The 44,974-nt window shown below is 65.3% G+C and carries 41 protein-coding genes and 1 other RNA gene; 7 read left to right on the top strand and 35 right to left on the bottom strand.

The window, feature by feature from the left end:
• The 18 genes from P4L93_08595 to tgt form a co-directional block, all read right to left on the bottom strand.
• Positions 1 to 437, bottom strand: a 437-nt coding sequence (locus P4L93_08595) for a sigma-70 family RNA polymerase sigma factor (protein ID MDR3686997.1), incomplete at its 3' end; no start/stop codon positions are given.
• On the bottom strand, positions 427 to 822 hold the full coding sequence (locus P4L93_08600; GenBank protein ID MDR3686998.1) for an ATP-binding protein: 396 nt from the start codon (positions 820 to 822) through the stop codon (positions 427 to 429). The genes P4L93_08595 and P4L93_08600, both read right to left, overlap by 11 nt.
• A 20-nt stretch (positions 823 to 842) precedes the next feature.
• The gene (locus tag P4L93_08605) at positions 843 to 1,367 is read right to left on the bottom strand and encodes a hypothetical protein (protein MDR3686999.1); all 525 of its coding nucleotides are present in this window, start codon (positions 1,365 to 1,367) and stop codon (positions 843 to 845) included.
• A gap of 78 nt (positions 1,368 to 1,445) precedes the next feature.
• The gene (locus tag P4L93_08610) at positions 1,446 to 2,780 is read right to left on the bottom strand and encodes a replication-associated recombination protein A (GenBank protein ID MDR3687000.1); all 1,335 of its coding nucleotides are present in this window, start codon (positions 2,778 to 2,780) and stop codon (positions 1,446 to 1,448) included.
• Positions 2,781 to 2,796: 16 nt separating this feature from the next.
• Positions 2,797 to 3,417: a hypothetical protein gene (locus P4L93_08615; GenBank protein MDR3687001.1), complete on the bottom strand. Its 621-nt coding sequence runs from the start codon at positions 3,415 to 3,417 to the stop codon at positions 2,797 to 2,799.
• Between the two features lie 25 nt (positions 3,418 to 3,442).
• A non-coding RNA gene (gene ssrS, locus P4L93_08620) (6S RNA) lies at positions 3,443 to 3,619 on the bottom strand.
• 53 nt (positions 3,620 to 3,672) lie between these two features.
• The gene (gene aspS / locus P4L93_08625; GenBank protein MDR3687002.1) at positions 3,673 to 5,442 is read right to left on the bottom strand and encodes an aspartate--tRNA ligase; all 1,770 of its coding nucleotides are present in this window, start codon (positions 5,440 to 5,442) and stop codon (positions 3,673 to 3,675) included.
• A gap of 192 nt (positions 5,443 to 5,634) precedes the next feature.
• Positions 5,635 to 6,921: a histidine--tRNA ligase gene (hisS, locus tag P4L93_08630; protein MDR3687003.1), complete on the bottom strand. Its 1,287-nt coding sequence runs from the start codon at positions 6,919 to 6,921 to the stop codon at positions 5,635 to 5,637.
• A 118-nt stretch (positions 6,922 to 7,039) separates the two neighbouring features.
• Positions 7,040 to 13,267 carry a cytochrome c3 family protein gene (locus P4L93_08635; GenBank protein ID MDR3687004.1) on the bottom strand — a complete coding sequence of 2,076 codons (6,228 nt, stop codon included), beginning with the start codon at positions 13,265 to 13,267 and terminating at the stop codon, positions 7,040 to 7,042.
• Positions 13,268 to 13,570: 303 nt separating this feature from the next.
• Complete coding sequence (locus P4L93_08640; GenBank protein MDR3687005.1) at positions 13,571 to 14,209, bottom strand: MBL fold metallo-hydrolase; 639 nt, start codon at positions 14,207 to 14,209, stop codon at positions 13,571 to 13,573.
• A complete protein-coding gene (locus P4L93_08645; protein ID MDR3687006.1) occupies positions 14,209 to 16,425 on the bottom strand; it encodes a bifunctional (p)ppGpp synthetase/guanosine-3',5'-bis(diphosphate) 3'-pyrophosphohydrolase in 2,217 nt (738 codons plus the stop codon). Before P4L93_08645 ends, P4L93_08640 begins: the two co-directional genes overlap by 1 nt.
• Before the next feature lie 78 nt (positions 16,426 to 16,503).
• Entirely contained in the window at positions 16,504 to 18,765 is a 2,262-nt protein-coding gene (locus P4L93_08650; GenBank protein ID MDR3687007.1) for a hypothetical protein, read from the bottom strand.
• A 176-nt stretch (positions 18,766 to 18,941) separates the two neighbouring features.
• Entirely contained in the window at positions 18,942 to 22,568 is a 3,627-nt protein-coding gene (gene recJ, locus P4L93_08655; GenBank protein ID MDR3687008.1) for a single-stranded-DNA-specific exonuclease RecJ, read from the bottom strand.
• Between the two features lie 79 nt (positions 22,569 to 22,647).
• Positions 22,648 to 23,565: a protein translocase subunit SecF gene (secF, locus tag P4L93_08660; GenBank protein MDR3687009.1), complete on the bottom strand. Its 918-nt coding sequence runs from the start codon at positions 23,563 to 23,565 to the stop codon at positions 22,648 to 22,650.
• Positions 23,558 to 24,961, bottom strand: a complete 1,404-nt coding sequence (secD, locus tag P4L93_08665) for a protein translocase subunit SecD (protein MDR3687010.1) — start codon at positions 24,959 to 24,961, stop codon at positions 23,558 to 23,560. The genes secF and secD overlap by 8 nt, the downstream gene beginning before the upstream one ends.
• A gap of 42 nt (positions 24,962 to 25,003) precedes the next feature.
• Complete coding sequence (locus tag P4L93_08670; GenBank protein ID MDR3687011.1) at positions 25,004 to 25,705, bottom strand: HD domain-containing protein; 702 nt, start codon at positions 25,703 to 25,705, stop codon at positions 25,004 to 25,006.
• Positions 25,698 to 26,096 (bottom strand): preprotein translocase subunit YajC, encoded by a 399-nt coding sequence (gene yajC / locus P4L93_08675; protein MDR3687012.1) that lies wholly within the window; start codon positions 26,094 to 26,096, stop codon positions 25,698 to 25,700. The genes P4L93_08670 and yajC overlap by 8 nt, the downstream gene beginning before the upstream one ends.
• 139 nt (positions 26,097 to 26,235) lie before the next feature.
• Positions 26,236 to 27,357, bottom strand: a complete 1,122-nt coding sequence (tgt, locus tag P4L93_08680) for a tRNA guanosine(34) transglycosylase Tgt (protein ID MDR3687013.1) — start codon at positions 27,355 to 27,357, stop codon at positions 26,236 to 26,238.
• A 79-nt stretch (positions 27,358 to 27,436) separates the two neighbouring features.
• Here tgt and P4L93_08685 point away from each other — a divergent pair, with 79 nt between their 5' ends.
• Positions 27,437 to 27,979, top strand: coding sequence for an RNA polymerase sigma factor (locus P4L93_08685; GenBank protein MDR3687014.1), 543 nt, complete (start codon positions 27,437 to 27,439; stop codon positions 27,977 to 27,979).
• Between the two features lie 5 nt (positions 27,980 to 27,984).
• Entirely contained in the window at positions 27,985 to 29,031 is a 1,047-nt protein-coding gene (locus tag P4L93_08690) for a hypothetical protein (GenBank protein ID MDR3687015.1), read from the top strand.
• A gap of 21 nt (positions 29,032 to 29,052) precedes the next feature.
• Here the strand turns inward: P4L93_08690 and queA are convergent, their stop codons facing one another.
• Positions 29,053 to 30,090: a tRNA preQ1(34) S-adenosylmethionine ribosyltransferase-isomerase QueA gene (gene queA, locus P4L93_08695; protein ID MDR3687016.1), complete on the bottom strand. Its 1,038-nt coding sequence runs from the start codon at positions 30,088 to 30,090 to the stop codon at positions 29,053 to 29,055.
• A gap of 106 nt (positions 30,091 to 30,196) precedes the next feature.
• On the opposite strand from queA, the gene P4L93_08700 reads away from it, so the two are divergent.
• Positions 30,197 to 30,919: a CehA/McbA family metallohydrolase gene (locus P4L93_08700; GenBank protein MDR3687017.1), complete on the top strand. Its 723-nt coding sequence runs from the start codon at positions 30,197 to 30,199 to the stop codon at positions 30,917 to 30,919.
• Here P4L93_08700 and P4L93_08705 read toward each other — a convergent pair.
• From P4L93_08705 to P4L93_08720, 4 genes are all read right to left on the bottom strand, one after another.
• Entirely contained in the window at positions 30,916 to 31,539 is a 624-nt protein-coding gene (locus tag P4L93_08705; GenBank protein MDR3687018.1) for an epoxyqueuosine reductase QueH, read from the bottom strand. The two genes, P4L93_08700 and P4L93_08705, sit on opposite strands and share 4 nt — an antisense overlap.
• A gap of 8 nt (positions 31,540 to 31,547) precedes the next feature.
• A complete protein-coding gene (locus tag P4L93_08710) occupies positions 31,548 to 32,450 on the bottom strand; it encodes a hypothetical protein (GenBank protein ID MDR3687019.1) in 903 nt (300 codons plus the stop codon).
• A 1-nt stretch (position 32,451) separates the two neighbouring features.
• A complete protein-coding gene (gene folD / locus P4L93_08715; GenBank protein MDR3687020.1) occupies positions 32,452 to 33,306 on the bottom strand; it encodes a bifunctional methylenetetrahydrofolate dehydrogenase/methenyltetrahydrofolate cyclohydrolase FolD in 855 nt (284 codons plus the stop codon).
• A 136-nt stretch (positions 33,307 to 33,442) separates the two neighbouring features.
• Positions 33,443 to 34,021 carry an isochorismatase family protein gene (locus P4L93_08720; GenBank protein MDR3687021.1) on the bottom strand — a complete coding sequence of 193 codons (579 nt, stop codon included), beginning with the start codon at positions 34,019 to 34,021 and terminating at the stop codon, positions 33,443 to 33,445.
• 142 nt (positions 34,022 to 34,163) lie between these two features.
• Between P4L93_08720 and P4L93_08725 the strand changes: the two genes are divergently transcribed.
• Positions 34,164 to 34,511, top strand: coding sequence for a desulfoferrodoxin family protein (locus tag P4L93_08725; protein MDR3687022.1), 348 nt, complete (start codon positions 34,164 to 34,166; stop codon positions 34,509 to 34,511).
• A 59-nt stretch (positions 34,512 to 34,570) separates the two neighbouring features.
• Here P4L93_08725 and P4L93_08730 read toward each other — a convergent pair whose 3' ends face one another.
• From P4L93_08730 to P4L93_08775, 10 genes are all read right to left on the bottom strand, one after another.
• Positions 34,571 to 35,089: a YbhB/YbcL family Raf kinase inhibitor-like protein gene (locus P4L93_08730; GenBank protein ID MDR3687023.1), complete on the bottom strand. Its 519-nt coding sequence runs from the start codon at positions 35,087 to 35,089 to the stop codon at positions 34,571 to 34,573.
• Positions 35,090 to 35,319: 230 nt separating this feature from the next.
• A complete protein-coding gene (locus tag P4L93_08735; protein MDR3687024.1) occupies positions 35,320 to 35,679 on the bottom strand; it encodes a hypothetical protein in 360 nt (119 codons plus the stop codon).
• A 118-nt stretch (positions 35,680 to 35,797) separates the two neighbouring features.
• The gene (locus tag P4L93_08740; GenBank protein MDR3687025.1) at positions 35,798 to 36,163 is read right to left on the bottom strand and encodes a hypothetical protein; all 366 of its coding nucleotides are present in this window, start codon (positions 36,161 to 36,163) and stop codon (positions 35,798 to 35,800) included.
• Entirely contained in the window at positions 36,164 to 37,231 is a 1,068-nt protein-coding gene (gene ruvB / locus P4L93_08745) for a Holliday junction branch migration DNA helicase RuvB (GenBank protein ID MDR3687026.1), read from the bottom strand. It abuts the gene before it with no gap.
• Positions 37,228 to 37,818, bottom strand: coding sequence for a Holliday junction branch migration protein RuvA (ruvA, locus tag P4L93_08750; protein MDR3687027.1), 591 nt, complete (start codon positions 37,816 to 37,818; stop codon positions 37,228 to 37,230). The genes ruvB and ruvA overlap by 4 nt, the downstream gene beginning before the upstream one ends.
• Positions 37,815 to 38,354, bottom strand: coding sequence for a crossover junction endodeoxyribonuclease RuvC (gene ruvC / locus P4L93_08755; GenBank protein ID MDR3687028.1), 540 nt, complete (start codon positions 38,352 to 38,354; stop codon positions 37,815 to 37,817). The genes ruvA and ruvC overlap by 4 nt, the downstream gene beginning before the upstream one ends.
• A 121-nt stretch (positions 38,355 to 38,475) precedes the next feature.
• Positions 38,476 to 39,234, bottom strand: a complete 759-nt coding sequence (locus P4L93_08760) for a YebC/PmpR family DNA-binding transcriptional regulator (GenBank protein ID MDR3687029.1) — start codon at positions 39,232 to 39,234, stop codon at positions 38,476 to 38,478.
• A 227-nt stretch (positions 39,235 to 39,461) separates the two neighbouring features.
• Complete coding sequence (gene pdxT, locus P4L93_08765) at positions 39,462 to 40,049, bottom strand: pyridoxal 5'-phosphate synthase glutaminase subunit PdxT (protein ID MDR3687030.1); 588 nt, start codon at positions 40,047 to 40,049, stop codon at positions 39,462 to 39,464.
• A complete protein-coding gene (gene pdxS / locus P4L93_08770) occupies positions 40,039 to 40,935 on the bottom strand; it encodes a pyridoxal 5'-phosphate synthase lyase subunit PdxS (protein ID MDR3687031.1) in 897 nt (298 codons plus the stop codon). Before pdxS ends, pdxT begins: the two co-directional genes overlap by 11 nt.
• A gap of 163 nt (positions 40,936 to 41,098) precedes the next feature.
• Positions 41,099 to 42,145, bottom strand: a complete 1,047-nt coding sequence (locus P4L93_08775; protein ID MDR3687032.1) for a DUF3048 C-terminal domain-containing protein — start codon at positions 42,143 to 42,145, stop codon at positions 41,099 to 41,101.
• A 146-nt stretch (positions 42,146 to 42,291) separates the two neighbouring features.
• On the opposite strand from P4L93_08775, the gene P4L93_08780 reads away from it, so the two are divergent.
• The gene (locus P4L93_08780) at positions 42,292 to 42,495 is read left to right on the top strand and encodes a hypothetical protein (GenBank protein ID MDR3687033.1); all 204 of its coding nucleotides are present in this window, start codon (positions 42,292 to 42,294) and stop codon (positions 42,493 to 42,495) included.
• An 8-nt stretch (positions 42,496 to 42,503) separates the two neighbouring features.
• Here the strand turns inward: P4L93_08780 and lgt are convergent, their stop codons facing one another.
• Complete coding sequence (gene lgt / locus P4L93_08785) at positions 42,504 to 43,343, bottom strand: prolipoprotein diacylglyceryl transferase (protein MDR3687034.1); 840 nt, start codon at positions 43,341 to 43,343, stop codon at positions 42,504 to 42,506.
• 98 nt (positions 43,344 to 43,441) lie between these two features.
• Positions 43,442 to 43,828 carry a hypothetical protein gene (locus P4L93_08790; GenBank protein ID MDR3687035.1) on the bottom strand — a complete coding sequence of 129 codons (387 nt, stop codon included), beginning with the start codon at positions 43,826 to 43,828 and terminating at the stop codon, positions 43,442 to 43,444.
• Between the two features lie 122 nt (positions 43,829 to 43,950).
• On the opposite strand from P4L93_08790, the gene P4L93_08795 reads away from it, so the two are divergent.
• The gene (locus P4L93_08795; protein ID MDR3687036.1) at positions 43,951 to 44,715 is read left to right on the top strand and encodes an AzlC family ABC transporter permease; all 765 of its coding nucleotides are present in this window, start codon (positions 43,951 to 43,953) and stop codon (positions 44,713 to 44,715) included.
• On the top strand, positions 44,705 to 44,974 hold a 270-nt coding region (locus P4L93_08800; protein ID MDR3687037.1), incomplete at its 3' end, for an AzlD domain-containing protein. The genes P4L93_08795 and P4L93_08800, both read left to right, overlap by 11 nt.

Below are 44,974 nucleotides of genomic sequence, written 5' to 3' on the forward strand. Positions count from 1 at the left end.
CCGATCTCGGCGATGGTCGGAGAGCGCTGAAGCTTCTGGGTGAGCGCATCGACGGCCTGATTGACCTTGAAGGACAGCTCCTGGAGACGACGCGGGACCTTGATGGCCCAGCCTTTGTCGCGGAAGTAGCGCTTGAGCTCGCCGACAATGGTCGGCGTCGCGTATGTCGTGAACTCGACTTGGCGCTCGATGTCGAAGCGGTCGATCGCCTTGATCAGTCCGATCGTTCCCACCTGTACGAGGTCGTCGATGGGCTCGCCTCGGTTGCGGAAGCGGCTGGCCAGATACTTGACCAGGTTGAGGTACATGGTGATCAGTTCGTCGCGCGCAGCCTCATCGGCGTTGAGCCGATAGCGACGGAAGAGCTCGCGGGTGTAGGCCTTGTCCCACGAGAGCTTCCGAGTCTGCTTGCGCGGCGCGTTGCTCCTAATCGACATCGGCACCGCCAACGCGCTTGGTCAGCCGCAGGTGCGCACCATTCTCGTCGCTCTCAAACCCATACGAGTCGCATACCGACTCAAGGATGAATGTGGCATATGCAGCGCGGCGATCGGCTTCTTCGTCGGAGCTTGGATCCTCGCTGCCGAGCGGGACGTCGATCTGCAGCTCGTCGTCGCTGACCGAGAACTCGAAGCGCACCTCGGCGTCGTCGGGCAAGGTGTCGACGGCGTAGACGAACGCCTCCTCGGCGGCCATGCGCACGTCGTCGACGTCGTCGAAGTTCATCCCCATGCGGCTCACGAGGGCCGCTGCCGTCATGCGCACTGTCTTGGCGTACTCGCTCTTGGCAGGAACCGTGAGTGTGATTCGGTCGATGGCCATAATCGCTGCGGATGCCTCCTCTAGACGGACGTTGTGTCTTCGGCCTGTGGGCCGCTCTCTGTTGCAGCTTCAGCTCGCTCTTCGGCAGTCGGCCATGCGGGTGGCTCCTGCGCCTCGAAGGGCACCTCGCCCTCGTCGACGTCAGCGCCCTCAGACGCGGCCTCGGCACGACGGGCCTCACCGGCGACGGTCGCCTCTGCACCGCGACGCTTCCATGCGCGACGGACGCGATCGGCGATGTCCGTGACGATCTCGCCAGGCGCGTTGGCGACTCCTTGAACCGTACGCGATGTGCTCTCGACTCGCTCGGTTACCTCTTCGATACGCGAGACGATGTTGTCGATGCGCAGTAGCTCCGCATTGAGCGCGTCGATGGTGACGTCGGCCTTGTCGAGCAGCGGCACCAAGCGGGTGTCGAGATCGTCAGCCAGCGTGCGAGCCGACCGCGCGGTCTTGGCGCCCTCGAGCAGCGCCCAGATGGCTACCGCGCACGCGACGCATGCCACGACGAGTAGCACGCCGAGCAGGATGCTGTTGATCTCCACGCATGCCTCCATCAGGTCGCCGAGCGACCCCGCCAGTGTACCAGAGGTGGCCACCCCGGCAGGCGGCATCGGCGTGCTCTAAGAGGGCTCTTTGCCCTGCTCCTCGGCCGCGCGACGCAACTCGGCGAGCATCGCAGCGCGCGTCGCCTCCCAGCCTCGCGCCGACGCCGAGAAGAACGCGCCGTGCTCCAAGCCGTCCGGCAGGTAGCGCTGGACGACATAAGCGCCGGGGAAGCCGTGCGGGTAGAGGTACGGGCCGTACTCATCGGCACCAGGACGATGGCGGTCGCGTAGGTGGTTAGGCACCGCCCGCGCCGGGCCGGTGCGCACCTCCTCGAGCGCCTTCTCGATCGCCGTGTAGGCGGCGTTGCTCTTTGGCGCAAGCGCGAGAAAGACGGCGGCCTGCGCCAAGTTGATGCGGCACTCCGGCCATCCGATCGACTCGGCGGCCTTGAAGGCAGCGTGCGCCACTACAATCGCCAGCGGCTCGGCGTTGCCCACGTCCTCCGAAGCGAAGATCAGCATGCGCCGAGCGATGAACTTGGGATCCTCGCCGCCGTGGATCATCCGAGCGAGCCAGTACACAGCGGCATCTGGGTCACTGCCGCGCATCGACTTGATGAACGCCGAGATGACGTCGTAGTGGACGTCGCCCGTCTTGTCGTACGGCAGAATTCGCGTGGGCGACGCGTGCTCGACAGCGTCCAGAGTGACGGTGCGCATGCCACCCTCCCCCGGCTTTACGAACGCCGCCGAGAGCTCCAGCGTGGTTAGCGCCACGCGGGCATCGCCGCCGGCGGTCAGCACGATGGCCGACTCGGCGTCCGGCTCGAGTTCGAGATTGCCAGCGAAGCCGCGCTCGTCGGCAAGCGCGCCACGCACGATGGCCAGGATGTCCACGTCACTAAGTGGCTGCAGCTCGATGACGCGCGAGCGGCTGATGAGCGGCGCGTTGACCTCGAAGAAGGGGTTCTCGGTGGTGGCGCCCACCAAGACGACGATGCGGTCTTCCACCGCGTGCAACAGGGCGTCCTGCTGCGACTTGCTGAAGCGGTGAATCTCGTCGATGAACAGAATCGTTCGCTGCCCGGTCAGCCCAAGCCGGTCGTTGGCGCCGTCGACCGCCTTGCGAAGATCGGCCACACCACCGGTGACCGCCGAGACTTCAACAAACTCGGCTTTGGTTGCTGCAGCGATGATGCGCGCAAGCGAGGTCTTTCCCGTGCCGGCGGGTCCGTAGAGGATGACTGACGACAGAGCGTCGGCGTCGATTGCCGAGCGAAGCCACGTCCCCTCGCCCACGGCGGCCTGCTGGCCGACAAACTCGTCGAGCGTGCGGGGGCGCATGCGCACGGCAAGGGGCGCGGCGTTGGCGCGGGCCTGACGGGCGCTGTCATCGAAGAGCGAGCGCACGGACCCTCGTTTCGGGCTAGCGGGCTGCGCGCTGGACCTGACGCTCAAGAAACGCCGAGTCGGGCAGACCGCTGTGCTTGTAGATGATGTAGCCCTGCGAATCTGTCAGCACGATGAAGGGCGTGAACGCCACGTTGATGGCCGGGTCGCGAGCGAACATCACAACCTGCTTCTGGGCTGGGTCCGCAGCCAGGCTGGGATCCACCACGACCGTTCCGTCGGAGTTGGCCGTGACGTACTTGCTCAGGTCGTAGGCGACCAGGTCGACCATGCCCCGGTTGCGATTGCGGATCGCGTCGATCATCGTGCGAGTGTCAGTGCTAACCTTCTGCCCAGAGTCGAAGAAGAAGATGAGCGTCGGCTGCTTGGCCGTCGTGATCTTCTGCTTGAGCACGTCGGGGACGTTCTCGCCAGTTGGGAAGGGTGCGAACGTCGTGGTCTCGTTCTCGGAGCGGTTCACAATATCGGGCAGTGTGGTCGGCGCGCCCTTAAGGCCGGTTTGCCCTGCAGCAGGAGCCGCCGCCACTGGTGCAGCGGTGCTGGAGGACGCGGGCGTCGACGTGTCAGACGAGCCACCGCAGCCAACAAGCGAGAGTGCAACACCTACTACGAACACTGCTACGACTAGTCTGCGCATGCTGCTTCCTCCACTGCTACGTTTAAGCGTCTAAGCCTTGCCGTGACTCGGCTGGTGAACCTGCCTTAGCAGGTGGGTGCCCGCACGCCAGTTTCGAGCTTCCCCGTCGAGGGGGATACCTTTCCACCGGCGGATCTAGGGCTCCCGTAGGTGAAGCGTTGGTTCGACCGTATGTGCCGAGTCACGAACAAGGCAAAGACTGGCTAGAGTGTAACCCCCGTCTGGGACACCAGCCAATATCCAGCCTCAAGCACATTAATCGACGCGAACGTGCACATCCTTGAGCTGTCTGGCCGAGACAACGTCCGGCGCGCCCGTCATCGGGTCGCTTCCCGAGGACGTCTTGGGGAACGCGATGACGTCGCGGATCGACGCTGCACCAGCCAAGAGCATCACCAAACGGTCGAGCCCGAGGGCGATTCCGCCGTGCGGTGGTGCGCCGAAGGCGAGCGCTTCAAGGAGGAATCCGAACTTGTCGTTGGCCTCGGCGTCGTCCATGCCCATGAGTGCGAAGACGCGCTTCTGCAACTCGGGATTGGGGATGCGCAGCGTGCCGCCACCTATCTCGTAGCCGTTCATCACGAGGTCGTAGCTGTAGCCCAGCGCCTCACCCGGTGCGCTCTCGAGCGTGTCGACGCACTCGGCGTGCGGAAGCATGAACGGGTTGTGGCTTGCATCCCAGCGCCCACCGTCCTCGTCCCACGTGAAGAGCGGGAAGCTCAGGACCCACATGGTGTTGAAGCCGGTGCGCTCGATACCCAGCTCGTCGGCCAGCTTGAGGCGCAGCACGCCCAGAACCTCGTTGGCCGTCTGGCGCTTGTCGGCGACCATGCAGATCAGGTCGCCCGGCTCGACGCCGGTCACCTGGCGCAACGCGGCCATCTCGGCGTCCGTGAAGAACTTGGCAACCGGGCTCTTGACGTCGCCGGCGGTGGTGAACGCGACCCACGCCAGACCCTTTGCGCCGGCGTCGACAGCGGCCTGATTCAGCGCGTCGATCTTGCCGCGGCTCCAGTCGCCTGCGCCCTTGGCGTTAAGCGCTTTGATGGCTCCCCCGCTGGCAAGCACACTTGCGAAGACCTTGAACTCGCTGGCTGCGAAGACCGGGCTGGCGTCGACGAGCTCGAGCCCGAAGCGCGTGTCGGGGCGGTCGGAACCGAAGCGATCGAGTGCCTCGCCGTAGGTGATGCGAGGAAGCGGCGTGACCAGTTCGTGACCCGCTGCGGCCATGACCTCGACCATCACGTCCTCCATCATCGCCAGGACGTCTTCCTGATCGACGAAGGACATCTCGATGTCTACCTGGGTGAACTCGGGCTGACGGTCGGCGCGCAGATCCTCGTCCCGGAAGCAGCGCGCGATCTGGTAGTAGCGCTCCACGCCGGCGACCATCAGCAGCTGCTTGAAGAGCTGCGGGGATTGCGGGAGCGCGTAGAACTTGCCGGGGTTCATTCGGCTCGGAACGATGAAGTCGCGAGCTCCCTCGGGGGTGGACTTGGTCAGAATCGGCGTCTCGACCTCGAGGAATCCGCGGTCCTCGAGCGACTTGCGGAAACGCTGCGTCACCGCGTCGCGCAGCACCAGCGCCGAGAGCACCTCGGGGCGACGGATGTCGAGGTAGCGCCAGCGAAGGCGTGTCAGCTCGTCGACGTCGATACCCGACTCGATCTCGAACGGCGGCGTCTGAGCGCGGTTGAGCACCTCGGCGGCGTGGATGATGACCTCGACCTCGCCGGTCGCCATGTTGGGGTTCGCGGTGCCCTCAGGGCGCAACCGCACCTTGCCACTGAACAGCACGACCCACTCGGGGCGAACGGTCTCGGCGACTTGGAAGGCGTCGGCCGATGCCTCGGGGTCGAACGTGCACTGGACGATGCCGGTCCGGTCGCGTACGTCGATGAAGACCAGCCCGCCGTGGTCGCGGCGCTTGGCCACCCAACCGGCGAGGCGCACCTCGTCCCCGACGTTTGCAGCGCTCAGGGAACCGCACGTATGGGATCTCATCGAATAGCGGGCGTCGAGCATGGTCAATCCTCGTCGTTTGAGGGCGGATTTGCTTGGCAGAGTATACGCGAAGAGCATCCCCCGAGGCTGACCGGTCGAGTCAGAACTCGGGATACGCCTCTTCGAGGCCCGGGCGTGGCGATGAGCGGTCCGCCAGGTCTGGAGCGCCAGCCCACCGTTCGCAGTCGCGCCGGTCCATACCCTCGAGCACCGTCAGCGCCCGAGAGCCGCCAAGACACTTTGGGGTGCACCGGCCAGCGGAACGCGCGTCTCGGCCTTCGTGTTCATATCGCGCATGGTTACCTCGGCGGACTGAAGCTCGTCGGCGCCCAGTATCAGCACGAAGCTCGCGCCCAGCCGATCGGCCATCTTCATCTGCGACTTCAGGCTCTTGCCGCGATGGTCCATCTCGGCCGAGACCCCCGCATCGCGCACCGCCGAGACAAGCGCATACGCCTGACGCCGCGCGGTAGGCTCGGCGAGCGCCACGAAGACGTCGGTGTGAGCCGAATCCGTCGCAAGCGCACCGGCGGCTTCCATTGCGAGCAGGAGACGCTCGAACCCGAGGGCAAAGCCCAGTCCCGGCGTGGGTGGCCCACCGTACTCCTGCATCAGCCTGTCGTAGCGTCCTCCCCCGCCGATGGCGTTTTGGCTGCCGAGGCCCGCGTCGACTTGAACCTCAAAGACGGTGCGGGTGTAGTAGTCCAGTCCGCGAACGAGCGACGGGTCCTCGACGTAGGGAATCCCCAGTTCGTCGAGCAGACCCTTGACCGCCGAGTAGTGCTCCCGGCACTCCACGCACAGCTCGTCACGTAGCATCGGCGCGGCGCCCATGATCTCCTTGCACGCCGGATTCTTGCAGTCGAAGGCGCGCAAAGGGTTGGTGTCGGCTCGCCGGTTGCACTCCTCGCACAGCCCGTCCGCGTTGGCGCGGATGTAGGCCGCAACCTTGTCGCGGTACGCAGGGCGACAGTTCTCGTCACCCATCGAGTTGATGAGCAGACGCATGTTCTCGGCGGGAATACCGCACGCCTCGATGAAGCGCCACATCATCGTGATCAGCTCGGCATCGGCCGTCGGTTCAGCCGCGCCGAGCAGCTCGGCGTCTATCTGCCAAAACTGCCTCATGCGGCCCTTCTGCGGCCGCTCGTAGCGAAACATCGGGCCGAGGCAGTAGACCTTGGCCGACTGCCCGTTCGCAGTCAGGCCGTGCTCGAGCGCCGCCCTCACCACGCCCGCGGTTGCCTCCGGTCGAAGCGTGATAGACCGGCCGCCCTTGTCCTCGAACGTGTACATCTCCTTGGAGACGATGTCGGTCGCCTCGCCGATGCCCCGGGTGAACACCTCAGTGTGCTCGAAGATCGGCGTGTAGATCGGTTCGAATCCGTATCGCGAGAACAGATCCTGCGCAATGCGAGAGAGACGCTCCCAGGCCCGAGCGACGGGCGGAAGCATATCGGCGGTTCCTTTGGGCGCGCTAGCGTTGAACTGAGTGGTCATGGCGATGCCCGGAATCCTTGCCTGTCGGGGGCGCTGTGCAGCGCATGAACTATATCATGCGTCTTACTACTCGATAGCTGTCCGCGAAGTCGGAACTGACTCTCCGATTCGCACCTGCCTACCAGCCAATCGTGACCGATCCGTTCCCAGGGTTCTGACCCGGCACACAGAGGATGCTCTGCCCGCCTAGGACGTCGACCCAGCTCGTGCCGCCCTCACCAGCGTAGTCATCGCCAGAGTCGCTCTGCGCCCCGCCCGTCCAGCCACCGCCACCGCCTGCGTCTCCGTTGCCGCCGTGCTGGCCGCCACCGGACACGTATCCGCCGTAGAGATCCGTAAGCCACACGCCGCCGGCCCCGCCGGGGCCGTTGCCGTCGCCCGCGCCGCCACCACCGCCCGCCTCAAGCAGAACGGTACCGTCGGACGCAGCTACGAAACTCGACCCCCCGCCGGCCGAGCCGTATCCAGGGTTGCTCACGTCTCCCCCGTTCGGCCACCCGCCGACAGCCCAGCCTCCCGAGGCGATCGCGCCGTCCTCACCCTGGCCCCCGACAGAAATTCTCAGCACCTGTCCCGGAGTCACAGGCATCGTCGAGTGGACATACCCGCCCAGACCTCCGTAGCAGCCGTTGTCGAGCTGGTCGGAGCGGTCACCTCCGGCGCCGCCGTACAGGTCGAGCGTGACCTCGGCAACGCCGCTCGGAACGACGAACGTTTGGACCGAGCCGGTGTACGGGAAGGTCTGCGTTCCGGAAGATCCCGCGACGCTGGCGATGAAGAAGTCCACGGACTTGACGGTCTCGGTATTGCTCGCGTTGTCGCGCGAGTACCAGTAGAGCGTGTGGGTGGCGATTCCGCTCGAAGGGGCCGCCACGCCTACTGACGTGCCGCTCGTCCAAGTCCCCGATGTCGAGTCAAGCTGCCATGACGTCTCGGCCACGCCGGAACCATCGTCAGTCGGCGCCAGCGTGAAGGTCTGCGCGCCTGGATACGTGGTTCCCGACGCCACGTCGGACGTCGTGACCGGCGCCACGGTATCGATTCGGAACTGGCTTGAGACCTGCGGCGCCTCGGCGTTGTCGGAGTTGTCGACAGAGTAGTAGCTGAAGGTGTGCAGTCCGTCGCCGATGACCGAGAATGAGGTGCCCGGTGTGAACGCACCCGAGTCGATTCTGTAGTACGTCGCCTTGACACCGGTGCCACCAGTGTTGTCTGTCGCCGAGAGAGTCACCGCGCGGTCGGAGTTGTACGCCGCACCGGGGAGGGGATTGAAACTCGAGGTCGTTGTCGGCGGAGTCGTATCGGGAACTGGAACAGCGGCGATCCTGAAAGATGCGGACTTGACGCCCTCGGTGTTAGTCGCGATATCCCGCGAGTACCAGTACAAGGTGTGAGATGCCGTGCCCGAGGCGGGAGCGGCGATACTCACGAACGTTCCGGTGGTCCAAGGGCCTGAGGTCGAGTCCAGCTGCCATGCGGTCGACGCGACGCCCGAACCATTCGTGTCAGTCGGCGTCAGCGTGAAACTCTGGTCGCCAGTGTAGGTCGTGCCAGAGACGATGTTGCAGGTCGTCACAGGCGGCACCGTGTCGATGCGGAACTGGTTGGATGCGTGCACCGTCTCGGTGTTGTTGGAGTTGTCGACGGAGTAGTAGCTGAACTCGTGCATTCCATCCCCGGAGACAGTGAAGCTGTTCCCCGCGATGAACGGGCCAGCGTCGACGTTGAAGTACGTTGAACTGACGCCCGATCCGCCAAAGTCGTCGACCGCGTTCAATGTCACGTCACGAGCGGTGTTGTAGACGGCGTTCACATCCGGGCTAAAGCTGGAGGTGGTCGTTGGCGGCGTCGTGTCGGACACCCCCGCCTGCGGGAGCGCCCACGACAGGGCAATCGAGCCGTTCCCGGAGCGGACCCCGGGGGTGACGGTGCCCACGCCAAGTGCGATGTAGCTCGTGCCGCCGTCGGCGCCGGCCAGATCGCCCTCAGGAGAGCCCGCGCCACCGTTCCAGCCGCCGCCGCCGCCGCACGAGTCACTGCCACCGGGCTGGTTGCCGCATGGCACGGCTATCCAACCCTGCGAACCGCCGTCCCCACCATTGCAATACGGGTCGTACTCCGAGCCACCGTCGCCCGCACCGCCGCCGGCACCGGCCTCAACGAGAATCGCCGAGTCGGTCCCGATGGATGTCGAGCCCCCGCCAGCTGCTCCGTGACCTCCGTAGCCGTCACCACCGTTCGGCCAGCCTCCGGACGAGTCCGACCCTTCGCCGTCGCCGCCCTTCCCGCCCACGCGCAGCGTCAGCACCTGGCCAGGCGTCACAGGAAGGACCGCCTCGACGGAGCCGCCCAATCCGCCAGCCCCGTCGTACTGGACAACGTTGCCACCAGAGGCGCCGTACATCTCAACGCTCAGCTGCGTAACGCCCGCAGGCACCACGAACGTCTGCACGGCGCCCGTGTAGCTGAACCTCTGCGTCCCAGTCGTTGAAACGGCGACGCTGAACGCAACCGACTGGACGGCCTCGGAGTTGTCTGCGTTGTCGCGCGAGTAGAAGTACAGCGTATGCGATGCGGTTCCCGAAGACGGTTCGGGCACAGGGACCGACGTTGAATGCGTCCAAGCGCCGCTGGTCGAATCGAGTTGCCAAGAAGTCTCGGCCACTCCGGAGCCGGCATCAGTTGGCGTGAGCGCGAAGGTCTGGGCACCTGAGTATGTTGTGCCCGACGTGACGTCGGATGTGGTGACCGGGGCCGTCGTGTCGATGCGGAACTGGTTTGATGTATGGGTCGTCTCGGAGTTGTCCGAGTTGTCGGTCGAGTAGTAGCTGAACGTGTGCAGGCCGTCACCTGAGACCGTGAAGCTTGTGCCACTCGCCCACGCTCCACCGTCAACACGGAAGTGCGTCGACTTGACCCCGGTGCCGCCGGGATCGTCGACTGCGGCAAGCGTCACCGCAGGGTCGGAGTTGTAGACCGAGCCGGCGGCCGGGTTGAAGCTTGCGGTTGTCGTGGGCGGTGTCGTATCGCCCGCCACAACCGCCGCAACGTTGAACGACACCGAGTGCGTTGCCTCGACGTTGCCCGCGTTGTCTTGGGAGTGCCAGTACAGCGTGTGGGTTTCGGTCCCGGACGAAGGCGCCGTGACGTGAACCGTGGTTCCACTGGTCCAAGAACCGGTCGTCGAATCGAGCTGCCACGAAGTGTCGGCTACTCCTGATCCCGCGTCCGTTGCGTTTAGCGTGAACGTCTGCGAGCCCGCATATGTAGTGCCGGACGCGATGATCGAGGTCGTGACGGGGGCCACGGTGTCGATTCGGAACGGATTCGAAGTGTGGGCCGACTCGGTGTTGTTGGAGTTGTCGACGGAGTAGTAGCTGAACGTGTGCATCCCGTCGCCCGAAACCATGAAGCTCACGCCTGTGAGCCACGGACCGCCATCGATCTCGTAGTAGGTCGTCTTGACGCCCGAGCCCCCGGTGTTGTCGGCGGCGGTCAAGGTTACCGGGCGATCAGAGTTATAGACCGCTCCCGCCAACGGGTTGAAGCTCGAGGTCGTGCTGGGCGGCGTCGTGTCCGGGCCACCCGGTGCCGACACCGTGAAAGTGACCGACTTCGGCGTCTCGAAGTTGTAGACCTTGTCGCGGGAGTAGTAGGTGATCGTATGCGTGGCCGACCCTGAACTTGGCGCAGCTATGGAGACCGGCCCACCGGAACCGAATGAGTCATGCGAGGTCCCTCCGTCAATCTTGTACGAGTAGGCATCGGCGCCCGATCCGCCCGCGTTGTCCGTGGCGATCAGACTGAAGGTCTGACTGCCCACGTACGCGTGACCTTCAACCGCACTGCAGGTGGTGGTCGGCGGGGTCGCATCGACCGTCGTTGTGAAGTTGACGACCTTCGTGGTCTCGATGTTTCCCGAGAAGTCATCTGCCCAGTAGGCCAGCATGTGGGGCGATGTCCCGCTAGGCACTGTCAGCTGCACAACCCATCTACTGCCGTCCAACCAAGGGCTCTGAACGACCGGTTGCCCGCCGTCGAGCACGTACGTAATCGATCGCACGCCGTACGTGCCGTTGTCAGTCGAGGTGAGCGCGAGCGTGACACCGGTCCAGTCCGTCCCGAGATTGCCGTCAGGAAGCGAGTAGACGTAGTGCCAGGTGAACGGATAGACACCCTCCCAGTAGTTGGCCTGAATGGCCGAAGAGCTGACAGGTGCCACCGAGTCTGCGGACACCGTGAACATCCTGGAGCTGAGCGGCTCGCTGTTGCCCGCTCCGTCAACGGACCAGAACTCAAGCACGTGGCTCGCTGTTCCGGTTGAAGGCGCCGGGATGTTGACGACACCCCCCTCGGCCTGGGGCCCGCCATCCAGAATGTAGTAGGTGTGCGCCACGCCAGAACCGCCGAGCGGCAGGTCAAGCGCAGTCAGGTGAACCGTCGCGGCCCCAACGTACGAGACCAGCACGTCGGTAGCGGTCGTCGGTGGCGTCGTGTCCACGACCCCTGCGAAGGTGTGGCATGCGCCGCAGTTCTCGATTGTGACGTCTCCGGCTTGTGTGGTGGCGCCGAGCCCGTGGCAGTCGCATTTCCCTGCATCGTGAACCGCTTGATGACTTACCGTCGCATGGGGATTCGAGTGACACGCGGTGCACTTCGTGTCTCCCGCGCCGATTGCCGAGATTACCGCGCCATCGCTGCTCGAGTGACACGTCGCGCAGTCGTTGTCGTGGATGCCCAGCAGCGCCGTTCCGTGGCACTGGGAGCAGTCCACGGTGATAACGTACGGCCCGTCCCCGTCCCAGTGGTCCGCGTCGTCGAGCCCCAGATCGATCACGCCGGAGCCGGACGCTGACACGTGCGCCTGTGGATCGAACCCGCCCATGCGGGCAGGGTCGTGCACGTTTTGCCCACCGGGGGCATAACTGTTGCCGTGACAGCTCTCGCATGAGGTGGTGTCAGCCTGATCGTGCACCGACAACTCAGGCAGTTTCAGCGCACCTCCCGAACGGGGGATGCCCTCAATCTTCGACGAGCCGACGGCGGTGTATGAATGGGACCCGCTGTCCCACCCAGTCTCGTTGTCGGCGGTCGAGTGGCATGTGAAGCAGAAGTGCCGAACACCTGCAGCACTCGACGTCTCAAGACTGCCGCCACGCTCGTCGGAGAGCATCGACTGGTTGCTGCGCTCGGAGCCATGCGGGTTATGGCAGTCATAGCACGGGAGCGGAGCGCCCACCGGGAGCGTGCCGCCAGAGGTCAGAATTCGGTGACCCGCGGAGTCGCTAGAAGTCGTGGCGAAACTCTCTATGTCGGTGGCGGCTGACGTGAATCCCGCCGGTACCGCGCTGCCATGGCAGGTGAAGCACAGGGCCGCGTACGTTCCATCGGCCTGATCGGAGGCGAGCGTCGATGGCGTGGACGGCCTGAACGTCGTCTTCAGGCCGTCGTATTTGTTGGCCCCTTTGTGCGCTGCGTGGCAGTAGCGGCAGTCCCCCTGCGAGCGCGTCACGCTCGCGCCAGTTTCGACGGTCTGCGTGCTCTCGGGAATGAGGCGATGTGCATTGGATCCGTTGCCGTAGGTGTCCGGACCGGGCCATGTACCGCTCGTCGGGTAACCTGACGCGTCATGGGATGGATCGGACGTCGTCGGGTAGTCCGAGCCATACCAGGAGTTCTGGCTGTCGTGACATGCCTCGCACCAAGCCGGCCCATCGGAAGCCACAGATTTGCCGTTGACTGTCCGGGCCGAGAGCATCGGTTTCGCTGACGCGGACAGATGCGCGCCGTGGCAGCTCGAGCAGTCCTGCACGAGGGAGCCCGATTTCGGCTTGTCGACGTCGTGCCCACTCGAGAGCGCAAAAGAGTCCGTTGACCCCGTGATGACGTTGGCCGCCAATGGGACGCGTCCGTCGTGGCAGGGATAACAGACTGCGGTGGGCTCAGGGCTCGACGTTGCGAGCTCCTGTCGAGACAGCAAGGTCGACGAGCCAGTGTGAGCGGAGTGGCAAAGAGTACACGTCGTCGATGTTGTGGTCGCGGAGACGTGAGGAGAAGCGGCCCACGCGGCGCGAACGGGGCCGGCCTGTGCGAAGTCCGACTCCTCGCCAGCACTGTTGAACGCCGTTACGCGGAAGTAGTACGTGAACCCGCCAAGACCGTCCTGAAAGTCGAACTCCTCGTTCGTGGTGTCCTCGGACCAGGCATACGGCCCATCAGCCTGCTGACTCACATACACGCGGTAGCGAGCTGGAGTCGAATCGGGCGCGCGATCCCATGTGATCCGTGCAATCACCGGCTGCTGGCCGGCGGATGCGACAAGGTCGATCGGGGTGTCGGGAGACAAGGCGGCAACGACATTCGGCAGCACGAGAATAAGGCATAGGGCAACACCTAACCCGGCGATTACCCATACTCTTCGCCCTAGTCCATGCTCTTTCCGCAGACCCAAACCCTCACTCTCTCTCCGCGAGGCAATGCGTCGTGTGCCGTCGACACAATCGCGAGGCATGACGGAACGCCAACGCAAAGGAAAATCTTAGCACGTCAGAAGCCTAATTGCCCAATTCTGAGAGTGCCGGAACGGCTATTTCGGCCGACGCTGCGCGGTCCCGATTTCCTGCCACCTGAAAGCCGAACACCGCCCGAATCAGGCGCGAGGAAAGAACGGGTTGACTCGGCGCTCCCGGCCTATCGTCGTGTCCGGGCCGTGGCCGGGATGCACGATCGTCTCGGCGGGCAAGGAGACGAGCTTCGTGGCGATTGAATGCGACAGCGCCCGAGCGTCGCCGCCGGGGAAGTCCGTGCGTCCCACGCTGCCCGCGAAAAGAGTGTCGCCAGCGAACAACTGGGCAGGGTCGCCCGAGGAGTCCTCGGCAAGCAGGCAGATGCCACCGGGAGTGTGGCCAGGAGTATGGAGCACGGTCAATCGTAGGTTCCCTGCCACGAGCACGTCACCAGCGCCGAGAAGCCGATCCGGCGGTGGCGCGGTTGTGGTGAAACCGAACATCGCGCCGCCTGTGCCGATCGCGTCGGACAGGCCGGCCGCATCGTCTTGGTGCACCCAGAGCGGTGCCCCAGTTCGCGCGATGAGCTCTCGCACGGCTCCGATGTGGTCGAAGTGCTTGTGTGTGAGCACGACCGCCATCACCTTGCGCTCCCCGACCGCGAAGAGGATGGCGTCAGCGTCGTCCGCCGGGTCGACGACCACGGCCGGGCCGCCGCAGTCGTCTGCGGCCACCCAACAGTTCGTGTCGAGGGCGCCGAGAACGAGGCGTCGAACGAACACTAGTGGTCGCCCTTCTTCTTCTGTGTTGCCTCGCCAGGCATCATGCGCCGAGCTTCGAACACGCCTTCGACGCGGCGCATCTCGGCCAGAATCTTGTCGAGGCGCGACAGGTCGCCCAACTCGAAGAGGAAGCGCATGTCGACGATTCCGTCGCGATGCGTGGTCGTGGATGAGGCTAGGATGTTGACGCCCTGCTCGGCCAGGGCCGATGTGACGTCTTGCAGGAGGCGCAGGCGATCCATCGCCTCGACGAAGATCTCGATCTGGAACGAGGCCGCCTGCCCGAGGTCCCACTCGACGTCGATGATTCGCTCGGGCGAGGTGAGCAGATCACGCGCGTTCGGGCAGTCCTTGCGGTGGACTGAGACCCCGCGACCCCGAGTCACGAATCCGATGATGTCGTCGCCAGGGACCGGGTGACAGCAGCTTGCAAGGCGAATGAGGGCGTCATCGAGTCCGGTCACCTTTACGCCGCCGGTCGCGTGCCGACGCTTGCTGCGCGGCGGCATCATCGGCTTGTCGCGCGTGAACTCCTCATGCTGAGGTTCAGGCTTAGCTATCTCGCCTTCCTTGGCCATCAGCTTGAGCAGCTTCGTGCCCACCATCTTGGCCGACGCCTTGCCGGCGCCGATGGCGGCGAGGATGTCGTCCGGGTGCGTGTAGTTCATCTCGTGCGACACCGACGCGATGGCCTTCTCGGCGGTCTTGGAGCCGATACCCAGACCATGCTTGCGCATGACTTTGGCGAGCTCGTCTCGGCCGTGAATCAGGTCGTCTTCGCGGGTGACCTTGCTGAAGTAGTTACGGATCTTGCTCTTCGCCGAGGACGTGCGCACGAGGTTGAGCCAGTCGCGCGACGGGCTGGCGTTCTTGTTGGTGAGGACCTCGACGCGATCCCCCATCTGCAGCTCGTAGGCAAGCGAGACGATGGAGCCGTTGACCTTGGCACCGACGCAGTGGTTGCCCACCTCGGTGTGAATCGCGTAGGCGAAGTCGATCGGCGTCGAGCCACGTTTGAGGCTGATGACGTCACCCTTGGGCGAGAAGACGAAGACCTCCTCCTCGAAGAGGTCGATCTTGAGGGCCTCCATGAATTCGCGCGGATCCTTGAGCTCGGTCTGCCACTCCAGCATCTGGCGCAGCCAAGCCAACCGCTCATCGAAGCTGTCCTCACCGCGCGTGCCTTCTTTGTAGCGCCAGTGCGCCGCGACGCCGTACTCGGCGGTGCGATGCATCTCCTCGCTGCGAATCTGAATCTCGAGCGGGGCTCCGGTTGGCCCGATGACGATCGTGTGAAGCGACTGGTACATGTTGAACTTGGGCATCGCCACGTAGTCCTTGAAGCGGCCGGGAACCGGCTTCCAGATCGAGTGAACGGTGCCGAGTGCCCCGTAGACGTCCTTGACGGAGTCCACGATCACGCGCAGGGCGATGAGGTCGTAGATCTCGTTGAAGTCTTTGCCCTTGCCCACCATCTTCTGATACACGCTGTAGAGGTGCTTCGGGCGGCCCGAGATGCGCGCCTTGATGCCGACCGCGACGAGTTCCTCAGTCAGCTTGTCGATGACCTGGCGGGTGTAGGCCTCTCGAGCCTCTCGGCTCTCGGCGACCATGCGCGACACCTGATGAAACTTGTGTGGCTCGAGGTAGTAAAACGCCAAGTCCTCGAGTTCCCACTTGATGCTCGAGATACCCAGACGATGCGCGAGCGGCGCGTATATCTCCATCGTCTCGCGTGCCTTGTCCAGCCGGCGGTCCTCGGGCAGTGCCGCAAGGGTGCGCATGTTGTGCAGCCGGTCCGCAAGCTTGATGAGGATGACGCGGATGTCCTTGGCCATCGCGATGAGCATCTTGCGCAGGTTGTTGGATTGCGCCTCGGAGAGCGACTCGAACTCGATCTTGCCAAGCTTGGTGACGCCATCCACGAGCTCAGCGACCTCGTCGCCGAACCTCTCGCGGACCTCGTCGAGCGTTACCTCAGAGTCCTCGACGGTGTCGTGGAGAAGCGCGGCCTTGAGGGTAGGCGTATCCATGTGCAGCTCGGCGAGGATAAGCGCGACTTCGATCGGGTGGTTGACGAACGCTTCCCCGCTCTTGCGCATCTGGCCTTCGTGCGCCTTGACAGCAAAGTCGAAGGCGTCGTCGAGTCCGGTCAGGTCCGCGTCGGGATTGTACGCTCTGACCTGGGCTTCAATCTGTTCAAGGGTCGCGGACAAGAGGCACCTTTCGTGTGCAGGGAGTCTCCCGCCCAAGCGGGACCCAAGCAGGCATGAGGTGCGAATCTCGTGCCTGCGCTAGCGTGACACCACCGTGTACGTCACGGTCGTAGTATACGTCCCCGGGTCGAATGCCCAAGGCGCATTCAGCACGTAGCCGAACTGATAGTCGTGCTCCCACACGTACTTCGACCCTGTCGCCGTGTCGAGCTTGTACGGAGTGCTCACGAACGGCTGCAGGCCGACACTGACCCAACCGCTGGTCGAGTACGACAAAGCACTCACCGGCATTGTGGGCGTCACCGAACTCGTGGCCGAGTTGGAGAAGTCGACCGCCGAGCACCAGAAGTCGTACGTGAGCGCGCCGACCCCGCCCACCTTCACGGTGGTCGCACTGGCCAGAGTCGAGGGCGCGCCTGGGCTGACGGCACCCATGTCGACGGTGTCGGTCGACATCGACATCCAGATCTCAGCCGACGGCATCGTCGCGTTGGCGACGTTGCTGTTGGCCGAGCGCATGCCTGCCGCATTCACTGCCACCACGTAATAGGGGTAGGTGAACCCCGCCGAAAGCCCCGTATCCGTGTAGGTGGTCGCACTCGTGGTCGCGACGATGGAGCCGTTGCGGTAGATCGCGTAGTACGCGACCCCCGAGACGTTGTCGGTGGAACCCGTCCACGTGACCTCGGCGCTGGTCGTCCCTACCGCGCTCGCGGTGACCGACGTCGGTGTCGACGGGGCGGTGGTGTCGATGCGAATCGTCGCCGTGTTGGTCGCCTCTACGTTGCCAGCTGAGTCCGCCGACCAGAAAAGTAGCGTGTGCGTCCCATCGCCCGAGACCGAGACGGCCACCGAGTAGGTCGCCACCGCACTCGCGTCGAGCTTGTAGCGTGTGTAGGCGACGGGCCCCGACGGGTCGGAAGCGGTGAGCACCACCGAGACCGTGGCGCTGGCCCAGCTCGATGGAGCGTTGCTCGTAGTGGTCGGCTTGACGGTGTCGATACGTATCGGCCCGAAACTCACGGCGGTCGCCGACCAGTTCCCAGCCTTGTCCACGGTACGCAAATTGAAGTACCAAGAACCGTCGGACAGCGTAGTGGACGTGGTGTTGGTCGATGACGAGGCGTCGAGAGTCGTGTCGGGCATCGCTGTCGCGTTCTGGCTCCACGAGACCGAGTATCCATTCAGCCCGCTGCAAACGTCGGTAGCCGTCGTCCAGTTCATCGTAATGGCCGACGTCTTGGACCACACCCCTGCGGTGTGCGTAGGGCACGTCAGCGTCGAGAGAGTGGGTGGCGTCGTGTCCGTGACAGTGACGGACTGAGTTGCTGTAGTCACAGCGGCACGGTTGTCGGTGGCCGTCCACAGGATGTTGGTGATCCCAAGCGGCAATGTTGCAGGCAAGGATGGCGTGCAGACGAAGCTCGCAATCGAGCCGTCCGTGTCGGTAGCACTGGCGTCGCCGGACGCCGTCGCATTGTAGCTCGCGTAGCCGTTGGCCACGTTACCCTCGAGCACTCGGTTGATCAGCCCGATGGTGGGAGCCGCATTAGGCGCTGTGGCCCCCCGCACCTGCCAGACGTAGCGACCGAGCTGCCCGCCGGAGTTGAGCGAGTTCTTGATCAGCGAGGTGCTCGCGGGACCGCTGTCCAGCAGCCCACCGGTGGTCGAGCCAGAGCCTGGCAGCTCGTAGCTCGTCGTCGCGTTGACCGCCCAGCCTGCGCGGGCGTGAGTGGTGGATGCCGTGCCCATGTCCCAAACGACTTTGTCGTAGTTGTACATGAAGTCGAAGTTCCCGGCGCCTGTGTCCGATCGGTCGACGATGATCAGTTGGAACGTGTCGGTCGTGTCCGAGGACTGAGTCGCACCGTTGTAGCGCATGACGTTGGACCACGTGACCAGGAACGCTTTGTGACCGTTGACCGCGGGCACGCTGCCCGATGTGATGTTGCTGTAGTACATCTGGTTGGGCGCGCCGACGTAGCGCGTGTCGACGTCGGCCCAGTATGGAGCCATGATGCCCTGGCCGACAGCGCTGAGCGCGCCCGGCGTGTAGGAAGTGAAGCCGCTCCCGAACGTCACGCTACCGTTCATGTTCAGGTAGAGCTGAGAGTAGTTGGTGCCCATCCAGTTCATGGCGAATGGGAGGTTCACCACCAAGTTTGCCGTGTCGTCTCCGCGGGCGACGGCGTTCGTGTTCCACCCAGTGGGATACATGACAGCGTTGGGCCCCACCGCGAGCGCCGGTCTGGGCAGCACGCACATCAGGAATGCGAAGAAGCCCACGAGCAGAATCGCTCGTAGGCCCGGCGAACGAGTCGCGACGAAGCGCTCGCTCACTCCCTTCCTCCGTGTCCGTCCATCGGCTTCCATCTGCGTCCCCGTCCGGCGCTTCAACTTTGCGCCACACACGCGCGCTGCAAAGCGCCGGAATCCGGCGGATAACGCTGTCTCGGTAAGAATCGGTTGACGCAGGTCAATCCTGAAGGGGTGGGGTGTCAAATAGCCCCCCACCTTCACTCCTCAGGAAGGATCGGTCGGTTGAATCGAGCGAGCAGGTCCTCGGGCTCGGCAGAAAGCGCCCAAGCCTTGAATCCCCGGAACTCCTCAATCTCTTCCATGCCCTCAGCGTATCGGAGGCTGGCCTCTAGGTCGACCTTGTTCTGGCCCGCGACGAACGTGAGTTTGCGGTACGCGCCGTGGCCCTCGCCGGTAACGAAGCCCAGATCCCGGAAAATCCCCAGTGCCGAGGAGACTCCGCGCTCGTCGAGAGCGAAGCCCCGCCGCAGCTTGCGGCAGCGATCAGCCAGCTCGGAGTTGGTGATCTCGAAGCCGGGTCCCTGCGCAGCGGCGAGCTCGCGCAGCACGATGTAGAGCGCGGCCATGTCATCGCGCTCGGGTGCGAGCGAGGAGAGGATCGTCTCGTTGATGCGCGCGTCGCGACCGCCAAAGAGCAGGTGGATGCGCGCAAGCGCTCCATCTCGGCCGGCTCGGCCAGACATCTGGTTGAACTCGACGCTGTTGAAAGGCAGATGGTAGAGAACGACGTTGCGAATGTCGGGGATGTTGACGCCCTCGCCAAACGCGCTGGTCGCGATCACGACGGACAGCTCGCTTGTCCGAAACGCTCTCTCCACGGCGTGCCGCATCGCCCTCGACAGCCCACCGTTGTAAAACGCCGTGCGCATCGCAATGGCCGGCACTCTCTTGCGCAGCATGCGCGCGAGTTTGACGGACTGCTCCCGCGAGTTGACGTAGACGACGGTCTTGTGGCCCTTGGCTACCAGCGACGCGATATACCCGTCTTTGTCGCCGGCGTCGCGGCGGTCCTCGACCGCGAGGTTGTCGCGCACCGTCGGGTCGAGCACCGTGGCCGAGATCCCCAGCGTCGAGCGGATGCTCGCGGCCGTCGCATCGTCGGCCGTGGCCGTCACAGCGAGCACGGTCGGCCCGCCGAGCACCTCGATCGCTTCGCCGAGACGAGCGTAGGCGGGCCGGTGACCCGCACGCGACATCCCGACATGGTGCGCCTCGTCGACGACGACGAACCCGACGTTGCCACCGTCGGCGAACCGCTGCGAATACAGGTGGAAGAACTCTGGCGTCGTGAGCACGACGTCCAGACCACCCGACGACAGCGCCGAGAACGCTTCGTCTCGCTCGGCAAGCGAGGACTCGCCCGTCACGGTGCGCACGGTCAGCCCCACCTCGGCAAACGCTTCGTCGAGGTGGAACGCCTGATCGGCGACGAGAGCGCGCAGCGGGTAGACGAAGACGCTCGCCTTGCCCTGCCGAAGCGCCGTGCGCGCCGCATGCAGGTGAAAGATCAGTGACTTGCCGCGCCCGGTGGCCATGACGGTGAGCGTCGAAGTGCCCTGCGCGAGGTGCGCGAGCGATCGCGCCTGCGCCTCGTGCAAGGGACGCTCGCCGATGAAGCAGCGCGTGAGCTCGGCGTCCAACGTTGTCGGGTCCATCGCCGTCAGCTCGGCTCGGCGGGTAGCGCGGGTAGCGAGTCGCTCATCGGCGGTCTCTGCAGCGTCTCGGCGGGTGAGCAGCACGTTGACGCCCAGCGAGCGATCGCCCTCTCCACCGGTGACGTCTGTGACCTCGACGTCGTACTCAACGCCAGCATCGACGGTGGGCGCAAGTGCGGCGGCAAGGCGGCGGTTCAGAAAGCCCACCTGATCGCCCTGCGGGTCGAACATGGCGATCGCGTTGGCGTCGTACGGGTTGTCCGGCTGGCGCACGAGACGCAGCGGGGTTCCCGCAGACACCCGTTCGAGCACGCCCTGGCGCCCTTCGAAGGTCACGCCGGCGAGCTTGGTGTGAAACGATGGCGCATCGCTGATCCCGGAGTACTCCTCGCGCGCAAGAATCTCATCGGCGTGTGCGAAAAGGTCCTCGACCAGCGCGTAGGCCGGAGAGTCGGCGGACGGCTCGTGAATGAAGACGTCCTGAACGCGCATCTGGACGCGCCTGCGTCCCCGCCACTCGTCGATTGAGACCTCGAAGGCGAGGTCGACTGCTGTCTCGTGCCCGATGAGCACGTCGATCTGCGGGCAGCGAAACGCGATGGCTGGAACGCTGACCGCGCCGTCGTATGCCGCGAACTTCATGTGATTGCCGAGTTTGCCGACGCGCGCCCTGCCGTTCATGAAGACGCCGTTTGCGGCCAGGCGCGGCGTACGGTTGCCGTGACCGAACGGCTCGAGCTGCGAGAGCTCCACGCCAAGTTCGACGCTTATCTTCTCCAGCGTCACCTCCGCATCGACCTGACGCTCGACGACGAACTGCTCGGCAGGCAGCGTGTCGAGATAGCCGAGCAGGCACTCGCGGAAGCGATCCACGTCCTCGGCGGGAAGCGCGCATCCCACAGCGGCGGCATGGCCGCCGAAACGCGTCAGCACGCCGGAGCACGCATCGAGCGCTCGGAACAGGTCGACGCGACCGACCGATCGGCCGCTCCCGCGCGCCACGCCGTCTTCGATTGCGAAGAGCAGCGTGGGGACGCCGAAGCGGCTGGTCAGGCGAGACGCAACGATTCCTTTGACGCCCTCGTGCCACCCCTCGCCCGCCAGTACGAGCGCACGCTCGCCCTTGTAGACGCGCTCGGCCATCGCAATGGCTGCGTCAGCCAAGTCCGCCTCGGCGGCCTGGCGCGTACGGTTGAGTTCGTCGAGCGCGAGCGACAGCGACTCGGCGCGCGACGCGTCATCGGTCAGCAGCAAGTCCAGCGCGATCTGGGGATCGGCCATTCGACCAGCCGCGTTCAGCCGCGGCGCGAGCGCGAAGGCGACCGACTCGGCGCGCATGGCGTCGGGTTCGACGCCGCCCACGGCCGCGAGCGACGCGATTGCGACGCGCGGTGCGGTGCGCATGCGCGCGACGCCGTGGGTGACCAGCGCGCGGTTCTCGGCGGTAAGGGGCACGATATCGGCAACGGTCCCCAGCGTGGCAAGGTCGGTTAGCTCGCGCCACACGTCGGGGAAGCCGAGCCGGGAGCCGAGCGCCTGCACCAGCTTGAGCGCCACTCCAGCGCCTGCGAGGTCGCCCGATGCGCAACTCTCCGGGTCGAGCTTGGGGTCGGCGACCGGGATGCCGACCGGCAGCCCCTCGCCGGGCTCGTGATGGTCGGTCACGGCCAGCGCGACGCCCTTCTCGGCGAGCAGAAGGGCCTCGGGGCCGGCTGAGATGCCGCAGTCGACGGTGACGATGAGATCGGGCCGCATCGGCATGATGCGCTCGATAGCGGCCGCAGACAGCCCGTAGCCTTCGTTGAAGCGATGGGGCACCACTGCTGAGACGTGTGCGCCCATCGCCGCAAGCCCCCGCGCGGCCACGGCCGCCGAGGAGATGCCGTCCAGGTCGAAATCGCCGAACACGACGACGTGTTTGCCCGCGCGAATAGCCTGCGCCACGGTGTCGGCGACAGCGTCCATGCCGGGAATCAGCGACGGGTCGAGCCAGTCGCGATCCAAGTCGGGCGCAAGAAAGCGCGCGGCGTGCTCCGGCGTCGTGACGCCGCGGCCAACCAGCACGCGCGACGTGATCGCCGAGAGGCCCGTTGCGGCGCTCATGGCTTTGACGAGCGCCGGGTCGGCAGGCACGAGCGACCATGTCGCGTGTGGAGTGGGCAGCGTCATAGCGCCTTGGTAGCGGACAGGGCCGACACGTTGGTGTCGGCCCTGCCGAGGATGCTTGTCACGAGTGTGTTCGCGTCTCTTAAGAGGCGTTCGCGTACTTCTTGGCGAGCGCAGCGAACTTAGGCTCGCGCTCCTTCCACATGGCGAACAGCGGGGCCGCGACACCGATCGAAGAGTACGCACCCGACGTCAGACCGATCGTCAGCGCCAGAGCGTAGTCCTTCAGGGTGGAACCTCCGAAGAGCAACAGGACGACGACCGGGATGAGCGAGGTCAACGTCGTGTTGATCGAACGAACGAGCACCTCGTTGATGGACGTGTTGGCCATGCTCATGTACGAAGTCTTGACCAGGCCCTGCGAGTTCTCCTTGATGCGGTGGAACACCACGATGGTGTCGTAGAGCGAGTAACCAAGGATGGCCAGCAGCGCAGCGACGACGTTGGGCGTGACCTCCCAGCCGATCAACGCATACAGCCCCAACGTGATCACGATGTCGTGCACCAGTGCGATGACCGCGGTGACGGACATCTTGTACTCGAATCGCAGCGAGACGTAGAGAAGGATCGCGAGGATTGAGACGCCCAGAGCCAGCAGCGCGCTCGAGGTGACGTTGGCGCCCCAGTTCGGGCCGATCGTCGTGACCGTCTTTTCACTCGCCGAGAGACCAACTGCCTTGATGGCCTTGTCGGCCGCCGTGCTTGCCGCCGCGGCGCTTGTCTCGCTGCTTCGAATGATGAAGCCAGGCTTGGCGTTGACGCCGGCCTGACTACCCTGGACGACCACGTTAGGCAGTCCGGCAGCCTTGAAGGCGTCGGTCATCTGAGTCTGCGTGACGCTTCCGGAGTCGGCGATAGTGACGACCGTACCGCCCTTGAACTCCACGCCGAACTGAAGGTGGCGGATGCCGAGCGAGGCGATCGCTACGACCAGCAGCACGATCGAGATTCCGAACATGATGTTGCGGTTACCCATGAAGTCGATGTTGAACTTACGCATTTGCGGCACCGCCCTTCTTGGCAGTGACGCCTCGTGCGGCAACAGCCTGCTTCGGAATACCCCAGAAGGCCGTGGCCTTGGGGATGACGGTCTCGCCGAGGAGCATGATCAAGGGGCGGCTGTACAGCAGCATCATGATCAGGTCGCAAACGATACCCAGCATGAGTGTCAGCGCGAAGCCCTTGACGGGGCCGATCGCGAAGACGAACAGCGCGAGCGCCGAGACGAAGGTGACGATGTCGGCGTCGGCCGACGTGATGATGGCGTGCTTGGTGCCCGACGCTGCCGCCGAGCGAACCGTCTTGCCCATCCCGATTTCTTCTCGGAAGCGTTCGTTGATGAGAATCGACGAGTCGGCTGCCAGACCGATGGTCAGTACCATACCTGCGATGCCTGGCAACGAGAGCGCGAACACGCCGAACGCCGAGAGCAGGGCCAACAGACCCAGGAACAACGAGGCGAAGACGCCGAGGCCGACGACGGACAGGACGCCCATGCCTCGGTAGAAGACGATGAGGTAGATAGCGACGATCAGCAGACCGACCAGCGCCGCGTACACGCCTTGGAGGAGCGAGGACTGACCCAGGGTCGGGCCGACCGAACGCACGTCCTGCGCCTCGAGCGTGACCGGCAGCGAGCCGGTCTGGAGCACTGTGGCGAGGTTGTTGGCCTCATCGACCGTAAACGAGCCGCTGATCTCGGTGTTGCCCGAGAGGATGGGCTCCTTGATGGCCGGAGCCGACTGCACGACCCGGTCGAGCACGATGGCGACCTGCTTGCCAACGTTGGCGGTCGTGTACTTGGCCCACAGGTCGGTGGCCTGGTTGTCCATCGTCAACGTGACCGTGATCTGACCGGCGTTGGCGCCAGAGGACTGACCCGCGGACGCGTTGGTGATCATGTCACCCGTCAGCACCGGCTTGTACACGACATCGGCCGGGATGACGGGGCGAGCCGAGCCACCCGGCGAGCCGTTGGTCTGCCACTTGTCGATGGCAGCGATCGTCGCGCTCGGAAGCGACGAGACGTCGACGAACTCGAGCTTGCCCGTCGTATCGATCAGCTTGAGAGCCGCCGTCTGGTCCTTGATTCCAGGAAGCTGCACGAGTAGCGCGTCGCCACCCTGCCGCTGGACGCTCGTCTCCGAGGCGCCCAGTTTGTTGACGCGGTTGTTGATGATCAGTTCGGCCTTGTCCATATCACCGGACGTGATGTCCTGGGCGGTCTGCCCCGGTGAAGGCTTCGCCTGCAGAATGACGGACAGACCTCCTTGGATGTCGAGCCCCTGCGTGATCGTTGGCTTGCCGCCGTTGGGTCGAGCTAGCATCACCCACGAGCCGATCACCAAGATTGCGCAGAGCGCCAACAACAGGTAGTTGCGCTGCTTCGGGTCCATTCTCCTGCCTTCCTTGCCCATCCCTGACGTTTTCTCCTGAATCTACAGGAGTCTGGTTCCATTCATGACGAGGGAGAACCTCGCGTTCAACACAGTAGCGGCTCGGCGGCACAACTGCATCCGCTCGAGGAAGATTTCGAAGTAGTCGATGATCTGGATCTCGCCCGTGTCGATGTCGATCTCGAGCGTGAGCACGCGTGCATCCGAGTCAACACGCAGGAAACTGCGCGTCGCGGCGTGGTTGACTCGGTCGTGGATATCCCAGTTCGTCTCGTCAACTTCGCGCACGCGCGTCGAGTGAACATCCGCTTTGTCGGCGATGACCACGGCGGCTGCAGCCGCAGTTGCCGGATCCGACGCGTCCTCCTCGTGATTGCCCACGGCGTTCATCACGGTGGCGATCTCGGCGAAGTCCATCCCTAGGCGTCCCAGCACGTCGCGAGCGATGAACGCCGAGGAGATCCAGTGGTCGGAGCGCGAAACGCAGTTGCCGATGTCGTGCATGAAGCCGGCAATCGCCGCGACCTCTGCCACTCGCTCGTCGTAGCCCAGACGCCGCAGGATGTTGCCGGCGATGTGGGCGGTGAGGTTGGAATGACGCATCCCGTGCTCGGTGTAGCCGATGGCGCCGAGGTAGTCGTCGCCCATCTGCAGGTACGCAAGCAGCTCGGGGTCGGTTTCGACGACCTCGAGCGTGACGAGCGGCTTGGCTGACGCCTGAGGTGTGAGCGCTGCCTCAGACATCCGCCGGGGTTTCATCGGCGGGGTTGGCGGCTTGTTCGGCGTCGGCTTCTTCGGCGTCTGCCTCTTCGTCGACGTGGTCGGCGAGCATCGGCTCGTCGTCGACGTCTTCATCGTCGGTGTCGTCGGTGTCGTCGGCGTCGGCGAGAATCGAGGCGACAGCGCGCTTGGCGATCTCGAGCTCGCTGCCGTCGGCCACCGAGACGCGGACGCGATCGTCCTCGACCTCAACGACAGTGGCGTAGATGCCGCCGATCGTCATGATGCGCGTACCGGGGACGAGACTTGCGACCGTCTTGGCCTGCTGCTTGGCCTGCTGCTGCTGTGGACGAATCAGCAGGAAGTAGAAGGCGGCAGCCATGACGACGAGGATAAGAATCTGGTTGGTACCCATACGTGGTAGGCCTTTCAATCGCGAGAGCGGCCCGGACCGGGCAGCCAACGACCCATCATACCTGCAGACACGCGCCGATTGAAGCCCGCTTGAGCTGTCTTCCTAAGGAATCGCAAGTATTCCGGGCGCGCGAAGCTCTCTAGTAGTCATCGGCGGCCGGGGACGCCAGCCACGCCGAGAGGAACTCGCTGTAGACGCCGGCCTCGATCGCCTCGCGTGCGCGGGCCGTCAGATCGAGCAGGAAGTGCAGGTTGTGGATGGAGAGTAGGATTGCGCCGAGCATCTCCTTGGTGGTCACAAGGTGACGCAGATACGCCCGCGAGTACTGCGTGCACGTCGAGCAGGTGCACGTCGGATCGAGTGGCCCGAAGTCGCGGGCGTACTGCAGGTTGCGCATGTTCATGCGCCCCGCCGAGGAAAACGCCGTGCCCGTGCGCGCAGTGCGTGTGGGCAACACGCAGTCGAACATGTCGACGCCTAGCGCGATGGCCTGCAGGATCGACGTCGGGTTGCCGACGCCCATCAAGTAGCGGGGCTTGTCGGCGGGCATCGCGGCGGTCACGGGGGCGAGCGACTCGAGCATCAGCTCGTGCGGCTCCCCTACCGAGTAGCCGCCGATGCCATAACCGGGCAGGTCGAGTTCGGCGAGGCGCTCGACGCTCTCGAGGCGCAGGTCCTCGAACACGCCGCCCTGCACGATGCCGAAGAGCGCCTGGTCTTGGCGCGTGTGCGCCGCCAGGCATCGAGCGGCCCACTCGGCGCTGCGGCGCACGGCCGTGGCGACGGCGGGCTTCTCGGCAGGATACGGCGGGCATTCGTCGAGCTGCATTACGATGTCGGCGCCGAGGTCTTGCTGGATGCGCATGTTGTCCTCGGGCGTCCAGAAGTGCTTGGAGCCATCGAGGATGGAGCGAAACTCCACGCCGTCGTCGGAGAGCTTGAGCGTGTCGGCGAGGCTGAAGATCTGGAAGCCGCCCGAGTCGGTCAAGATGGCGTGGTTCCAGTTCATGAACGCGTGCAGGCCGCCGGCTTCTCGCACGATGTCGGAGCCGGGGCGCAGAAACAGGTGGTACGTGTTGGCCAGCAGAACCTGCGCTCCGAGGTCGCCGAGCTGCGGGGTCGTGACACCCTTGACGGTGCCTCGCGTGCCAACCGGCATGAAGACGGGTGTCTCGATGGGGCCGTGCGCTGTGTCACAACGACCGCGTCTGGCACCGGTCGAAGCGTCACGTGCAAGGAGTTGGAAGCCGAAGAGAGTCATGCGAGGGATTGTAGCCGATGCGCTCGCGCTAGACTGGTCGCGAACCATCCGTGCACCAACTGCGTCATACCGTGGAGAGATGCCGACAACAACGCCCGACGATACCGCGCTCGTGCTGGCCGTGAAGGCCGGCGACTTGGACGCGTTCGAGACGCTGGTGCGCACGCACACGCCAGCGGTCTTCGCGCATGCCGTGCGGTTCTTTGGCGACTCGAGCGCGGCCGAAGACGTGGTGCAGGAGGTCTGGATCAAGGTGTACCGCTCGCTTGATTCTTTCGATGGCCGCGCGCGCTTCTCGACGTGGCTGTACCGCGTGACACGCAACGCGTGTCTCGACCTCGTGCGAGACGGCAAACGCGTCCCGGTGCCGGTAGAGACGCTCGACGCCCCACCGCAGGGAGACTTCGCCGACACCGTCGCGCTGGCGGCTACGCTCGAGCGCGGAATGCGGTCGCTCGCTACCGAGGACCGCGACGCGCTCTCAGCCGTTTCGGTCTTCGGACTGACCTATGCTGAGGCCTCCGAGACGCTCGGAGTGCCGGTCGGCACCGTCAAGTCGCGCGTGTTCCGCGCGCGTCGCGCGCTCTCGGTCACCCTCGGGCTCGTCTCGGGAGGTGAGTGAGCTTCATGGAGTGCGTAACCGCCCAACAAGTGATCTCGACCGCTCTGGACCGCGAACCGGTCGACTCCTACCAGCTCGAAGAGGCCAAGGAGCACTGCCGCACGTGCCCTGAGTGCGGTCTGTTCGTCCGCGCGCAGCTCGTCGCCCAGCAGGTCGGTCTACCCGAGCCGCCAGCCGATCTCGCCGATCGCGTGATAGCGCGGGTGCGCACCGAGGCTGCCGACGCCGCCGCTGCCGCGCAAGCCGAGGCCGCGCAAGCCGAGGCGGCGAGCGCCGAGTACCTGCGACCTGCACCCGCGCAAGGCGCGCCCGCGCAGCCGCCGGGGACGCTCGCGCCCAAGCCGCGCACCGCACGCAAGCTGCCCCGGATGTGGGTCTCGGCTGCGGCGGCCGCGGCAGTTATCGTCGCACTGCTGGGCACGGGAGCGATCGTCGTATTCGGTATGCGGGAGATGAGCGCCCCGCCCCAAACCGCCAGCCAGATATATCAAGGCGCGCCCCAGGTCGCCGACAGTGGCGCAACCGCGGCGAGTTCTACGCCTCAAGGCGCGGCGAAGGTCACGGGTGCACAGGCGATCACTGTGGGAGGCATGGTCTACAAAGAGGTCGGGGCCTCGAAGCTGGACAGCGGCACCATCTCTGTCGTGGGCTCGACCAACTCCTCGCTCGGCGGTGCGTCCGTCGCGAAGCGCGACGTGTACGCGAAAACCTCCGCGATACAAGACACGTCGGTCTACGTCGCCGACGACACGGGCCAGCTCTTCCAGTTCGCACCGGTCACCCGCAGCTACGCGGGGCTGACGTTCGTGCTGGAATCGTCGGAGCTGACCAGCTTCGACCAGTGGCCAGCGTTGCCCGCCCAGATCACCCCGCCGACGACCGACGATGGCCAGCCCACGTTCGTCTACGACGGCACCGACTCGTCTGGCGTGCGCGTCTACCGGCAGACGAACTCGACCGTCACGCAGGGAATCGCAATCGCTCCGGGCACACCGGCCAAGGATCCGGCAGCCGGCAACCCCAACTGGACGTGGTGGAGCCCGCAGCGATAGAGCCGGGCGTGGGCAGCGGTCCTAGAGAATGAGCATCGCGTCGCCAAACGACAGGAAGCGATAGCCCTCTTGCATCGCAAGCTCGTACGCCTCCATAACGGGCGTGCGACCGGCAAACGCGCTCACGAGCATCAGTAGCGTCGAACGCGGCACGTGGAAGTTGGTCACGAGCGCATCGACCACCTTGAACTCGTAGCCTGGCAGGATATAAAGCGACGTGGCGCCTCGCGTCTCGGCGACCTCGCTGCGATCCGGGTCCCACGCACTCTCGAGCGCGCGGACGCTCGTGGTCCCGATCGCGAACACGCGTCCGCCTCGCTCGCGCGTCTCGTTGACGGCGTCGGCGGTGTAGCGGCCTACCTGGAAGTGCTCAGTGTGGATGTGGTGCGTCTCCGGATCGTCCTCGCTCACGGGTCGGAAGGTGTCGATGCCCACATCGAGTTCGACGCTCTCGATGCGCGCTCCGGCCTCGCGTACGCGGTCGAGCAAGCGCTCGGTGAAGTGCAGCCCCGCGGTGGGAGCTGCGGCCGAGCGTTCGTCGCGCGCGAAGACGGTCTGGTAGAGCTCGGGGTCGTCGATCTGGCGCGCGATGTAGGGCGGCAGCGGCATCTCGCCAAGGCGGTGCACGATGTCGAGAAAGCTACGCTCGCCCGCCCCCAGTCGGAACTGGATCACGCGGCCACCGTCCTCCGTCGTGTCGACCACCAGCCCGGTCATCGCGCCATCGCCAAAGACCACACGCGCGCCAGGCTTCAGGCGCCGACCCGGCTTGACGAGGCATTCCCAAGCGTTCTCGTAGCGCTCCCTCAGCAGCAGCACTTCGACCTCACCGCCGGTCTCGTCTTTGACGCCGTGCAGTCGCGCGGGTAGCACGCGCGTGTCGTTGACGACGACCAGGTCCCCCGACCCTACGTACTCGGGCAGATCGGTGAAGCGGCGATGATCGATCTGACCGCTGGATCGATCGAGCACCAGCAGTCGGCACGAGTCTCTCGGCGTGGCTGGATGCTGGGCGATGAGGCCCGTCGGCAGGTTGTAGTCGAAGTCGTCGGTAAGCACTTTGGGGCGACATCCTTTTTGGGCCGTGGACGGACAGCGCCAGTGTATCGCACGCCACCGAGCCGTTACTCCGGGATTTCACACGGTCGTGCTAACATCGGCCGCCATGGAAACGCATCGATCCGCCGCAGATCTTCACATGCATACGACGGCCTCGGACGGAACCGCGACGCCGACCGAGGTACTCGCATGGATCGCCGAGGAAACCGACCTTTCGGTCATCGCGATCTGCGACCACAACACCAACGAGGGCGCCCTTGAGGCTGCCCAGCACGCCGACGAGTTTGGCGTCGAGGTGATCGTCGGCCAGGAAGTCGAGAGCACCGACGGCCACATCCTGGGCCTGTGGACCCCCGAGCTGATCGCCCCGGGCATGTCGGCCGAGGACACCGTCGCCGAGATCCATCGCCAGGGCGGGCTGGCCATCGCCGCGCACCCCTACGCTCCCAAGTGGTGGGCGCGCCACGGTCTGTGCCGAGGCGAGACCGAGGTCTACGACACCGTGGCCTACGACGGCATCGAAGTCGCCAACTCCACGCCCCTGCTGTTCTTCGCGAACTTCCACGCCCGCCGATACTGGCGGGACAACTCGGCCCGTCTAGCCGCCACCGGCGGCAGCGATGCGCACATCCTCTCGGCGATCGGCACGAGCCGCACGCTCTTCCCTGGCACGACCGCACAAGACCTGAGGGCCGCGCTCGAGGCGCGCACGACGCTGGGCGACGGACCGACGTTCAATCCGCTTCGGGCATTCTCTTACGCACGCAAGGTGCGCGAGATCCAGCGCCGAGACGCCGAGAGCCGAGCGCGCGCGACGCAGCGCGGCTAGTCCTGGCTCGGCGGCTTGCGCGCGGCTTTCTCGGCAGCGCGGGCGTCCTTGCGGGCCTGGCGCTCGGCCGACGCCTCGGATTGCGAGAACACGCACCCGCAGTAGTTCTGCCGATACATCCCCAGCTCCCGCGAGCGCGTCGTCGCGTCGCGGTAGCGCTCGCGAAAGTCGCGGTCGAGCCACTGGACGCCGGCCGCGGCCGCAGCGCGACGACCCTCAGCGTTGATAGCGGCCTGGTCTTGGTATGGGCTGACGCTCAGCGTGGTGGCTAGCGCGTCGAAGCCACCGTCGGCCGCCATCTGCGCCGCCAGACCCAGGCGCAGCCGGTAGCAAGCCCGGCACCGCTCGGCGCCCGCATCCGCGAGCGGAGCGACCGCCGCCTCCCAGACCTGCGGAGCGTAGGGCAGCTCCACAACATCGACGCCGACCTCGGCGGCGTAGCCGATCAGCGTGTCGCGGCGACGCTCGTACTCGTCGGCGGGATGGATGTTGGGGTTGGCGAATGCGATGACGACCTCGTCGGCCTCGGCCACAAGCGCGTCGAGCGGCTCAAGCAGACACGGCCCGCAGCACGCGTGCAGCAAGAGGCGGTGGGGTCGATGTTGGGTCGGTGTGCTCATGGCACCAGTCAGTCGATATCGAACGCATCGTCGTCGGCCTCGTCGGTTGAGTTTGGTGCAGCATCGTCGTCCGGCTCGGCCTCCGAGACGTCGCCATCCTCAGCATCGGAGTCGTCGTAGCCCTCGTCGCCTGACCCGGCGGCGTTCTGGCGACTCGCCAGGTAGACGACCACGGCGACCGCGCCTGCAAGCAGCACGCCCAGCACGATGTAGACGGCGGTGAGATTCACGGTCGTGGCCGGAGTGGCGGTTGCGGGCGCCGTGTCGTAGGAGACTTTGATCACCGACTGAGCCCCGGTGGCCAAACTCTGTGTCGGCAGAACGTAGAGTGACTCCCCTGCCGCGTTTGTGTCGGGTGCGCCCACTGGCTGCGGAGCGATGGTGACGGCCGAGACGTTGGCCGGAATGCGCACGGTGAACAGCGTCGACGTGGACGGAACCGACTGGGTCCAGTCGACCAGTGTCGAGAGCTTCGTGCCGCTGGCCGTCATCGCGATGCCGTTGGTCTCAATCTGACCGCGACGCGACACTGAGAGGGTGAGCTCGGCATAGCTGCCGCCGTGCCCACTCTGCAGCGTGAACGGGCGCTCCTGGTCCTTGCTGGCGTCTCCGCCGAGGATCTCGCCCGCCCACTGGACCACCGCGCCGTTCGGAACCGGGATGCGTACGCGCGCTGGCAGCTTGACCTTCGGATCGAGGGTCACGTCGACGATCACAACGGTCTTGCCGTCCTGCCCCGGCCAGATCTGCGCGTCGATTGGACCGCTAGCCAGCGGCGCCGTCACCGCCGCGGGCTTGGATGAAGCTGTTGGCGCGGCTGCGCCGGGTGCTGCGAGCGCACCTGCGGGGAGAGCCACAGCGACCGACAGGCAGGCCGCGACAATCAAGATTGTGATGCGCAGCGATCGCATGCTAGACCTCCAACCCGGCGGCTCGGGCGGCCGCCTCGGCGGTATTCATGACGAGCATGGCCCGGGTCATCGGGCCGACTCCACCCGGCACGGGCGTGATCCAACTCGCGATCGGTTCGACAGCATCGAAGTCGACATCGCCCACGAGCCCTGCGTCGGTGCGGTTGATTCCAACGTCGACAACGACGGCGCCGGGCTTGACGTATTCGGCGGTGATCATGCCCGGTCTCCCAATGGCGGCCACGAGGATGTCGGCCTCTCGACAGACGGCGGGCAGGTCCACGGTGCGGCTATGGCATACCGTGACCGTGGCGTTGCGCTCGAGGAGCATCAGCGCCATCGGCTTGCCGACGATCGAAGAGCGGCCGATCACCACGGCGCGCTTGCCCGCCGGGTCGATGCCGTAGTAGTCGAGCATCGCCATGACGCCCCACGGGGTGCAGGCGCGCGCCGCGCGGATGCCGCGTACCAAACGACCCATGTTCTCGGGGTGCAGGCCATCGGCGTCCTTCTCGGGGCTGATTCGTTCGAGGGCGGCCTCCTCGTCAAAGCCCTTGGGCAGTGGAAGCTGCACAAGGATGCCGTGGACCGACGGGTCGGCGTTGTTCGCGTCGATGATCTGGTTGAGCTCGGCCTGCGTGATGCTGGCGGGACGCCGGAAGTCCAACGACGTGATGCCGACCTCGGCACAGTCGCGCTCCTTCATGCGAACGTAGGACTGCGACCCGGGATCCTCGCCGACGAGCACGACGGCCAAACCCGGATCCACACCGGCGAGCTTCACGCGCTCAACGAGCGCCGCAGCCTTTGCACGTACCGCGGCTGCCACGAGCTTGCCGTCGATGATCTGCGCCATGGAGAAGAGTCCCTTCGCCGTCAAAGTGCTTCTCTGGAGTGCCCGGAAGGGCCCGGGCGCGACGAGTGTAGCACGCGTTTGTGCACGATTCGTGAGGGCGACGATGCGGTTGCGGTACGCGGCGAACCGCGCTGGCTTACTGCTTGACGATAGCCAGCAGAGCGCGGAACTCGTCGCTTCCCGACTCGCCCATCAGCTCGTACATCACGGACTCCGTCGTGGTTACGACGGCGCCTGCCGCGCGCATGCGCTCGAGCGCCGAGTCGTGGCTGGCCGCGTTTCGCGAACAGCACGCGTCGCCCACCACGTGGACGTCGAAACTGTTGCGTAGCGCAGAGAGCGCCGTCTGCGTCACGCAGATGTGCGTCTCCATGCCAGCGAGCAACATCTGCCTGCGGCTGGAGCGCTCGAGTGTCTTGGCGAAGGCGGGCTCGCCGAAGCAGTCGAAGGCAACCTTGTCGATCGACGTGACCCCGGCGCCCGCTGCTCGCGCGGCCTCGATCACCTCGGCAAGCGTTGGGTCCGTGTCGCCGAGCCCTTTCGGGTACTGCCGAGTCACCACGATCGGCACGCACACGAGCGCCGCAGTGCGCACCAGGCGCACCGTCGCCGAGACAACCTCGTCACGACGCTCCATCACGGCCGTGAGGCGCTCCTGCTCGTCGACGATCACGAGCACGGAGTCGTCTCGGCTGGCGACAGTGTTGGCTGGCATGTGGGGCTGCTCCTGGGACGCGGGCACAGGGACCGGACGCATCCGGTAGTGCGATTCTAATGGGACGGGAGGTCGGGTATAAACAGCCTTGCCCGTCAACGGCGGGCCCGTATCCGCGAACGACACGAAAGGTGCGTCCAAGATGAACGAGTCCCCGATCCTGGGTGGAGTGCACACCGTCGATAACCTCGACACCGCCGACGACTTTCACAAGAAGCACGTGCCCTTCATCGCGACCGTGCGCGAGGGCGACGTCGTGACCATCACAGTCGAGGTGGGACACTACGTGGCCCACCCCAACCTGCCCGACCACTGGATCGACCTTGTTGAGATCTACGCCGCCAACGCGCCGATAGCAACGGTCAACTTCGCAGCTGGGGTCGTTGCGCCCAAGGTGACAGCGGTTGCGACGCTGGATCCGGACACCAAGATCATGGTGTCGGCCCGCTGCAACCTGCACGGCTTGTGGGTCGCCGAGACCAGCGTCTAGCTACTCGGATCGCGCTGTCTGGCGGCGTCGCCCCCGGTCGGGGTGGCGCCGCCGGTGCGTCAGCGTCCGAACCTACCGGTGCAGGTCGCAGCCGCCAGGATGTGGCCGTCCATCGCGCGCAGCACGTCATCCCGGGTCGCCGAGCCCGTGACTGCCAACTTGTCGACGTCGAGAGCGTAGATGGTCGCCACGTAGGAGTGGGCTCCGGTTCCGATGGGCGGCTGCGGACCTCCGTAGCCGACGGTTCCAAACGTGTTACGGAGCTCGAGCGCGCCTCGGGGCATGGCGGGACCTCCTGATGCGGCCTCACGTAGAGCCGAGGCGTCAGCGGGAATGTCGATGACCAGCCAGTGCACCCAATCACGCGCCACAGGAGCGGTATCGACCAGAGCAAGCGCGAAGGATCGAGTGCCTTGCGGCGCATTACGCCACACGTAGGGGATAGAGATGTTCTGTCCCCCGGGAAACGCACGCATCGCGAAGCGCCGTGGCATGCTGGCTGACTCCGAAGTATTGACGGTAGGGTCCGCGGCCTGCTCCTCCGAGACGAACGCCGGTGACGTCAGTGTGAGCGTCATCGCTCCCCCTTTGCCTGCCGAGCCCGCTGAGGACCGTATTGGTGCGCTGCCGAGAGTGCAGCCGGCACACGTCGCAATCGCAAGACAGGTTCCGGCCGCGATGAGCGCCAAATCGCCCGTTCTCCGTCGACTCTCATCCACCCTGCACCCCCCTGAGTCGTTGGTACCCCAGGGTACGACCGTGTCGTCGTTGGACGGGAAACGGGCCGTCGCACCGCCGGCGAGATGCGCTAGTTGGCTCGGCTCGGGTCGATCGACTCGAGAACGGCAGCCGCTTGCTCGCGCCTGACACCAGCACCAACGATGTCCGCCTCGCTCTGCAGGATATCGGCCTGTAGCAGTAGCGCCTCGGAAAGCTTGCAGACCAGCCTGTCGTCGAGGTTCGAGATCTCAAGAAGCGACGCCATCGACGCCGGGGACATGCGCAAGAACAGGGACGGATCGACGTCGACCACGGCGCGGATCGCCTCGTCGGTCGCGTCGAGCGACTCGTCAGACGACGCGCCCTCGGCAAAGCGGCGGCTCGCCAAACGCAGGGCGGCTCCCGCCTGCTCTATCAGTCGAAGCACATAGTCGTTCTGGTACTGCACGGTCACTTCCCCCGTTGCCAAACCACGCGATGCGATGCGCGTTTCCAGCGTTCGCAATCTCTATCGGTCTGTCATCGCGAATTCATGACAAATGTTACCCGAGCCACGCACCCGAGCCTCAGACGCGCGCGTGAAGGTAGAGCAGGAACGCCACGGCGGCGACCGCCATGACCGCCGAGGCAATGACCTTGGTGCGTATCGGGACGCGTTTGGACATCCAAAGGATGACGAAGCCGGGCACGAAGAAGATCAGGTAGCCAAGCAGAATCGCCATCCACAGAACAGGCATGTCGTTTTCCTGCGAGATCCCGGCGTTGAGATCGGGCTCGAAGTCGTCGATCTTCCCGACGTTGAGCCCCGGGTCACCCAGAAGCCCCTTCGGCTGGTTCTCAGGCAGCTCGGCCATCTTGGACGCAAGGGCGCGTTCCAGCCGTTCCTCTTTAGTGAGCTCGCTTGCGGGTTTGTCGTTGCCAACTGACGCCATCTAGAAGAGTCCTTCCTGAGCCGGCGTACCCGCCGGAGGTGTCATGCCGAGATGCTCGTAGGCGCGTGCCGTGGCCTGTCGCCCTTTCGGAGTGCGCATGAGCAGTCCGAGCTGCAGGAGATACGGCTCGTAGACGTCTTCGAGCGTGTCGGACTCTTCGCCTACAGCGCTGGCAAGCGTGTTGAGACCAACGGGCTTGCCGCAAAACGTCTGGGCGAGCATCGTCAGAATCTTGTTGTCCATGGTATCCAGGCCGAGGTGGTCCACCTCGAAGAACGCCAGCGCTTCGGCGGCGATGTCCTCATCGATCGCGCCACTGTGGCGCACCTGCGAGTAGTCGCGAACGCGCTTGAGCAGCCGGTTGGCGAGCCGCGGAGTCCCTCGGCTGCGACGCGCGATCTCGGCCGCACCTTCGGTATCGACGTCCACGCCCAGGATTCCGGCGCTGCGCACGACGATCGCCTGCAGCTCCTCGGCGTTGTAGTAGTCGAGCCGGAAGGCCATCCCGAAGCGGTCACGAAGCGGCCCGGTGAGCAAACCGGTCCGCGTCGTCGCCCCCACGAGCGTGAAGCGTGGAAGGTCGAGCCGGATGGAGCGGGCGGCAGGCCCCTTGCCGATGATGATGTCGAGGGTGTAGTCCTCCATCGCCGGGTACAGCACCTCTTCCACCGCTCGGTTGAGGCGGTGAATCTCGTCGATAAAGAGAACGTCGCGCTCGTCGAGGTTGGTGAGGATCGCAGCCAAGTCGCCGGCCCGCTCGATCGCCGGCCCGCTGGTCGTCTTCATCGCGACGCCGAGTTCGTTGGCGATGACTTGCGCAAGTGTCGTCTTGCCTAGACCCGGAGGTCCCGATAGCAAAATGTGGTCGAGTGGCTCGTCACGACCGCGAGCTGCCTCGATGAGCACGCCGAGGTTCTCCTTAACGCGCGTCTGCCCCAAGTACTCGTCGAGGTGTTTCGGGCGCAGGCTGCGGTCGATCTCCAGGTCATCTTCGGTAAGCGAAGCCGAAAGGAGGCGCTCGACCTCGCTCTCGCCTTCCGCGTTGCCAGCCTCCCAGACCGTGCTCACACGCCACCTCCAAGCCTGCGAAGCGCGTGCTTGAGCAGCGCCTGAGCATCCGCGCCACCATCGAAGCCCTTTACCGCGGCGGAGACCTCTGCTGCCGAGAAGCCCATCGCGAGCAGCGCGTCGCTTGTCTCCGCGAGAGCCGCCCCGGCGCCTGAGCTGCGCGACGTCGCGCTGCCGAGTTCCGGCAGGCCTAGCTTGTCCTTCAAGTCGAGGATGATGCGCTGTGCGGTCTTCTTGCCGATACCCGGTACCGTCGAGATCATCGCGACGTCATCGACGGCAACCGCCTGAGCCAACGCCTCGGGCGAGAGCGCCGAGAGCGTGGCGAGAGCGACCTTGGGGCCCACGCCACTGACGGTGATGAGCTGCTCGAAACTCTCCTTCTCGGCCTCACTTTCGAAGCCGAAAAGGGAGAGCTCGTCCTCGCGAACGTAGAGGTACGTCCAGACCGTGACCTCGTCGCCTTCGGCGGGAAGTGCCGAGAGCGAGCCGGTCGTCATAGCGAGCTTGTAGCCGACGCCGCCCACTTCCAGCAGGGCATATGATGCGCCCTTGTGGGCAACGCGACCGGCGAGGAAGGCGATCATCGCGTGGCCCTTCGGGTAGCCTGGGCGCTCGCAGACGCGCTGGCGGCTTCCATCGCCAAGCGTCCGCGCAGGTTCGCATGGGTGATTGCGGCTGCCAGGGCGTCGGCGGCATGGTCGGGCTTGGGTTCGTGGTCGAGGCCGAGCATCACACGCACCATGTACTGGACCTGGGACTTGTCGGCAGTTCCACTGCCCACCACCGCGCTCTTGATCTGTACCGGCGAATAGTCGCCCAGCACGAGCCGAGCGTCGGCGGTCGCAAGCAGGGCAACTCCTCTGGCCTGACCGGTCGCGAACGCACTCTTGGCATTGGTGCCGAAGAACACGCTTTCGACGGCACACTCGGTGGGGTTGTAGCGCGAAATCACGTCTCGGATGTCCTCATGGATACGCGCCAAGCGCTGAGCGAGATCTTCGCGGGCGCCGGTCTGGATGCAACCGTATGCGACGCAGCGCAGTTTGGAGCCCGTGCGCTCGACCACTCCCCATCCGGTGTTGGCGAGACCCGGGTCGATGCCGAGAATGATGACTCCCATGCTCGCCTCCCCACGCTGTATCGGCGCCGACGACGCCCGCAATCGAACATATGTTCAGTGTAGCAGAACGACCCGACATCTCTGCCGGGCCGCCCGTGATGTCGAGCCGTTCGATGTGAGCCTACGCGTCGAGCGCAGCGGCGATCTCCTCGGTCATCTCAATGGTCGTGTACACGTTCTGGATGTCGTCGGACTCCTCGAGCCTGTCGACGAGCCTCATGACCTTCTTTGCGTCCTCAACCGAGATGGCCTGCGGCGTTGTTGCCTCCATGACCAGCTCGGCGCCCTTGACCGCGACGCCGGCATCCTCAAGCGCCTTGCTGACCGTCAGTAGGTCGTTAGGCGCCGTGTAGACGACCCAGTCCTCGTCGCTGTCCTCGAGGTCTTCGCCGCCAGCGTCGGCCACGAGCAGCATCAGTTCGTCCTCGTCGCTTGAGGCGGTCTTCTCGACGACGATCTCGCCCTTGCGCTCGAACTGGAATGCGACCGAGCCCGTTGCCCCGAGGTTGCCACCCGCTCGAGTGAACGCCGCGCGAACGTCAGCTGCGGTGCGGTTGCGGTTGTCGGTGAGCGCCTCGACGTACACGGCGACGCCGGCCGGGCCGTAGCCCTCGTAGATGACCTCGTCGTAGGTCGCCGCATCCGCACCCGCCGCGAACGCCTTCTTGATCGCGTTGTCGATCTTGTCCTTGGGCAGCGAGTAGCTTTTGGCCTTTGCCACGGCCGCAGCGAGCGACGCGTTGTTCTCGGGATTCGGGTCGCCGCCGGTCTTGGCCGCGACGGTGATGATCCTCGTCAGCTTGGAGAACAGCTTGGAGCGCTTCGCATCGACGGCGCCCTTCCGGTGCTTCGTCGTCGCCCACTTAGAATGTCCTGACATGGGTTCCTCTTATCCTTTCCTGCACGACCGCCGCGCGCGAATCCGCGAGCATGCGGGCCGGGGGTTCACCGCGCAGAGCATACCCGATACGCTGGCCCGCGTTAAGGACTCCACCGCGCCGCCCGTGCGTGGCCGAGGATGGCGCGTCGAACGTGCACCAAGCGTCCGTGGTTCGCGCGCGACGCAATCCACTCGTGCCCAAGAACGGCTGGCTGCGCGTCCGAGCGCTACGCCCCGACGACCTGCTCCACGAAGTAACGGTGGATGCGCGGGTCGCCTGTCAGCTCGGGGTGAAAGGTCGTGGCCATCAGATTGCCCTGCTGGGCGGCCACGATGTGTCCCTCGTGCTTCGCCAGCACCTCGACGTCGTCCCCCACGCTCGCAATCCACGGTGCGCGGATGAACACGCCGCGGTACGGCTCTCCCAGATGGGCGAACTGCAGGTCGGCCTCGAACGAGTCGATCTGCCTGCCGTAGGCGTTTCGCTGCACGGTGATATCCATCAGGTCGAGCCCACGCTGCTCCGGGATACCGTCAACAATCTGCTTGGCGATCAGAATCGCGCCAGCGCAGGTACCCCACACCGCCATGCCCGCGGCGTGACGCGCCTGGATGGGCTCGTAGAACCCGTAGCTCACCATGAGCTTCGAGATCGCGGTCGACTCCCCGCCGGGGATGATGAGACCGTCGCAGTCATCGAGCTGGTCGGGCAGGCGCACAGCAACAGCGTGCGCGTCGAGAGCCTCGACCGACAGGATGTGCTCTCGGAAGGCGCCTTGCAGCGCCAGCACTCCAATTCGCACGCTACCAGCCACGCTCTTGCATACGCTCGTTGGCCGGAATGTCTGAGATGTTGATGCCGACCATGGCTTCGCCCAGGTTGCGCGAGACGCGAGCGATGACCTCGGCGTTCTCGAAGTGCGTGGTCGCCTCGACGATGGCCTTGGCGCGCGCCGACGGGTCGCCGCTCTTGAAGATGCCACTCCCCACAAAAACGCCGTCGCAGCCAAGCTGCATCATCAGTGCTGCGTCGGCCGGGGTAGCGATTCCGCCCGCCGAGAAGTTCACGACCGGCAGCTTGCCGTGCTCAGCAACCCACTTGACCAGCTCGTAGGGCGCCTGCAGCTCCTTGGCCGCGGCGAAGAGCTCCTCGGGACGGATGCCTTTGAGGCGCGCGATCTCGGCGGTAACGGTACGCATGTGGCGCACAGCTTCTACGACGTTGCCCGTGCCCGGCTCGCCCTTGGTGCGGACCATCGCGGCACCCTCGGTGATGCGGCGAAGCGCTTCACCCAAGTTGCGGCAGCCGCACACGAACGGCACGGTGAAGTCGAGCTTGTTGATGTGGTGCTCTTCGTCGGCTGGGGTCAGAACCTCGGACTCATCGATGTAGTCGACGCCGAGAGACTGCAGCACCTGCGCCTCGACGAAATGCCCGATGCGGCACTTGGCCATGACCGGGATCGTGACCGCGGCGACGATGCCCTCGACCATGGTCGGGTCGGACATGCGTGACACGCCGCCCTGCGCGCGGATGTCGGCAGGCACGCGCTCAAGCGCCATAACGGCGACCGCCCCGGCGTCCTCGGCGATCTTGGCCTGCTCGGGATTGACGACGTCCATGATGACGCCACCCTTGAGCATCTCGGCCAGACCGGTCTTGACGCGAAGTGTCCCGATGTCTCTGCTGCTATCAGCCACGTGTAACGACTCCTTTCGGCGCTCCAACGCTCACCGCGGGAGCTAACCGCATATTCGAGGGGCGAGGTGCATGCAGGATTGTACCTGCCGCTGTTCGCGCATAACAACATGTGCAATGGTGCGGAATGACCGAGTCTCATCGACCATTCACCCGAAGATACACCTAGCGCATCGAAATATTGGTTGAGAGGGGAATCACCTCGAACCAGGTCGTTCCCGCGGCAAGCCGAATCGCCTGTCCTGAATCGGCGTAGAACGTGGGCGGCGAGGCGCCATCGGCTTTCCAGCGACCGTCGATGCGCTGGCCGTCCCGAAACACCGTAACCTGCCCCGAGCCACCGAGCGTGATGTCGTAGCCGCCGGGTCCCACCACATCGGTGTCGAGCGCGGTGTACTTGGCCCACATCACGACCACGTTGCTCGCCGATATCCGCTTCTTGCCGAGCAGGTCGCGCTGCGCGCGGCCGTTGCGCAGCCGCAGGTAGCGGCTGGACTTCGCGTTCCAGCTCCAGCCCACCACCTGGTTGGCCGAGAACGGAATGGTCAGCCCCGCCGTCGCGGATCCCGTCGTTTCGGAGGCACTTGCGTAGCGCAGCCGAGCGGAGTCCGAGGCGATGGTCGAACCCAGCGCCGTTACCTGCTGCAGCGCACGAGCGCCGCTCAGGTACGTTCCGGCCGCCGCCTTGGGATGCGTCAGCGTCTCGTACGCCGAGTCGCCGGCAGCCGAGCCCGCCGAGAAGTCGATCAGCCCCGCTCGCTTGATCGAAGCCGCGAGGCCCGTGCTTGCCCCCGTGGAGAACAGCGCCGCGCTGTACTGCGGCAGAATCCACAGGTCGGGACTTCCCGCTGCGCCGAGCGGCCCCACCGTCTTGGGCGCCGCACTCTGGAAGAGAGCGGCAATCTGGGTTCCAGCGCCAGCCTGCCCGGTCTCGTAGACCACATCAGCCGCCGAGACGCCCGAAAGGGTCGCCGTAGCGCCGTTGTCCACGAGCTTCGCGCACATCGGTGAGATCGGATACGTCGCGCCCGCGGGCACGGGAAGACCCGTCAGCGGGAAGCGCTGCGCATCGATCGGTGGCGTCACCGTAGCCTCAGTCGTCGCGACCGGCCATGTCGATGTCACCTTCGCGGGCGTGGCTGCGCAGCCGGCCAGCGCGACAACGAGCGCGGCAGCAATCGATACAGCAACTCCGAACCGCGACGATCGCACCGGCGCCAAGCTCCCCTCATCCAACATCGCCTGAAGTCTACGAACCCTATCCGACCCGGTCAAACGGCGTGAACGCGTCGAATGATCGGCCTTGCTCGTTGCCGTCGGCGCGCCGCGCGCGTAGCATCGTCGCGAGGAGGACGCCCATGCCCTGTTATCTGCTTCACATGGTCGAGATGCCGCTCGCTCGACCTTACGACGATCCCGACCTGAAAGATCTCGTCGGCGACATGCCTCGGCTGTTCTGCGCCCACTGCACGCCGCCTCGAGAGCTGCTCCCCGGCGAGAGTGTCCGCTGCCTCGAGTGTGAGGCTCCGTGCTGGAAGCCGGCGGACCACATCTGCGACTAGCTGGCGCCTTACTTCGACGCGACTTCGGGACGGCCCAACTCCGGCAGCCCCCTTCGTCCGGCCCACACGATCAGCCAGACGCCGGCGATGACCATCGGAACGCTGAGGAGCTGACCCGTGGTAACGCCGAACGCCAGAAACCCCTTCGCGCCCATTTGAATGTCGGGCTGGCGGAAGAACTCCACGAAGATTCGAAACACGCCATAGAGCGTGAGCAGCCACCCGAGGATCACGCCGCGCGGTGGATTGGGCCTGCGCGTCGCGAACCAGAGCATGACCAAGAAGAGCACGAGTCCTTCAAGCAGCGCTTCGTAGAGCTGCGACGGGTGTCTCGGCAAGGCATCGGCGTTGGGGAACACCATCGCCCATGGCACGTTGGTGGGGCGTCCCCACAGCTCCCCGTTGATGAAGTTGGCGATGCGCCCGAAGAAGATCCCCACCGGGGCGCCAACCGAGCCGAGGTCGCACAGCGTCAGCCACGGAATCCCCATCATTCTGGAGACGACGACTCCCGCAATCAGGATGCCGGCCAGACCGCCATGAAACGACATGCCGCCGTCCCAGATCGCGAAGATTCGCGCTGGATTGCTCAAGAAGAAGCCGCCGCCGTACACGAGTACATAGCCGAGACGCCCGCCTACGATCACGCCGATGACCGCAGCGATCACGATGGTGAGCTGGTCGTCATCGGAGATGTTGAGCTTCCACCGATCCACCAGCCAGTGCATCACGAACCCTGCGACGATGAACGCGGCCACATATGCCAGCCCGTACCAGCGAATTGATATTGGCCCGAGGTGAAGCGCGACCGGGTCGATAGCTGGAAAGGCGATGACCGGAACAATCACGCGAACGGCTCCAAAGGTTCTAGGGGATGGAGCCATCGTAGCAGAGCGCAACTCACCCACAGGTGCAGCGGAAGGGGCGCTCAAGAACTCGCGAAACGTCAGTCTCTGCGCGACGCATCTATCTCGGCAAGCACGTCATCGACGCAGTCGATGTGCGCGAGCTGGCGGCGGAAGTACTCGCAGTACGCCTCGGCGACCGGGTCCTCGGCCGGGACGACTACCTCGAAGTTGCGGTCAGGCGCGTCGTCGGCAACCTGGAACATGCCCGCGAACGGACCGCCGGTCGAGTCGCCATCCTCGGCAAGCGCCTCGATGGCCGCCATGAGGAAGCTAGGTACAACCGCCGAGACGTTGATCTCGGTGCCGCAATGGGGGCAGACGAACGTGATGTCGGCGCGCTCGGAATCACGGAGGACCACCGTGTCGATGTCTTCGAGCGACACCGTGATTGGTCCGTCGATCGGGCACGTGATCGTGAACTCCATAGCGCCCATCTCCTTGTGCGAGCCTTCTATGCGGATTGTACCTTCTTGAGAGCCTTGTGGCGCGCTTTTGACTCTCGATTCCGCGGACGCAAGAACCACGCCACCAGTGCTAGGATTGCCAGATGCTTTCTTCGGACGTCTCTGCCCACCCTCATGTTGAAGACCGTGCCGCCGGCGCGGCGCTGCACGGGACCCCCGTGGCGCGCTTTCGCCGCGGCCTCGCCCTGGGGTTCCCCATCTTTCTGGGCTACATGCCGGTGGGCATGGCGTTCGGGATCCTTGCCCGTACGCTGGGCTTCTCTGTGTTCGAGGCCGTCGTGTGCTCGGCGACCGCGCTGGCCGGCGCAGGGCAGTTCATCGCGCTGTCGTTCCTGGCAGCCGGCGCGGGACCTGCGGGCGTGCTGATCGCGACGACCGTTGTCAACCTGCGCTACGTGCTCTTCGCCTCCACGCTGTCCACGTACCTCCGTGACGCCTCGACCTCCACGCATGCTGCACTCGCCTTCTCGCTTACCGACGAGACGTTCGCGGTCAACGTCGCGGATCACCGCCAGGGACTCGCCACGCCGGCTTCGATGGCGGGCGTCGGAGCGGTCGCGTGGGCGGGCTGGGTGCTCGGCACGCTGGTCGGGGCGCTCGGCGCGGGCTGGATCGGCGACCCCTCGCGCTTTGGAGTCGGCTTCGCGATGGCCGCGATGTTCACGGCGCTGTTCCTCGCACTCGCCGAGGACTGGCGACACGTCGTGACCGGTCTGATGGCGGGCGCGATCGTGCTCGGCCTTCCGCTGCTGGACGCTGTTGGCATACACCTCCAGCCAAGCTGGTACCTGGTGATTGCTGCAATGGTCGCGGCGAGCGTCGGATCGGTGGTGTGGCGTGCAGAGTAGCCTGAGCCAGACGACCATCTGGATCGTCATCGTCGGGATGGCCGTGGCCAACTACGCTGTGCGCTTCCTACCGCTGACGATCGTCTCGCGCATCGACCTGCCCAAGCCCGTCGCGCGCTGGCTGTCGTTCGTGCCCATCTCCGTCATGGGCGCCCTTGTGGCCAGCGAGGTGTTGCGCCCAGGTGGCGTGTGGAGCAACCCGTTCACGGGCCCGAGCCTGTACGCCGCAGCCATCACGGCGCTCGTCTTTCGCTTCACG

The sequence above is a fragment of the Coriobacteriia bacterium genome (genome assembly GCA_031292615.1).
GTDB lineage: Bacteria > Actinomycetota > Coriobacteriia > Anaerosomatales > JAAXUF01 > JARLGT01.

Coding starts and splice junctions, on each gene's coding strand:
- tgt (MDR3687013.1), bottom strand. CDS start 27,357: ATGACTCTCTTCGGCTTCCAACTCCTTGCACGTGACGCTTCGACCGGT.
- P4L93_08690 (MDR3687015.1), top strand. CDS start 27,985: ATGGAGTGCGTAACCGCCCAACAAGTGATCTCGACCGCTCTGGACCGC.
- P4L93_08730 (MDR3687023.1), bottom strand. CDS start 35,089: ATGACGCTCACACTGACGTCACCGGCGTTCGTCTCGGAGGAGCAGGCC.
- secF (MDR3687009.1), bottom strand. CDS start 23,565: ATGCGTAAGTTCAACATCGACTTCATGGGTAACCGCAACATCATGTTC.
- P4L93_08705 (MDR3687018.1), bottom strand. CDS start 31,539: ATGAGCACACCGACCCAACATCGACCCCACCGCCTCTTGCTGCACGCG.
- aspS (MDR3687002.1), bottom strand. CDS start 5,442: ATGCTCGACGCCCGCTATTCGATGAGATCCCATACGTGCGGTTCCCTG.
- P4L93_08670 (MDR3687011.1), bottom strand. CDS start 25,705: ATGTCTGAGGCAGCGCTCACACCTCAGGCGTCAGCCAAGCCGCTCGTC.
- P4L93_08615 (MDR3687001.1), bottom strand. CDS start 3,417: ATGCGCAGACTAGTCGTAGCAGTGTTCGTAGTAGGTGTTGCACTCTCG.
- P4L93_08720 (MDR3687021.1), bottom strand. CDS start 34,021: ATGCCAGCCAACACTGTCGCCAGCCGAGACGACTCCGTGCTCGTGATC.
- P4L93_08600 (MDR3686998.1), bottom strand. CDS start 822: ATGGCCATCGACCGAATCACACTCACGGTTCCTGCCAAGAGCGAGTAC.
- recJ (MDR3687008.1), bottom strand. CDS start 22,568: ATGACGCTGCCCACTCCACACGCGACATGGTCGCTCGTGCCTGCCGAC.
- P4L93_08685 (MDR3687014.1), top strand. CDS start 27,437: ATGCCGACAACAACGCCCGACGATACCGCGCTCGTGCTGGCCGTGAAG.
- P4L93_08710 (MDR3687019.1), bottom strand. CDS start 32,450: ATGCGATCGCTGCGCATCACAATCTTGATTGTCGCGGCCTGCCTGTCG.
- P4L93_08795 (MDR3687036.1), top strand. CDS start 43,951: ATGCTTTCTTCGGACGTCTCTGCCCACCCTCATGTTGAAGACCGTGCC.
- P4L93_08725 (MDR3687022.1), top strand. CDS start 34,164: ATGAACGAGTCCCCGATCCTGGGTGGAGTGCACACCGTCGATAACCTC.
- P4L93_08790 (MDR3687035.1), bottom strand. CDS start 43,828: ATGGAGTTCACGATCACGTGCCCGATCGACGGACCAATCACGGTGTCG.
- P4L93_08740 (MDR3687025.1), bottom strand. CDS start 36,163: ATGGCGTCAGTTGGCAACGACAAACCCGCAAGCGAGCTCACTAAAGAG.
- P4L93_08780 (MDR3687033.1), top strand. CDS start 42,292: ATGCCCTGTTATCTGCTTCACATGGTCGAGATGCCGCTCGCTCGACCT.
- yajC (MDR3687012.1), bottom strand. CDS start 26,096: ATGGGTACCAACCAGATTCTTATCCTCGTCGTCATGGCTGCCGCCTTC.
- folD (MDR3687020.1), bottom strand. CDS start 33,306: ATGGCGCAGATCATCGACGGCAAGCTCGTGGCAGCCGCGGTACGTGCA.
- hisS (MDR3687003.1), bottom strand. CDS start 6,921: ATGACCACTCAGTTCAACGCTAGCGCGCCCAAAGGAACCGCCGATATG.
- P4L93_08700 (MDR3687017.1), top strand. CDS start 30,197: ATGGAAACGCATCGATCCGCCGCAGATCTTCACATGCATACGACGGCC.
- ruvC (MDR3687028.1), bottom strand. CDS start 38,354: ATGGGAGTCATCATTCTCGGCATCGACCCGGGTCTCGCCAACACCGGA.
- P4L93_08760 (MDR3687029.1), bottom strand. CDS start 39,234: ATGTCAGGACATTCTAAGTGGGCGACGACGAAGCACCGGAAGGGCGCC.
- ruvA (MDR3687027.1), bottom strand. CDS start 37,818: ATGATCGCCTTCCTCGCCGGTCGCGTTGCCCACAAGGGCGCATCATAT.
- secD (MDR3687010.1), bottom strand. CDS start 24,961: ATGGACCCGAAGCAGCGCAACTACCTGTTGTTGGCGCTCTGCGCAATC.